Annotated in this window: 55 protein-coding genes (1 of these 55 only partly in view); 36 read left to right on the top strand and 19 right to left on the bottom strand. The window is 67.8% G+C overall.

Going from position 1 to position 57427, the window contains the following annotated elements; all coding sequences use genetic code 11:
* Positions 1-12 precede the first annotated feature (12 nt).
* Positions 13-318 (top strand): SDR family oxidoreductase, encoded by a 306-nt coding sequence (locus AZG88_RS54680; RefSeq protein WP_269455116.1) that lies wholly within the window; start codon positions 13-15, stop codon positions 316-318.
* Between the two features lie 439 nt (positions 319-757).
* Positions 758-1237, top strand: a complete 480-nt coding sequence (locus tag AZG88_RS40530) for a nitroreductase family deazaflavin-dependent oxidoreductase (protein WP_005249601.1) — start codon at positions 758-760, stop codon at positions 1235-1237.
* A gap of 6 nt (positions 1238-1243) precedes the next feature.
* Here the strand turns inward: AZG88_RS40530 and AZG88_RS40535 are convergent, their stop codons facing one another.
* From AZG88_RS40535 to AZG88_RS40545, 3 genes are all read right to left on the bottom strand, one after another.
* Positions 1244-1768, bottom strand: coding sequence for a TIGR04338 family metallohydrolase (locus AZG88_RS40535; protein ID WP_025433586.1), 525 nt, complete (start codon positions 1766-1768; stop codon positions 1244-1246).
* Complete coding sequence (locus tag AZG88_RS40540; RefSeq protein WP_005249605.1) at positions 1765-2583, bottom strand: DUF2786 domain-containing protein; 819 nt, start codon at positions 2581-2583, stop codon at positions 1765-1767. Before AZG88_RS40540 ends, AZG88_RS40535 begins: the two co-directional genes overlap by 4 nt.
* 74 nt (positions 2584-2657) lie before the next feature.
* Positions 2658-3626: an ABC transporter substrate-binding protein gene (locus AZG88_RS40545; RefSeq protein ID WP_061041190.1), complete on the bottom strand. Its 969-nt coding sequence runs from the start codon at positions 3624-3626 to the stop codon at positions 2658-2660.
* Between the two features lie 62 nt (positions 3627-3688).
* Between AZG88_RS40545 and AZG88_RS40550 the strand changes: the two genes are divergently transcribed.
* The 18 genes from AZG88_RS40550 (at position 3689) to AZG88_RS40635 (ending at position 23192) form a co-directional block, all read left to right on the top strand.
* The gene (locus AZG88_RS40550) at positions 3689-4618 is read left to right on the top strand and encodes a sucrase ferredoxin (protein WP_061700973.1); all 930 of its coding nucleotides are present in this window, start codon (positions 3689-3691) and stop codon (positions 4616-4618) included.
* 123 nt (positions 4619-4741) lie between these two features.
* The gene (locus AZG88_RS40555; RefSeq protein WP_061041214.1) at positions 4742-5515 is read left to right on the top strand and encodes a GntR family transcriptional regulator; all 774 of its coding nucleotides are present in this window, start codon (positions 4742-4744) and stop codon (positions 5513-5515) included.
* Positions 5512-5949: a phosphonate C-P lyase system protein PhnG gene (locus AZG88_RS40560; protein ID WP_005249616.1), complete on the top strand. Its 438-nt coding sequence runs from the start codon at positions 5512-5514 to the stop codon at positions 5947-5949. Before AZG88_RS40555 ends, AZG88_RS40560 begins: the two co-directional genes overlap by 4 nt.
* A 2-nt stretch (positions 5950-5951) precedes the next feature.
* On the top strand, positions 5952-6539 hold the full coding sequence (gene phnH / locus AZG88_RS40565; RefSeq protein WP_005249617.1) for a phosphonate C-P lyase system protein PhnH: 588 nt from the start codon (positions 5952-5954) through the stop codon (positions 6537-6539).
* A 1-nt stretch (position 6540) separates the two neighbouring features.
* Positions 6541-7653: a carbon-phosphorus lyase complex subunit PhnI gene (locus tag AZG88_RS40570; protein ID WP_061700976.1), complete on the top strand. Its 1113-nt coding sequence runs from the start codon at positions 6541-6543 to the stop codon at positions 7651-7653.
* Positions 7653-9503: an alpha-D-ribose 1-methylphosphonate 5-phosphate C-P-lyase PhnJ gene (locus AZG88_RS40575; RefSeq protein WP_005249620.1), complete on the top strand. Its 1851-nt coding sequence runs from the start codon at positions 7653-7655 to the stop codon at positions 9501-9503. The genes AZG88_RS40570 and AZG88_RS40575 overlap by 1 nt, the downstream gene beginning before the upstream one ends.
* Before the next feature lie 31 nt (positions 9504-9534).
* Complete coding sequence (locus tag AZG88_RS40580) at positions 9535-10272, top strand: phosphonate C-P lyase system protein PhnL (protein ID WP_005249622.1); 738 nt, start codon at positions 9535-9537, stop codon at positions 10270-10272.
* Positions 10269-11504 carry an alpha-D-ribose 1-methylphosphonate 5-triphosphate diphosphatase gene (locus AZG88_RS40585; RefSeq protein ID WP_005249625.1) on the top strand — a complete coding sequence of 412 codons (1236 nt, stop codon included), beginning with the start codon at positions 10269-10271 and terminating at the stop codon, positions 11502-11504. Before AZG88_RS40580 ends, AZG88_RS40585 begins: the two co-directional genes overlap by 4 nt.
* A gap of 167 nt (positions 11505-11671) precedes the next feature.
* On the top strand, positions 11672-12616 hold the full coding sequence (locus AZG88_RS40590; RefSeq protein ID WP_005249627.1) for a phosphate/phosphite/phosphonate ABC transporter substrate-binding protein: 945 nt from the start codon (positions 11672-11674) through the stop codon (positions 12614-12616).
* Between the two features lie 42 nt (positions 12617-12658).
* Positions 12659-13480 (top strand): phosphonate ABC transporter ATP-binding protein, encoded by an 822-nt coding sequence (gene phnC, locus AZG88_RS40595; RefSeq protein ID WP_005249629.1) that lies wholly within the window; start codon positions 12659-12661, stop codon positions 13478-13480.
* A gap of 5 nt (positions 13481-13485) precedes the next feature.
* The gene (phnE, locus tag AZG88_RS40600; protein ID WP_025433581.1) at positions 13486-15216 is read left to right on the top strand and encodes a phosphonate ABC transporter, permease protein PhnE; all 1731 of its coding nucleotides are present in this window, start codon (positions 13486-13488) and stop codon (positions 15214-15216) included.
* 31 nt (positions 15217-15247) lie between these two features.
* The gene (locus tag AZG88_RS40605) at positions 15248-16048 is read left to right on the top strand and encodes an inositol monophosphatase family protein (protein WP_005249633.1); all 801 of its coding nucleotides are present in this window, start codon (positions 15248-15250) and stop codon (positions 16046-16048) included.
* A 101-nt stretch (positions 16049-16149) separates the two neighbouring features.
* The gene (locus tag AZG88_RS40610) at positions 16150-17223 is read left to right on the top strand and encodes an ABC transporter ATP-binding protein (protein ID WP_061041192.1); all 1074 of its coding nucleotides are present in this window, start codon (positions 16150-16152) and stop codon (positions 17221-17223) included.
* Positions 17224-17382: 159 nt separating this feature from the next.
* Positions 17383-18657, top strand: a complete 1275-nt coding sequence (locus tag AZG88_RS40615) for an ABC transporter substrate-binding protein (protein ID WP_061041193.1) — start codon at positions 17383-17385, stop codon at positions 18655-18657.
* Positions 18658-18672: 15 nt separating this feature from the next.
* On the top strand, positions 18673-19722 hold the full coding sequence (locus AZG88_RS40620) for a carbohydrate ABC transporter permease (RefSeq protein ID WP_005249639.1): 1050 nt from the start codon (positions 18673-18675) through the stop codon (positions 19720-19722).
* Positions 19719-20612 carry a carbohydrate ABC transporter permease gene (locus AZG88_RS40625; RefSeq protein WP_005249640.1) on the top strand — a complete coding sequence of 298 codons (894 nt, stop codon included), beginning with the start codon at positions 19719-19721 and terminating at the stop codon, positions 20610-20612. The genes AZG88_RS40620 and AZG88_RS40625 overlap by 4 nt, the downstream gene beginning before the upstream one ends.
* A 33-nt stretch (positions 20613-20645) precedes the next feature.
* Positions 20646-20837: a hypothetical protein gene (locus AZG88_RS40630; RefSeq protein ID WP_005249641.1), complete on the top strand. Its 192-nt coding sequence runs from the start codon at positions 20646-20648 to the stop codon at positions 20835-20837.
* A 132-nt stretch (positions 20838-20969) separates the two neighbouring features.
* The gene (locus AZG88_RS40635; RefSeq protein ID WP_061041194.1) at positions 20970-23192 is read left to right on the top strand and encodes a transglycosylase domain-containing protein; all 2223 of its coding nucleotides are present in this window, start codon (positions 20970-20972) and stop codon (positions 23190-23192) included.
* On the opposite strand, the gene AZG88_RS40640 is transcribed toward AZG88_RS40635, so the two are convergent.
* The 6 genes from AZG88_RS40640 to AZG88_RS40665 all read right to left on the bottom strand — a co-directional run bounded on the left by AZG88_RS40640 (position 23189) and on the right by AZG88_RS40665 (position 28950).
* Entirely contained in the window at positions 23189-24439 is a 1251-nt protein-coding gene (locus tag AZG88_RS40640; RefSeq protein WP_061041195.1) for a T3SS (YopN, CesT) and YbjN peptide-binding chaperone 1, read from the bottom strand. The two genes, AZG88_RS40635 and AZG88_RS40640, sit on opposite strands and share 4 nt — an antisense overlap.
* A 136-nt stretch (positions 24440-24575) precedes the next feature.
* Positions 24576-25658 carry an inositol-3-phosphate synthase gene (locus tag AZG88_RS40645; RefSeq protein WP_005249652.1) on the bottom strand — a complete coding sequence of 361 codons (1083 nt, stop codon included), beginning with the start codon at positions 25656-25658 and terminating at the stop codon, positions 24576-24578.
* Positions 25651-26208: a PadR family transcriptional regulator gene (locus tag AZG88_RS40650; protein WP_005264441.1), complete on the bottom strand. Its 558-nt coding sequence runs from the start codon at positions 26206-26208 to the stop codon at positions 25651-25653. Before AZG88_RS40650 ends, AZG88_RS40645 begins: the two co-directional genes overlap by 8 nt.
* Before the next feature lie 248 nt (positions 26209-26456).
* Positions 26457-27248 (bottom strand): DUF1707 SHOCT-like domain-containing protein, encoded by a 792-nt coding sequence (locus AZG88_RS40655; RefSeq protein ID WP_061041196.1) that lies wholly within the window; start codon positions 27246-27248, stop codon positions 26457-26459.
* A 7-nt stretch (positions 27249-27255) separates the two neighbouring features.
* Positions 27256-28080 (bottom strand): DUF1707 SHOCT-like domain-containing protein, encoded by an 825-nt coding sequence (locus AZG88_RS40660; protein ID WP_061041197.1) that lies wholly within the window; start codon positions 28078-28080, stop codon positions 27256-27258.
* A 15-nt stretch (positions 28081-28095) separates the two neighbouring features.
* A complete protein-coding gene (locus tag AZG88_RS40665; RefSeq protein WP_061041198.1) occupies positions 28096-28950 on the bottom strand; it encodes a DUF1707 SHOCT-like domain-containing protein in 855 nt (284 codons plus the stop codon).
* An 88-nt stretch (positions 28951-29038) separates the two neighbouring features.
* Between AZG88_RS40665 and AZG88_RS40670 the strand changes: the two genes are divergently transcribed.
* The 4 genes from AZG88_RS40670 (at position 29039) to AZG88_RS40685 (ending at position 33776) form a co-directional block, all read left to right on the top strand.
* A complete protein-coding gene (locus AZG88_RS40670) occupies positions 29039-29470 on the top strand; it encodes a DUF5318 domain-containing protein (RefSeq protein WP_029539769.1) in 432 nt (143 codons plus the stop codon).
* A 115-nt stretch (positions 29471-29585) separates the two neighbouring features.
* The gene (locus AZG88_RS54685; RefSeq protein WP_231914373.1) at positions 29586-29978 is read left to right on the top strand and encodes a hypothetical protein; all 393 of its coding nucleotides are present in this window, start codon (positions 29586-29588) and stop codon (positions 29976-29978) included.
* Positions 29975-32134 (top strand): transglycosylase domain-containing protein, encoded by a 2160-nt coding sequence (locus tag AZG88_RS40680; RefSeq protein ID WP_442971772.1) that lies wholly within the window; start codon positions 29975-29977, stop codon positions 32132-32134. The genes AZG88_RS54685 and AZG88_RS40680 overlap by 4 nt, the downstream gene beginning before the upstream one ends.
* Positions 32135-32156: 22 nt before the next feature.
* Positions 32157-33776, top strand: a complete 1620-nt coding sequence (locus AZG88_RS40685) for a glycosyltransferase family 87 protein (protein WP_061041199.1) — start codon at positions 32157-32159, stop codon at positions 33774-33776.
* Here AZG88_RS40685 and AZG88_RS40690 read toward each other — a convergent pair.
* Positions 33773-34060: a CD225/dispanin family protein gene (locus AZG88_RS40690; RefSeq protein WP_005249667.1), complete on the bottom strand. Its 288-nt coding sequence runs from the start codon at positions 34058-34060 to the stop codon at positions 33773-33775. The genes AZG88_RS40685 and AZG88_RS40690 overlap by 4 nt on opposite strands.
* 111 nt (positions 34061-34171) lie before the next feature.
* Positions 34172-36466: an ATP-binding protein gene (locus AZG88_RS40695; protein WP_061041200.1), complete on the bottom strand. Its 2295-nt coding sequence runs from the start codon at positions 36464-36466 to the stop codon at positions 34172-34174.
* Positions 36467-36688: 222 nt separating this feature from the next.
* On the opposite strand from AZG88_RS40695, the gene AZG88_RS40700 reads away from it, so the two are divergent.
* Entirely contained in the window at positions 36689-38335 is a 1647-nt protein-coding gene (locus tag AZG88_RS40700; protein WP_061041201.1) for a flavin-containing monooxygenase, read from the top strand.
* A 27-nt stretch (positions 38336-38362) separates the two neighbouring features.
* Positions 38363-39307: an alpha/beta hydrolase gene (locus AZG88_RS40705; RefSeq protein WP_061041202.1), complete on the top strand. Its 945-nt coding sequence runs from the start codon at positions 38363-38365 to the stop codon at positions 39305-39307.
* A 14-nt stretch (positions 39308-39321) separates the two neighbouring features.
* Here the strand turns inward: AZG88_RS40705 and AZG88_RS40710 are convergent, their stop codons facing one another.
* From AZG88_RS40710 to AZG88_RS40720, 3 genes are all read right to left on the bottom strand, one after another.
* Positions 39322-39906: a GNAT family N-acetyltransferase gene (locus AZG88_RS40710; protein ID WP_061041203.1), complete on the bottom strand. Its 585-nt coding sequence runs from the start codon at positions 39904-39906 to the stop codon at positions 39322-39324.
* Complete coding sequence (locus AZG88_RS40715; protein ID WP_005249674.1) at positions 39903-41264, bottom strand: glycosyltransferase 87 family protein; 1362 nt, start codon at positions 41262-41264, stop codon at positions 39903-39905. Before AZG88_RS40715 ends, AZG88_RS40710 begins: the two co-directional genes overlap by 4 nt.
* Positions 41265-41325: 61 nt before the next feature.
* Positions 41326-41547 (bottom strand): DUF2945 domain-containing protein, encoded by a 222-nt coding sequence (locus AZG88_RS40720; RefSeq protein WP_160118546.1) that lies wholly within the window; start codon positions 41545-41547, stop codon positions 41326-41328.
* 161 nt (positions 41548-41708) lie between these two features.
* Here AZG88_RS40720 and rpsF point away from each other — a divergent pair, with 161 nt between their 5' ends.
* The 6 genes from rpsF (at position 41709) to AZG88_RS40750 (ending at position 47876) form a co-directional block, all read left to right on the top strand.
* The gene (rpsF, locus tag AZG88_RS40725; protein WP_005249677.1) at positions 41709-41996 is read left to right on the top strand and encodes a 30S ribosomal protein S6; all 288 of its coding nucleotides are present in this window, start codon (positions 41709-41711) and stop codon (positions 41994-41996) included.
* Between the two features lie 65 nt (positions 41997-42061).
* Positions 42062-42583: a single-stranded DNA-binding protein gene (locus AZG88_RS40730; RefSeq protein WP_005249678.1), complete on the top strand. Its 522-nt coding sequence runs from the start codon at positions 42062-42064 to the stop codon at positions 42581-42583.
* 38 nt (positions 42584-42621) lie between these two features.
* Positions 42622-42864, top strand: a complete 243-nt coding sequence (gene rpsR, locus AZG88_RS40735) for a 30S ribosomal protein S18 (RefSeq protein ID WP_005249686.1) — start codon at positions 42622-42624, stop codon at positions 42862-42864.
* A gap of 17 nt (positions 42865-42881) precedes the next feature.
* Positions 42882-43337, top strand: a complete 456-nt coding sequence (rplI, locus tag AZG88_RS40740) for a 50S ribosomal protein L9 (protein ID WP_005249695.1) — start codon at positions 42882-42884, stop codon at positions 43335-43337.
* A 573-nt stretch (positions 43338-43910) separates the two neighbouring features.
* Positions 43911-46115, top strand: coding sequence for a replicative DNA helicase (gene dnaB / locus AZG88_RS40745; RefSeq protein WP_061041215.1), 2205 nt, complete (start codon positions 43911-43913; stop codon positions 46113-46115).
* A 300-nt stretch (positions 46116-46415) separates the two neighbouring features.
* A complete protein-coding gene (locus AZG88_RS40750; protein WP_005249698.1) occupies positions 46416-47876 on the top strand; it encodes a glyceraldehyde-3-phosphate dehydrogenase in 1461 nt (486 codons plus the stop codon).
* A 289-nt stretch (positions 47877-48165) separates the two neighbouring features.
* Here AZG88_RS40750 and AZG88_RS40755 read toward each other — a convergent pair whose 3' ends face one another.
* From AZG88_RS40755 to AZG88_RS40775, 5 genes are all read right to left on the bottom strand, one after another.
* A complete protein-coding gene (locus tag AZG88_RS40755; RefSeq protein WP_061041204.1) occupies positions 48166-49371 on the bottom strand; it encodes an alkyl sulfatase dimerization domain-containing protein in 1206 nt (401 codons plus the stop codon).
* A gap of 48 nt (positions 49372-49419) precedes the next feature.
* On the bottom strand, positions 49420-49737 hold the full coding sequence (locus tag AZG88_RS40760) for a DUF202 domain-containing protein (protein WP_231914374.1): 318 nt from the start codon (positions 49735-49737) through the stop codon (positions 49420-49422).
* A complete protein-coding gene (locus AZG88_RS40765; RefSeq protein ID WP_025433571.1) occupies positions 49734-50111 on the bottom strand; it encodes a YidH family protein in 378 nt (125 codons plus the stop codon). Before AZG88_RS40765 ends, AZG88_RS40760 begins: the two co-directional genes overlap by 4 nt.
* Complete coding sequence (locus AZG88_RS40770) at positions 50099-51418, bottom strand: alkyl sulfatase dimerization domain-containing protein (protein ID WP_005249707.1); 1320 nt, start codon at positions 51416-51418, stop codon at positions 50099-50101. Before AZG88_RS40770 ends, AZG88_RS40765 begins: the two co-directional genes overlap by 13 nt.
* Before the next feature lie 129 nt (positions 51419-51547).
* Entirely contained in the window at positions 51548-52786 is a 1239-nt protein-coding gene (locus AZG88_RS40775) for a PucR family transcriptional regulator (protein ID WP_061041206.1), read from the bottom strand.
* Between the two features lie 149 nt (positions 52787-52935).
* Here AZG88_RS40775 and AZG88_RS40780 point away from each other — a divergent pair, with 149 nt between their 5' ends.
* From AZG88_RS40780 to AZG88_RS40795, 4 genes are all read left to right on the top strand, one after another.
* A complete protein-coding gene (locus tag AZG88_RS40780; RefSeq protein WP_061041207.1) occupies positions 52936-54114 on the top strand; it encodes a CaiB/BaiF CoA transferase family protein in 1179 nt (392 codons plus the stop codon).
* Between the two features lie 57 nt (positions 54115-54171).
* Positions 54172-55509 (top strand): MFS transporter, encoded by a 1338-nt coding sequence (locus tag AZG88_RS40785; protein ID WP_025433570.1) that lies wholly within the window; start codon positions 54172-54174, stop codon positions 55507-55509.
* Between the two features lie 202 nt (positions 55510-55711).
* Complete coding sequence (locus tag AZG88_RS40790) at positions 55712-56374, top strand: enoyl-CoA hydratase/isomerase family protein (protein WP_061041209.1); 663 nt, start codon at positions 55712-55714, stop codon at positions 56372-56374.
* 149 nt (positions 56375-56523) lie between these two features.
* Positions 56524-57427, top strand: the beginning of a protein-coding gene (locus AZG88_RS40795) for an acyl-CoA dehydrogenase (protein ID WP_061041210.1). 1403 nt of this gene lie beyond the right edge of the window; 904 of the gene's 2307 nt are visible here — the first part of the coding sequence; its start codon is at positions 56524-56526; its stop codon lies off the right edge, out of view.

A 57427-nucleotide genomic window follows, 5' to 3' on the forward strand; every position in this document is an offset into this window, starting at 1 on the left:
TTCCAAGGCGGGATGGAGGTACCGTCCTACGCCGCCTCCAAGCACGGAATCCTCGGACTGACCCGAGCTCTCGCGAACGAGTGGGCCGCACACCGCATCCGAGTCAACGCGATCGCCCCCGGCTACATGGAGACCGAGTTCACCGCCGCGCATCGCGAGGACCCCGCCCGGGCGGAGAACATGCTGCGTCGCATCCCCGCCGGCGTCTGGGGGCGACCGGAGGATCTTGCCGGCGCGGCCGTCTTCCTCGCCTCGGCCGCATCCTCTTACGTCACCGGCACCGCCCTGTCCGTCGACGGTGGATGGCTCTCCCGGTAGCCGAACCCTGACCGGCGTTCCGTCTCCCGCAACGGAGCTGCTCGGTAGCCGGATTCACAGAGCGTCACGAGCATTGCAGGAATGGCAGCCCCACGTCGTTCGCCGAGGGCTATCGCGAGTGCGGCGCGGAGACGGCGGGTGGCGGGTTGCGGCCGTCCGCTGCCGCGCTCGCGGTGATCGTCAGTTTCGGTGGAACGCGATACTCATGCAACGCATTCGGCCGGTGTTCGCCGTGGTGGGCAGCCTCGGCGCGCTCGGGTACCGCACTCAGCTCGATCGACGCGGATCGTCCCGACGACTTGGCCGTCGGGGCACGCGATAGCCTCGCCGGGCCGCGAATTCGACGGCGTGTACTTCCGGCACCTTCTGCCCGTCGTCTCCGAAACAGACGAGGACGCATCACAGCCCGACCACACGGCGGACGTGGAAGACTGGGTGTGTGAAGGTCACGCAGAGGCCTGACCCGCCCACCGGCATCCGGCGGGCGTTCTTTCGCGCGCCGATCTACCTCTACCGCGTCCACCTCGGGTTTCTCCTCGGTGGCCGATTCCTGCTCCTCGAACACGTCGGGCGCAAGACCGGCGCCCGGCGGCAGGTCGTGCTCGAGGTGGTCAACCACGACGCCGTCGGCGATGGGTACGTGCTGGCCGCCGGGTTCGGTCCCAAGTCCGATTGGTACCGGAACCTGCGTGCACAACCGAACGCGAAGATTCAGGTGGGCCGCCGGCGGCTCTCGGTGACAGCCGAATTCCTCGATCCCGAGACCGGTGCGGACTTCATGGCGCACTACGCGGCGGAGCATCCGAAACTCGGACTGCGGATCGCCAAAGGCATGGGCTTCGACGTCGACGGCAGCGCGGCCGACTTCCGGGCGGCCGGCCGTGAAATCCGTTTCGTCCGGCTGCGCCCCCGCGGCTGAGGGTGCTCAGTTCAGCCGCACACCGCCCGCGAGGAGCATGGTGCGCAGGACGAAAGCCGCCTCGGGGCCGATGATCTCCCCGACCAGGGTGAGGTAGCGGTCCACGTATTCCGGTCCGTGCGGCGCGACCGTCGGGTACTCGGGGTCGGACGGATCGAGGTGATGGGCGACCTCGTGAAGCACCACCAGTTCGCGGAACGCCCAGGCGTTGCCGTTCCGATGCTCGGGTACCGCGATTGTCGCGCAATCGCTTTCGTAGTGGGCCGCCTTGTTGCCCGACCGCGCGCGGACGTGAACCGGGGTGGCCGCCCGCGTCCAGGTGGATCGCACCCAGTTCAGGGCGAGCACCCGGTCGACGTAGTCCTGCACCGAGTCGATCGACGCGAATTTGCGTTCCACCGGCAGCGTCACCTGCGACCCCAGAACGTCGACGACGCGCAGCCCGCGCTCGTCGGCGCGGTCGAACATGGTGCGCACGAGGGCCTCGGCGTCGTACACGGCGGTCCGCTGAGTGTCGCGGGGCCGCTTCACGACGGGATCTGCTTGCGGGCGGTCGACAGTTCGGGTGAGTTGCTCAGGCGGGCGGTCCGGGCGGCGCGGTCGCCGGCCCGGCGGGCGCTCGACGAATGTCCGGCGGACGCCCGTCCTCCTCGCCACGTGCCGCGGGCCTGCGAGTTCTCCGAGTAGTAGTCCTTCAGCTCGAGCTGCTTGTCGCGCAGGACCAGTGCCGTCTCCGCCGACGACTCCGGCACGGACACCGCCTGCTCCTCGGCCTCCTTCTTGGCGTCGGCCAGGCGCTGCCCGATCCGCGCGGCGTAGGCGAGCTGGAAGTTCAACCGGGCGGTGACACCGGCGACGGGCCGTCGCACCCGTGTCGCGACCCGGCGGCGCCCGCGCTTCTCGACCTGCGTCCGCACCGTCGTCTCGCCGCGGTACTCACCCGACTTGATGTAGCCGTCGGACGCCCGGACCATCTGGATCAGCAGGCTCGCGTACAGGGCCTCGCAGACGTCGATGTCGCCGGCGAACCCGTACGCGTAGATGACGGCGGACGTCTGGGCGATGTCGCACTGGACGTCGTTGGCGGCGGCGATCACCAGGAACAGTTGCGCGTACGTGCGCAGACCCTTCTTGCCCGGTTCACCGATCGTGATCAGGCGCTGGGTGGGGGTGGCCCGCTTCTCCCGGCCCGCCGCGTGTGCGCGCGCCACCGCGAGGTCGATCGAGGAGGCGGTGGCGAGCCGCTGGGCGGCGGCCATGAAGGCCTCGCCCTCGTGCGGGTTGTCGGTGGATTCCGCCTGCCGGAGGAGCCCACCGATGCGGGTCAGCATCTTGTCGGAACTCACCCAGGCAGGCTAGCCCCCCGTGCGTGGTTAACGAGTCCTGACACTCCTTAACCGCGCACGGGCGGCGGAGCCGCCTACAGCCGCTCGAGGTCGTCGAGGATCAGGTTTGCGCCGGTGAGGCCGATGCCGGTGATCCACACCCGGTAGTCGGTCTGACGGACGCTGTCGCGTCGTGACGGCCCCATCTGCCCGATGAGTACAGGATCGATCCCCAGTTCCCCCGGTGCGGACGTGTTGGCGACGAACGCGATGTCGGAGTCGATCTGGGCGACGTTCTCGAGCGAGATCTCGGACATGTCGTTCTTCGCGTCCCACGGCTGCCCGGTGATGGTGTAGCCGGCCGCGGTCAGCACGGAACCGGAGAACGTGCCGGGTCCGTGCAGGCGCAGGCCGTCGTCCATCACGCGGATGACGTGCGCGGTGCGACCCCGGTTGGTTTCGGTCAACGCGGCGGCGCGGGCGTGGAACGCCGACAGCTTCTGCTCGGCTGCGTCCGTCTCACCCATGGCCTCGGCGAACAGCCGGAGCGTCCCCTGCCAGTCGACCGCCGGCGACACGGAGAACACGGTGGGCGCGATCGCGGACAGCGCGTCGTACAGGTCGCCGTGCCGCTGTTTGCTGCTGAGGATGAGGTCGGGCTGCAACGCGGCGATCGCCTCGAGGTTCGGTTCGGCGATCGACCCGACGACGGTGGTGCTGTCCAGTCCGCCGCCCAGGTAGGCGGGCAGCGCGTCGGCGGAACCGGCCTGAGCAGCGCCGACCGGTGTCTTCCCGAGCGTGACGACGGTGTCGATGGGCAGGCTGTCGAGGGCGACGATGCGACTGGGCCGGTTGCTCACCGTCGTCGTGCCCATGGCGTGGGTGACGGTGCGCTGGGCGCCGCTGTCGCTGCCCGTTGCCGCGTCGGGTCGCGCGCAGGCGGCGGTGAGCGCGGCCAGTGCGGCTGCTCCCAGCCCGGCTCCGAATTCGCGTCGTGTCAGGGCGTCGACGATCTCCTGCCATTGGACGTCGGTGACATTCGGGGAGCACGTAGCAGAACGCATCCTGGACCTCGATCTCGAAGGGGGTAGAAGATAGGCGAACCTAACCTTATACAGTCTGTTGCGTGAGCGTGCAGACGACGACGTCGCCCGAGGGGTGGACGCCACCGGCCTGCGCGGCGCTCTCCCGGTCACTTCTGGAGCCGTTGTGCGGCAGCGCGCCCCGGGTGCGCGGCTGGCTGCTGATCGAGCAACCCGGACCGTGGGGACGCGACCGGCTCCGGCAGAGCCGCCTCGACCCGGTCCTCGGCGACGCGCTCGCAGGCCGGTGCGCCGACGCGGGGGTGCGTCCGGTGCTGATCCGCACCCGGCAGCGCCGCGACCTCGCCGCCGGACGTCACGTCTACCTTGTGCGTCCCGGACGAGCCGACGGCTGGGCGGAGCGACTGCTGGTGCGTGAGGACCGGGAGCTGATCGACCTCGACCTCGACCTGTCACCCGGAGTGGGGGAACGTCTCGACCCCGCCGAATCTCTGTTCCTCGTCTGCACCCACGGCAAGAAGGACGCGTGCTGCGCGTCGTTCGGACGCCCCGTCGTCACCGGCCTCGGCCACCGCGACGGACGGGTCTGGGAATCGACGCACGTCGGCGGCGACCGATTCGCCGCGACCATGGTGTGCCTGCCGTCGGGCATCTACTACGGCCGGGTCACCGCGGAGGCGGCGGAACACATTGTCGCCGAACACGATCACGGACGCGTGGTGCTCGAACACTACCGCGGCCGGTGCACCGACGACCCGGTGCTGCAGTTCGCCGAGCACACCGTCCGGGCCGAGCGGTCGCTGCTCGGACTCGACGATGTGATCCCGCTGTCGGCGACCCCGCGGACGGACGGCGACACCGACGTCCTGGTCCGGCACCCGGCCGGGACCGACCTCGTCCGGGTTCGCACAACCCGTGCCGAACCCCGCCTGACCGCCTGCAGCGCGGGTGTCGTCGACAGCCCGGACCGGTTCGAGGCGGCTCCGCCACCCGTGCGCCGTTCTGGTAGCTAGGACAACCAAAAAGGCGCACGGGCGCGAAGCGCCTGACAACTTGCCCACACGTTCAGCGGCGTTTCCTTCCCGGTTACCTGCAGGGCGGTTGTCCGTACAACTCGGCCCGTGACAGTGGTCGCCATGACGGAGCATCGGTACCGCACGATCGCGGACCAACTGGAGTGCGAGATCGAGAGCCTGGCGCCGGGCACCAAACTCGACAGCGAACACGAGCTGATGAAGCGCTTCGGGGTGGGCCGGGCGGCGGCGCGGGGTGCGGTGCAGGAGCTGGAGCGGCGACTGCGGGTGCGGCGCGTCCAGGGTGCGGGCACGTTCGTCGCCGAGCGGATCGACTACGTCATCTCCCGCGACCGCCGGCCGTCGTGGCACCGCACCGTCCGGGAGGCCGGGGCGGTACCGCGGTCGGTGATCCTCGAACGGACGCTTGCACCGCTGCCCGCCGACTGCGCCGACCGGCTGGAGGTGCCGCACGGCACCCCGGCGCACCACATGGTCCGGCTCAGCTACATCAACGACGTCGTCGCCGGTCTCGGATTCGAATGGATCTCCCACGACGCCGTCCCCGACCTCGCCGAGGGCATGCGGGTGGAGGAATCCCTCGACGAGGTGCTCCGCCAGATGGGACATGTCCGTTCGGTCCGGTCCTGGTGCCGCACCGCATCGGACATTCCGCCGGCCGACGTGCAGGAGAAGCTGCAGCTCGTGTCCGCGGTCCCGGTGTGGGTGGTGGAGAGCGTCAACCGCGACGCCGACACCGGCACACCCCTCACCTACAGCAAGGCGTGGATGCGCGGCGACGCCGTCCGCGTCGTCATGGAGATCGGCTCTCCGGACGAACCCCGACCACTCACCACCGACATCGAGAACGACACGAAAGAGGTTTCGGCCCCATGATTTCCCACGTCTACAGTCGCGAACGCGTCGCCGAGTTGCTCGCCGCCGCGTCGGCGGGCGACCTCGTCGAGCTCGCCGACGCCTGCCTGTCCGACGGCGCCGAACTCGCGGTCCTCACCGCGCCGGAGGTCGGTTCCGTCGCGGCGCAGGTGCGTGAACCCATTGCGTACGAGCACTTTTTCCTCGGCGACGTCCTCGGCTGCCGCGCCGAGGTGAGTCTCGCCGGAGTGCGTGGCTGGGCCATGCGGCTGGGCGACGACCGGGCCGCCACCCTCGCCGCCGCGATCTGCGACGCCGAGGTCCAGGCCGGGCGCCCGCACGCCGACCGTGTTCACGAACTGTGCGCCCGCGTCGAGCACGAACGCCGGCTCGCCGACCTCGACGAATGGGCGCAGCTGGCCCCCACCATCGTCCAATTCGAGGAGCTGACGTAGAGATGAGCGACACGATCGTGATCGGTTCGGCGCTCGGCGCCGGCCTGCACCCCGACCGGGCGCAGCGCGTGTACCGGGCGGTCCTGGAGGCGTTCGCGCGACCGGGAACCGTCCAGGCGTTGCCCCGCACCGACTTTCCCCCTGCCCTGCTGCCCGCGCTCGCGCTGGCCGACCTGGAGACCGGCACGCACGTCCTCGAGGAACAGCAGGACTGGACGTCCGTGCTCGCCGTTGCCACCGGCGCACCCGCCGCCCCGCTGGGGACGGCGAAGTACGTCACCGCGCTTCGCCCGCCGACGGTGACCGAATTCGGTTCGGTGTCAACCGGTACGGCACTGAGCCCGGAGTCGGCAGCGACTGTCGTCTGCGCGGTCGACGCGGTCGACGACGGCATCCCCGTTCGCCTCGCCGGGCCGGGAATCGAGTCCGCGATCGCCTTCGCGCCGGCCGGATTCGACCCCGCCCTGTGGCAGGTCCGGCGCCACCTGGTCGCGGAGTTCCCGTCCGGCGTCGACCTGCTGTTCGTCGGGCCGGACGGATCAGTCGTCGGGATCCCCCGCACCACCGTGGTCTTCGGAAAGGACAACTGACATGGGATATTCGGGAGCACGGGGTGGCCTGGACGCCATCCTCGCCGCCGAGTCGCTGGTCCGCGGCGCCCGCAACGCCGACCCCGCACCGTGGCTGACGACGGAACAGATCACCGGCCGCATGCGGTTGGCCGTCGACCGGGTGATGGGCGAGGGCAGCCTGTACGACGAGGACACGGCCGCCGACGCGCTGCGGCAGGCCGAGGGTGACGTCATCGAGGCGACCCACCTGGTGCGAGCCCACCAGTCGACGTTGCCGCGACTGGCCGTGAGCGAGCCGATCGACCCCGACGAGATGGTGGTGCTGCGGCGCATCGTCCCCGCGCACCGCACACCCGACGGCCCTCAGCTGCTCGGCCGCACCAGCGACTACACCGGCCGGATGCTGGATCGCGACGCACGGCCGGAACCGGTGATCGTTCAGGAGAGCGTGCCCGCGGAAACCGAACGGGCGGAGGACCAGCGGCATCCGCGGCGGTTTTCCGACATGCTCCGCGAGATGGATCTGCTGGTGGACAACCGGCCCGCCGACGGCGCACCGAAGGCCGCACCGTTCGATATCTCGCGGCATCCCGCACGACCGCCTGCCCCGCGCTCGGCGATCCTCGCGAGCATGGCCCGCGCCGAGACCGGCTCACTGATCGGCACCTGGTACCGCTCGATCCGCGGCACCGAGGGCAACATCCACGAGGTGACGCTCGGCGAGGTGCGGCACGGCCGGCTCCCGCTGCGGGTCGCGCACCCGCACACCGGAAAGCCGGTGCTGCTCGGGTACATCCGTGCGTCGGAGTGCGAGGCGATCGAGGACCTCGACGGCCCGGACGAGGACCGCAGCCGATTCGACGTCGGCTACGGACTGTGCTTCGGGCACAACGAACGCAAGGCCATCGCGATGGCGAACCTCGACATCGCCTGCCGGCGGTTCGGTGACGCGGACGGTCTCGAGCAGGTGCTGCTGCTCACCACCGACGGCCTCGACTCGTGCGGATTCCTCGAACACCTCAAGTTGCCGCACTACGTCACGTTCCGCTCGATGATCGACCGCAAGCGCGCCGTGCGCGGTGTGGAGTCGGTGGCCGAGCGCACCGCCGAACCGATCGGAAGGACCTGCTGATGACCGTCACCGACACCGTCACCGAAACACCCACCACCGCCGGTGTTCTCGCGGCGCTCGACGCCGAATCCTTCCCCCGCGGAATCCTCGACGAAGGGTCCAAGCGGGAGATCCGCCGCGCCACCCTCACCGCGGTCTGCGTGCCCGGTTACCAGGTGCCGTTCGGGTCCCGCGAGATGCCGGTGGCCCGCGGCTGGGGTTCCGGCGGACTGCAGCTCACGCTGGGCCTGCTCGGCGGCCACGACACCGTGAAGGTCATCGACCAGGGCGACGACGACGGCGTCAACGCCACCAACCTGCGTCGCCTCATCGTCGACAGCGAGCACTGCGCGCAGACCCAGGACACCCGGGATTGCAGCGTCGTCCAGAGTCGGCACCGCATCCCGGAGGAGCCGCTGATCGACGATCAGGTTCTGGTGCTTCAGGTTCCGGTCGCGGAGCCGTTGCGGGGCGTGCAGAAGTCGGTGAGCGAGTGCGCGCGGATGCACGCCGAGGCCGACTACTCGATGATCTGGGTCAGCCTGTACGAGGACCTGGTGCGCAACGGAGTGATCACGAAGACCACCGGCTACCCGGTGCTCGTGAACGGCCGCTACGTCATGGTCACCACCCCGATCCCCCGCTGGGACGTGCCGCGCCTGAACAACGCCGCGAGCCTGACGCTGTTCGGCGCCGGCCGGGAGAAGCGCATCTTCGCGGTCCCGCCGTACACGCGGGTCGAGCCGCTGACGTTCGACGACGTCCCGTTCGAGGTCGAGGGCGACACCGCCCAGCGCTGCGCGCGCTGCGGTTCGTCCGACACCTTCCTGGTGGAGGCACCCGGCGGGCGGACGGCCTGCAGCGACATCGAATGGTGCACCAGGACACTCGACGGTGACGTCGATGCGCGCAACCATGCGGAACGGTCGCCGTTGCGCTTCCTGCCCGACCCGGCACGTCGGGTGCGGGCGGCCACAGCCGTGAAGCGTCGTGGTCCCGCGGAGCTGGAGGCGCGGCCGGTCCCGGCCCACGCCGACGGCTGGACGCTCGCCGTCCGCGGCGTCGGCAAGGTCCACGGACCGGGCGGCGCCGACGCGGTACCCGGAACCGGACCGGGCACCGGAACCGCGATCAGCCCCCGCACCGGCGCGGTCGTCGCCGCCTGGGACGTCGGCTTCGACGTCGCGCCCGGTGAGGCGCTCGGCCTCATCGGTGAGTCGGGCTCGGGCAAGTCGACCGTGCTGCGCTGCCTCGTCGGCGAGGAAACGGCCACGGCCGGTTCGATGTTCCTCACCACTGTCGGCGGCGGCGACACCGACGTGTTCGGACTCGACGCGGCCGAGCGCCGGGCGCTGCGCGTCGACACCGTCGGTCTCGTGCACCAGAACCCGGCGGACGGCCTGACCATGAAGGTGTCCGCCGGCGGCAACATCGCCGAGCGGCTCACCGCGGCGGGCTGGCGGAACTATCACGAGATCCGGGACCGCGCCGCGTATCTGCTGGAGAAGGTGGAGGTGCCGCTCGAGCGGATGGACGACCCCGTCCACACGTTCTCCGGCGGCATGCGTCAGCGGGTGCAGATCGCGAAGGCCCTCGCCACCGACCCCCGGGTGCTGCTGCTCGACGAGCCCACCACCGGGCTCGACGCGTCCGTCGCGGCGGGTGTGCTGGACCTGCTCCGCAAACTCCTCGCCGAGCGGGACACCGCCGCCGTGGTCGTCAGCCACGACTTCGCCGTCATCGAGGCCCTCACCGACCGCTGCCTCGTGATGAACGTCGGCCGTGTCGTCGAGTCCGGGCTCACCGACCAGCTGTTCCAAGACCCGCACCACCCCTACACGCAGCGGCTCGTCGCGGCCGCACGTCGGTGAATCCGACCATCGAAGGCTGAGGTAACCCACCATGATTTCTCCGATACTGTCGGTCCGCGCACTGCGGAAGACGTTCACACTGCACACCATCGACGGCCGCACGGTGACGTCGCTGCACGGCGTCGACCTCGACGTCGCTGAGGGCGAGCACGTCGCCCTCGCCGGGCCCAGCGGTGCCGGCAAGTCCAGTCTGCTGCGCTGCGTGCACCGCAGCTACCTGCCCGACGGCGGCACCGTCACCCTGCGCACCGACGACGGCCCGGTCGAGTTGACGTCGCTGCCGGACCGCGAGATGGCCCGGCTGCGCGGACGCGAACTGGGGTACGTCTCCCAGTTCCTGTCGGCGCCGCCGCGCACCGGCCCGATGGATGTGGTCGCGGCCGCGGGGCGCCGGCGTGGAATGAGCAGGTCCGACGCCCGCGACGCCGCCGCCGACTCGCTGCGGCGCCTGGCCCTCGACGAGGCGCTGTGGGACGTGGATTGCAGCGTCCTGTCCGGTGGCGAACGCCAGCGCGTGAACATCGCTGCGGGAACGGTCAATCCGCCGCGACTGCTACTGCTCGACGAACCGGTGTCGGCGCTCGACCCGGCCAACCGGGAACGCGCGCTGGAGCTGATCGCGTCGCTGTCCGCGCAGGGGGTGGCGGTGCTCGCCGTCTTCCACGACCTCGACGCGATGCGCAGACTGGCGTCGCGGGTGATCCGGTTCAGTGAGGGCCGGATCGCGCAGCAGGGCAGTGCGTTCGACGTGCTGGGAGCGGCGGCATGAGCGAAACTGCGCAGACCCTCGAGCAGCCCACCGCCTGGTCGTTGCAGCAGTCGCCCCGCGACTACGTGCTCGGGCACGTGCGTGCCGTGCTCCCCGCCGGCATCCTCGACGACGCCCGGATCGTCGTGCGCGACGGCCGCATCGTGGAGGTCGGTGAACCCACACCCGGCACCCGGATCGACGTCGACGGCGGCGGACTGTTCTGCCTTCCCGGTCTCGTCGACGTCCACTCGGACGGCCTCGAGCGGGAACGCCTCCCGCGGCCGGGGGCGGAACTGCCGTGGATGTTCTCGATGATGTCGTTCGAGGGGAAGCTGCGGGCGGCCGGTGTGACCACCGTGTTCCACGGGGCGTCGTTCTCCGACCGGGAGGCGGCCAAGAACCAGCGCAGCGTGCACGCGGCGATGGAGATGTGCGAGGCGATCGCCGGGTGGAACGAACGCGAGACCGACGGCCGGCTCGTCGACCACCGGGTGCTGCACCGGCTCGACGTCCGATCCGCCGCCGGTCTGGCGGCGCTCCGCAACCACTTCGACCACCTGGTCGCCACCGGACAGGTCGGTGCGGATCTGCCCGCCGTGATCTCGCACGAGGACCACACCCCGGGCATCGGGCAGTACGCCGACCGCACGTTCTACGAGCGGTACATGGCCGGGATCCGCGGCATCTCCATGGAGGAGGCCCGGCTCCGGGTCGACGAGGTGGTGCGGGAACGGGAGAGCAACATCGCGGTGCGTGAGGACGCGATGGAGTGGCTCGCCGGCCGCGGCGCGACGGGATCGGTCCGGATCTTCGGGCACGACCCCGAATCCGCCGTCGAGATCGCCGACCTGGCGCGCCGCGGCGGCAACGTCGCCGAATTCCCGACGACGGAGGAGGCGGCCCGGGAGGCCCGCGACCGCGGCATGTCCGTGGTGATGGGCGGACCGAACGTCCTGCGCGGCGGCTCGCACTCCGGCAACGTGTCGGCGGTGGAACTGGCCCGGCTGGGTCTGGTGACCGCGCTCGCATCGGACTACCTGCCGTCGTCGCTGCTCGGGGCCGCGTTCACGCTCGCCGCCGACGACACGATGCCGCTGCACGCCGCGGTGTCGCTGATCACCAGCGGTGCGGCCACGGCCGTCGGGCTCTCCGACCGCGGGGCGCTGGAACCCGGGCAGCGCGCCGACCTGGTGCTCGTCGGTCTCGAGCACCGGTGCCCGGTGGTCCGGTCCGTGCTGCGGGCGCAGTAGACGTGCCCGCAGCGACAACCCGCTGGTCTCGCCCATCGCAGTTTCTCGGGGGTTCACCCGGGGTTGCCACTGCGGTCACCGTGGAAGACGAACCTTGACCCGAACGCGCAGGATCTCGATGCGCGCCTGCCACGCCCGACTCAGGGCACCCGAAGGAGACAACTTTCATGGGTAGCTTCATGCGCCGATCGTTCGCCGCTGCCGCGGTGGGCGCGGCCGCCGTCCTCGCCCTGTCCGCGTGCGGATCCAGCGCCGCCGACAGTGCGGGGTCCGGCGACCCGGAGACGCTCGTGCTGGCGTCCATCCCGTCGGAGGATTCCGAGAGCCTGCAGCAGCAGTACAAGCTGGTGGGTGACGTGATCGAGAAGGAGACCGGCATCCCGGTCGAATTCCAGAACGCGACCGACTACGCCGCCGTCATCGAGGGACAGCGGGCCGGCAAGGTGCAGATCGCCGGTTACGGGCCGTTCTCCTATGTCACCGCGAAGGACGCGGGTGTCGCGACCACACCGATCGCGGTGCCCGTCGACGCGGCCGACGCCGAGCCGGGCTACAAGTCGTACGCCATCACGAAGGCAGGTTCGAACATCAAGAGCCTCGCCGACTTCCGCGGCAAGACGGTGTGCTTCGTCGATCCCTCCTCCACGTCCGGGTACCTGTACCCGTCGGCCGGACTCCTCGAGGCCGGGATCGACCCGCAGAAGGACGTCACCCCCGTCTTCGCCGGCGGGCACGACGCCTCGGTGCTCGCCGTCGTCAGCGGCCAGTGCGACGCCGGCTTCGCCTACGACACCATCGTCGACAAGGTCCTCGTCGAGAAGGGGCAGATCAAACCGGGTGACGTCGACGTGCTGTGGAAGTCGGAGACCATCGCCGCCAGCCCCATCGCGATCAGCACCGACTTGTCCCCCGAACTCCAGGGCAAGCTCACCGACATCTTCCGCACCAAGCTCAACCGGCCTGCCCTCGTCGCTGCCGGATACTGCACCGACGAGAGCGGATGCGCGCTGCCGGAGGGGGTCGAGTACGGCTACGTCGCCGTCGACGACGCCTTCTACGACGGTGTCCGCAAGGTCTGCGACATCACGAAGGCCGCGGCGTGCCAGGGCTGACCGTCCGGCCGCAACTGAACCCGACACAGTAGGGAGACCCTCATGTCCGACCCCGATCACTCCGCGCTCGGCGCGTCGATCGACCGCATCCTGACACCGACCATCACCCTCGACCGGGTCACGAAGGACTTCGGTCCCCAGATCCGGGCGCTCGACGACGTGTCGCTGCAGGTGTATCCCGGTGAGGTCGTCGCGCTGCTCGGGCTGTCGGGGTCGGGCAAGTCGACACTGCTGCGTCTGCTGGACGGGCTGCACCTGCCCAGCACGGGGTCGGTGACGGTGCTCGGCACGGACGTGGGGGCCGCCCGGGGGCGTGAACTCCGCGAACTGCGACGCCACGTCGGCTTCGTGTTCCAGCAGTTCCACCTCGTGGGCAGCATGTCCGTGCTCGAGAACGTCTGCACCGGCGCCCTCGGCGCGCTGCGCGGTCCCCGGTTCGGGCTGTTCAGCTACCCGAGGTCGGTGCGCCGCGCCGCGATGGAACAACTCGACCGAGTGGGGTTGGCGGACAGGCCGTTCCAGCGTGCCGACACGCTGTCCGGCGGGCAGCAGCAGCGGGTCGCGGTGGCGCGGGCCCTGGTGCAGCGTCCCCGCATCCTGCTCGCCGACGAGCCGGTCGCGTCCCTCGACCCCGAGTCGTCCGCCCAGGTGATGGCGCTGATCTCCCGCATCGCCGCGGAGGACGACCTCACCGTGCTGTGCAGCCTGCATCAGGTGGAGCTCGCGCTGTCGTGGGGTCACCGCCTGGTCGGGCTGCGCGGCGGCCGGGTGGTACTCGACAAGCCCGTGTCCGCCATCGACCGGAACGAAACGATGTCCATCTACTCGAGCGTCGCGTCGCCGACGTCGCCGCAACTCGTCTGACCGCTGTGACCGTCCTCCTGCCCCCGCGCCCGAAGGAACGAGAACCCGAGGCGCGCACCGTGCCCCGGCCGTCGCTCACGTCGATCGGCGTCACCGTCGTGCTCGCCGCATGGCTGCTCGCCTCGCTGTGGTCGGTGGCCTCGCTGAAGATCAACGTCGCCACGTTCGCCGACAGCCTCGGCAACGCAGCCGATTTCGTGTCCCGCATCTTCCCCCTCGACTTCCCGCCGCTCGGCGAGATCGTCACCATGACGGGGCAGACCCTCGCCATCGTCACGTGTGCCACCGCCCTGAGCGTGGTCGTCAGCGCGCTGGTGTCACTCGCCGCGGCACGGAACACCACCCCCGGTACCCCCTTGCGCTGGGCGGCCCGCGCCACCATCGTCGTCACCCGGGCGATCCCCGAGATCGTGCTCGCCATCCTGTTCCTGCGACTGTTCGGCCTCGGCGCGGTCGCCGGCATCCTCGCGCTCGGCATCCACTCCGTCGGCATGGTCGGCAAGATGTACGCCGACGCCATCGAGGACACCGACGCCGGGCCGCGCGACGCCCTCCGCGCCGCCGGGGCGACCTGGTGGCAGCAGGTGGTCGGCGGCGTCTTCCCCCAGGCCCTCCCGGCCTTCGTCGCCACCGCCCTGCACCGCTTCGACATCAACCTGCGCGCGTCCGTGATCCTCGGCTACGTCGGGGTGAGCGGCATCGGCATGGAACTGTCGCTGGCGATGAAGACGATGAACTACCCACGTGGAATGGCCCTGGCCCTGTTCGTCGTCGCGCTGTGTGTCGTGATCGAACTGATCTCCGGCGCCGTCCGTCGTTCCCTGCTCGGGGACCGGGCGCCCAGGCGTCGCGGACTGCGTGAGCGGGTGCTGTCGGCCCGCGGCGGCTGGGCGGAGAACGGTTCCGCGGCGAGGGTCGACGGCCCCGTCGCCCTGCGCACCCCCGGTGGCGACTACCGGATCAGCCCACCGTGGACGGGCGAGCGGATCAGGCGCACCCTCTATCTCGGCGCGACGATCCTGGCGCTCGCCGCCGCCACGTGGGGCTCCGACATCGACCTGTCGCGGATGGCCGAGGGAATCACGTCCCTGCCCCGCACACTCGACCTGTTCTTCCCGCCCGGCACCGGCGGAATCTGGGACGAACTGCTCGCGCAGCTTCTCGTCACGGTGCAGATCGCCCTCGCGGCAACGCTTCTGGGTCTGCTCCTGGCCGTGCCGATCGGAATTCTGGCGGCCCGCAACGTGGCTCCCACCCCGGGCGTCGCGAAGTTCTTCCGCATCGTCATCGTGGTAGTGCGCGGCATCCCCGACCTGATCTTCGCGATCATCTTCATCGTCGTCACCGGGCTCGGTGCCACGGCGGGCGCGCTCGCGCTGTCCGTCGGGGCGGTCGGGTTGCTCGGCAAGCTGATCGCCGACTCCCTCGAGGAAACGGATGTCTCCGTGCAGCAGGCGGTGTCGGCCGGCGGCGCCAGCCGCTCCCAGGTGTTCACCGCCGCGACGCTCCGGCAGTCGGCGCCCGCCCTCGTCGCGCATCTGTTCTACCAACTCGATGTGAACATCCGTGCCGCAACACTGCTCGGCGTCGTCGGTGCGGGCGGCATCGGCTTTTACCTGATGAACGCCGCCCGGGTCCTGCAGTTCGACGTCGTCACCACCATCGTGCTCATGGTCTTCGCCGTCGTGATGGCCGTCGAGGGCGTCGCGATGTGGATGCGCCGGGCGATGTCCTAGCTTCATCCCCAACCTGTGGAGGAACCTGTTGATGAACCCGACCAATACGATTCGGACCGAAGCAAATTCAGGACTGATGGCGGCGGCGGACGCCGCGACGAACGCCTACCGGAAGGCCGTCGCCACCTACCCGCGGGAGAAGCTGAAGTCGATCGCGATGCAGGGGGCGGACGGCACCCCGACCATGTTCGTGGACGTGATCGTCGAGGACGCCATCATCGATGCCGCCACCGCGGCCGGGGTCAACGTGCTGTCCGAGGAGCGGGGCTGGGTCGACGTCGGCTCGGCCGTCACCCTGGTGGTCGATCCCGTCGACGGCTCTGCCAACGCCGCCGCCGGTGTGCCGCTGGCCTGCTTCAGCGCCGCCGTCGCGATAGACGGCGAATTCACCGAGGCGATGACCACGTGGTTACATACGGATGAACGCTGGTGGGCGTCACGAGAGTTGTCGCCGTACACCACCAGCGGGTGCCGCACGGTCGCCGACGCCGCCGTGTCGATGCTGCGCCCGCACCAGCGGAACTGGGACGCCTGGACCCGTGTCGCGCAGAAGGCGACCCGAATCCGGATCCTCAGCTGCAGCACCCTCGACGCCGTCCTGGTGGCCACGGGAGCCGTCGACGCGTTCGTCGACGCCGGCAGCGACACCCACCGGCTCATGGACATCGCCGCGGCCGTCGTCCTCGTCGGCGCGTCCGGTGGCGTCGTGCTGGACGCCTTCGGCCGGCCCGTCGAGTTCGACACCGACCTCACCCGCCGCTGGAGCGGGATCGTCGCGGCCACCCCCGAACTCGGAGAGGAGCTTCGAGCCCTCATCGCCGAGGCGCCGTAGCCGCCCGTGCGCCTTTCTGGTAGCGGCGGCTACCGAAAAGGCGCACGGGGTAGATTCTTCGCACCTGTGCGCGGCGCCGGGTAGAAGGGACTTCGACGTTCATGGCCACAGTGACCTATGACGGTGCCACCTGCCTGTTCCCCGGCTCGGACAAACCGGCCGTCGATACGCTCGACTTGAAGATCGAGGACGGTGAGTTCCTGGTCCTCGTCGGCCCGTCCGGCTGCGGCAAGTCGACGTCGCTGCGGATGCTGGCCGGGCTGGAGGACGTCCACAGCGGCCGGATCCTCATCGGTGACCGCGACGTCACCACCCAGGAACCCAAGGAACGCGACATTGCGATGGTGTTCCAGAACTATGCGCTGTACCCGCACATGTCGGTGGCCGAGAACATGGGTTTCGCGCTCAAGCTCGCCGGCGCCGCGAAGGACGACATCCGCAAGCGCGTCGAGGAGACGGCGAAACTCCTCGACCTCGAGCCGTACCTGGACCGCAAGCCGAAGGCGTTGTCCGGCGGTCAGCGGCAGCGCGTCGCGATGGGTCGTGCCATCGTCCGGCAGCCGCAGGTGTTCCTGATGGACGAGCCGCTGTCCAACCTCGACGCCAAGCTCCGCGTGCAGACGCGCACCCAGATCGCGCAGCTGCAGCGCCGCCTCGAGACGACGATGGTGTACGTGACACACGACCAGGTCGAGGCCATGACCATGGGCGACCGGGTGGCAGTGCTGAAGGACGGGGTGCTGCAGCAGTGCGCGTCGCCCCGCGACCTCTACAACAGGCCCGCCAACGTGTTCGTGGCCGGCTTCATGGGGTCGCCGTCGATGAACCTGTTCACGCTGCCGATCACCCCCGACGGGGTCGTGCTCGGCGACGCGACCATTCCGCTGCCCCGGCAGCTGCGTGCCGACACCGACGAACGTGAGGTCGTCGTCGGGATCCGCCCCGAACACCTGGAACTGTCGACCACCGGCATCCCGATGGAGGTCGCGGTGGTGGAGGAACTCGGATCCGACGCCTACATCTACGGCCGCAGCACCGTCAACGGGGTGACGCAGCAGTTGGTGGCCCGCGCCGACTGGCGGAACCCGCCCCGCAAGGGTGACCTGGTGAAACTGCACGTCGACCCGTCCCAGGTGCACCTGTTCTCGGCGTCCGAGGGCTACCGGCTGAGCTGAACCGGCGGTGAACAGAACGGCTCGTGACCGATTCAGGTCGGGGGTAATGCCGGACTTCTGCGGTGTTCCATGCCACAGTATGTTCCGACACCGCGCCGGTGCCGCGAGTTCTGTCGTGCCGGTAACGGGTTCATCCACATCTACCTACGGGGAGACTCCATGGTTCAGATTTCGAGAGCGGTCCGGCGCGCCGCGGTGTTTGCCACCGCTGCCTCGCTGGTCACGCTCACCGCTTGCTCGAGCGACAGCGGCAGCGACTCCACGTCGGAGAACCTCGACGGTCGCGGACCCATCACGTACGTCGAGGGCAAGGACACCACCGAGACCGGTGTCGTCCGCCAGATCATCGACGCGTGGAACGCCGAGCACCCGGACGAGCAGGTGACGTTCAAGGAGCAGTCGAACGACGCCGATCAGGCGCACGACGACCTGGTCCAGCACCTGCAGGCCAAGCAGTCCGACTACGACGTCGTCGCACTCGACGTCCCCTGGACCGCGGAGTTCGCGGCCAAGGGCTGGCTGCAGCCGCTGACCGGCGAGTTCGCGGTGGACAACACCGGAATCCTCCCCGCCACGGTCGACAGCGCCACCTACAACGGCACCCAGTACGCGGCGCCGAAGAACACCAACGGCGGCCTGCTGTACTACCGCAGCGACCTGCTGCCCGCCGCACCGAAGACGTGGGCCGAGCTGGCCGCCGCGTGTGAGGTCGCGAAGACCAACAACATCGACTGCTACGCCGGTCAGTTCGCACCGTACGAGGGCCTGACGGTGAATACCGCCGAGGTCATCAACGCGTACGGCGGCTCGTTCGTCGGCGAGGACGGCAAGACGCCGACCATCGACAGCCCCGAGGCCCGCGCTGGCCTGCAGGTTCTGGTCGACAACTTCAAGAACGGCGACATCCCGGCCCAGGACACCACGTTCAAGGAGCCCGAGAGCCAGAAGGCGTTCGAGGACGGGAAGGCGCTGTTCCTGCGCAACTGGCCCTATGTGTACGGCACCGCCGACAAGGATTCGTCCGCGGTCAAGGGTAAGTTCGCGGTCGCTCCGCTGCCCGGCAAGGACGGCATCGGCGCCTCGACCCTCGGTGGCTACAACGCCGCCATCAGCGCGTACTCCGAGAACAAGGCCACGGCCCGCGACTTCCTCACCTTCCTGCAGGGTGAGCAGTCGCAGCGGATCATCGCCATGGGCTCGCTGCCGCCGGTCCGCGCCGCACTGTACGACGACCCGGAGATCATCGCGGCCTACCCGTTCATGCCGACGCTGAAGGTGTCGATCGAGAACGCCGTCCCCCGTCCGGTCACGCCGTTCTACCCCGCTGTGTCGAAGGCCGTGCAGGACAACGCCTACGCTGCCATCAAGGGTGAGAAGTCGGTGGATCAGGCGATCACGGACATGCAGTCCGGCATCCAGTCCGCAGGCTCGTAGAGCACAGGAGTGAACATGGCCGTTCCGACTGGGACCACCAGTGGGGCGCCGGCCCGTCCCGCGGCCGGGGATGACGACCCCGGCCGCGGTTCGCGTGAGAAAAGCGAGAACAGGCGACGCTTTGGGCTGAGCAGTCGCCGCGCGTGGCTGTTCGTCGTGCCGACGCTGGCCGTGCTGGCCGTAGTCATCGGCTACCCGGTGATCCGGGCAGTGGTGATGTCGTTCCAGAAGGACGCGGGTCTCGATCCGTCGACCGGCATGTTCGTCGAGGGCGGCTGGGCCGGATTCACCAACTACACGCACTGGATTCTGCAGCAGTGCACCTCCCCGAGCGGGGTGGCCGTGGCGTGCCCGCCCGGCACGCTCGGCTCCCAGTTCTGGTCGGCCGTCGGGAACACCGCGTTCTTCACGGTCGTCACGGTGGGCCTCGAGGTCGCGATCGGCCTGTGGATGGCGATCATCATGGGCAAGACTTTCAAGGGCCGCGCCCTGCTGCGTGCGGCGGTCCTGATCCCGTGGGCCATCCCGACTGCGGTCACCGCCAAGCTCTGGTACTTCATCTTCGCCTACGACGGCATCGCCAACCGCCTCCTCGGCACCGAAATCCTGTGGACGTCGGACGCGTGGCCCGCGCGATTCGCGGTGATCATCTCGGACGTCTGGAAGACCACCCCCTTCATGGCCCTGCTGATCCTCGCCGGACTGCAGATGATCCCGCAGGACGTGTACGAGGCGGCGCGGGTCGACGGCGCCTCCGCGTGGCAGCGGTTCCGGCAGATCACGCTCCCGCTGGTGAAGCCGGCGCTGATGGTCGCGATCCTGTTCCGCACGATGGACGCCCTGCGCATGTACGACCTCCCCGCTATCCTGACCGGCGGTAACCCGGCCACCACGACGGTGTCGATTCTCGTGGTCGACCAGGTGCGGCAAGGGTTCAACAGCGCGTCCGCGCTCTCCACCATCACGTTCCTCCTGATCTTCGCGGTGGCGTTCGTCCTCGTGAAATTCCTCGGCGCCAACGCCGTCGAGACTCAGGAAGCCCAGCGAAAGGGGCCGAAGTCGTGACCCATCGCGCCCCGGAGCTCGAACTCCCGAGCAGGCCCGTCCGCCGCAACCGTCCGAAGCGGTTCGCGTTCAAGAATTCCCGCATCTATATCGGTGTCGCGATCATCCTCGTCTGGGGGCTCGCGCCGTTCTACTGGATGATGGTGACGGCGTTCCGCGACCCCGACTACACGTTCGACACCACACCCTGGCCCACGCACGTCACGCTCGAGAACTTCCAGAACGCGCTGTCGACGAGCAGCGGCAACAACTTCACCCGGGCCGTCGTCAACAGCATGATCATCGGCGGAATCACCACCGTCGTCGCCCTCGCCGTCGGCATCTTCACCGCCTACGCGCTGGCCCGCATCGAGTTCCGGTTCAAGTACGTGGTGGTCGGCATCGTGCTCGGCGCGTCGATGTTCCCCGTCGTCGCCCTGGTCACCCCGCTGTTCCAGCTGTTCACGAACATCGGCTGGATCGGTACCTACCAGGCCATGATCATCCCGAACATCTCGTTCGTCCTGCCGCTCACCATCTACACGCTGACGTCGTTCTTCAAGGAACTTCCCTGGGAGCTCGAGGAGGCGGCCCGGATCGACGGCGCCAGCCGCGGTCAGGCGTTCCGTCTGGTGATGTTGCCGCTGGCGGCGCCCGCACTGTTCACCACCGCCATCCTCGCGTTCATCGCGACCGTCAACGAGTACCTGCTCGCCAGCCAGCTCTCCAGCGACGCCACCGAACCGGTCACCGTGGCCATCGCCCGGTTCTCCGGCAACGACCCGCACGTCGTGCCGTACGCGGCGATCATGGCGGCGGGCACGATCGTCACCATTCCGCTGGTGATCATGGTGCTGCTGTTCCAGCGTCGCATCGTGTCGGGCCTGACGGCCGGCGGCGTGAAGAGCTAACGGTCGAGCGGAGCGAGGGGAAAGGTGTCGGCCGTGCATCCGGTGGCGAAGCGGCAGCGGCTCGAGGTTCTGATCGGCATCCTCGGGTTCTTCACGGTGATGGCGTTCATCGCCGCGGTCGTCGAGGTCGTTCGCGGCGACCCAGGCGTCACTCCTGCGCTTGTCTTGCTCGGATGCCTGGTGCTGTCGGGGTTGGCGATCGTCGCCCGGAATCGAGTGCGCTGAAACAGTACGGTCGGTATGGATATTTGCTGGGCGTTAGCGCGGCGCGCGTCACACTCGAGGCCATTCACATAACATACGTACGGGTGGGTGCGATGATCCTCCGTGACCGGATAACTGACCGGGAGTGTGGAAGTGAGTTCTGGCAACGACGCGACGGGCAACCATGCCTCCGATCCGGGGGGCACACCGCCCGTAGACGACGGTTCGGCTGACACGACCACTCCACCACCGGACGGGAAGACGAAGCGCAACCGGTGGCGCACGGTCCGCCGGGTCAGCCTGGTCGTGATCGCGTTGCTGCTGGTCATCCCCCTCGTCGGGTTCCTGGTCAGTTACGTCCGCGCCGAGGTCCCGCGCCCGTCGGACATGAAGACCAATCAGGTGGCCACCGTCTTCGCCGCCGACGGCACCACCGGGCTGACCAAGGTGATCCCCCCGGAGGGCAACCGCACCGAGATCGCCCTCGACGCCATTCCCCAGCACGTCCGCGACGCCGTCCTGTCGGCGGAGGACCGCAACTTCTACTCCAACCCCGGCTTCTCCGTCACCGGGTTCATGCGTGCCGCCCGCGACAACGTCCTCGGCAAGGAAAGCGCGGGCGGTGGGTCGACGATCACGCAGCAGTACGTCAAGAACGTGCTGGTCGGCGCGGACCGCAACGTGTACCGCAAGATGCGGGAACTCGTGATCTCCACCAAGATGGCCCGCGAGTGGTCCAAGGACGAAATTCTCGCCGCCTACCTGAACACCATCTACTTCGGGCGCGGCGCGTACGGCATCGAGGCGGCGTCGCGCGCCTACTTCGACAAGCCGGTCGGCGACCTGTCGGTGGCCGAGGGCGCGGTGCTCGCCTCCGTGATCCAGAGCCCGTCCTACCTCGACCCCGAGGCCAACCTCGACCAGCTGCAGGCCCGCTGGAACTACGTGCTCGACGGCATGGTCGCGATGGGTGTGCTCAGTCAGCAGGACCGCAGTGCGGCCGAATTCCCGGTCACCGCCCCGTCCAACCGGCCCACCGACGCCAACTCCGCGCCCGGCCCCGACGGCCTGATCCGCAACCAGGTGCTGCGCGAATTGTCGGATGCGGGAATCTCCGAGCAGACCCTCAACACCGAGGGTCTGCAGATCACCACCACGATCGACCCGAGGGCGCAGCAGTCCGCGATCGACGCCGTCCACGACAACCTCGAAGGGGAGGATCCGGGACTGCGGACCGCGGTCGTGTCCATCGATCCCCGCACCGGCGGTGTGCGCGCCTACTACGGCGGCGAGGACGGCGCCGGCTTCGACTACGCCCAGGCGCCGCTGCAGACCGGGTCGTCGTTCAAGGTGTTCGGCCTGGCCGCGGCGCTGGAGCAGGGCATCCCCCTCTCCGCCCGCTTCAGCAGTGCACCGCTGACCGTCGGCAGCGTCCAGATCGGCAACGTCGAGGGCGAGTCCTGCGGCACGTGCACCATCGCCGAGGCGACGAAGCGGTCGCTGAACACGAGCTTCTACCGGTTGATGATGTCGCTGGACAACGGTCCGCAGGCCATCGCCGACGCCGCCCACAAGGCGGGGATCCCGGAGTTCATTCCCGGGGTGCAGGGTAAGACGCTCAGCGAGAACGGCGGCGAACCCGAGGGCGGCATCGTCCTCGGCCAGTACCTGTCGCGGCCGATCGACATGGCGTCCGCGTACGCGACGCTCGCGGCGTCGGGCATCTACCACCAGCCGTACTTCGTGCAGCGGGTGGTGACCGCCGACGGCGTCGTGCTCCTGGACCGTGCGCCCAGCCCGGGTGAGCGCCGGCTCGATGCCGCGGTGGCCGACAACATCAGTCAGGCACTGATGCCGATCGCCTCGTACTCGCGGGGCCATGCGCTGGCGGGGGGACGCCCGTCCGCGGCGAAGACCGGCACGGCGCAGCTCGGGGACACCGGTGAGAACAAGGACGCCTGGATGGTCGGTTACACGCCGTCGCTGGCGACGGCGGTGTGGATCGGCAAGGCCGACGCCACCGCCATCAACAACAGCTGGGGCGGCCTGATCTACGGTTCGGGTCTGCCGTCCGACATCTGGAAAGACACGATGGACGGCGCCCTCGAAGACACCGATTGGGAAGACTTCCCGTGGCCCGACCCGATCGGCGGCCAAGCCGGTGTGCCCACGTGGACCGGTCAAACCAGCGGCGACGGAACGGGACCCGGCACCAGCGGGGTTGTCCCGCCGCCCGGTGCCCCCACTCCCGCGCCCGTCGAGGTTCCGCCCCCGGCGGCCGTCCCGGTCCCGCCCGTCCCGCCGGTGCCCGCACCCGTCCCGGCGCCGACCCAGATCGAAATCCTCCCGGGCGTCATTATCCCGCTGCCGGGTTAGCCGAGGTTCTGAAACCCGCCGCGTGGCGGAGTCCTGTTCGGCAGCACCACAACCCGCAGCGCGGCGCGGAGGCTTTCCTTCGTCTTGGCCCAGGCGCTCGCCTCGTCCTCGCACATGTCGGCCTCTTCGGGCTCCTCCTCGCGGGCGAGTTCCGCGTTGTGACGCCACTCGATCTCCTGCTCGGTGCAGAGCCGGAGGAACTCGAGGATGGTGTCGCGGTCGCGTCCGCAGATCTCCGCGACGTCGTCCGGGTCGAGCCCGCTCTCCGAGTCGAGGTGGATCAGGGTCACGAGGGCGGCGGGGAACTCGTCCTCGCATTCGTGGTCGGCGTACGAGGACGTGGCGCCGGGTGTGGAATTGAGTTTGCCACCGAGCTTTTCGGCGAACGCGTCGTCGACGGTGTCCACGAAATGCTCGAACATCCGGAACACCGATACCAGGTGATCCGCGACGAACGGTGACCCGTCGACGCGCATGACGGCGACCACGTTGTCGACGATGAGCAGGAACTTGATGTCGGGCCACTGGCGGTTGAGGTCGGCGAGCGCCTCCGCGGTGCGCGTGCGATCGCTGATCGTGTGGACCACGCGGGCGAACACCTCGACGCGGGCGTCCTCCTCGATCACCCGCACATACGTGGGAAGGTCGCCGACCCAGACGAGGATGTCGCCGTCCGCATCCTTGCCCGGTGCCTGTTCGAGCATGGATTCGACCGCGGCATCGACACGGTCGCGCAGCCCGGCGCCGTCACGTAGCTGGGCCGGGACATCAGCAGTACCGAACTCCGGGGTCTCGCCCCGGCCACCGGTGATCGCCTTCAGGAACGAGGGATGCAGAAGGTCCCAGATCTCCCGGAACACCGTGACCGTCATCGACGCCAGCAGCTGGGCGTCCTCCCGGTCGGCGTCGAGGTAGAACGACGCGGAACCGTTGCCCTCGTCGACGTGCTCGCACAGGTCGGGGCGGTTCCAGCCGAGCTCGATCAGCCGATCGTGCTCCTCCTCGGTGAGTGCCCGCGCCGGGTGCAGGAAGCGGTTGGACGGCACCTCGCACCGCACCTTGTCGCCGGCCCACGCGAAGAACCGCACGCACGCGGCGGTCTCGACGAGGCCGTCGTCGACGCTGTCGTACTGCGACTGCAGCACCAGTTCGTCGTCGTCCTCCATCACGTGCACGTACCCGGTCAGACGGTCCTGGAGTTCGGTCCAGGCGTCGTCGATCTCTCGATCGAAAGTGTTGTCGGACATCACGCCTCCCTCGATGAATCCTGGGTGTCACCGTAGAGGGAGGGTCTGACAAGAAATCGAACACAAAGGCGAATGCACCTTTCGTCGCCGTGAAGACGACGAAAGGTGCATTCGCCGGGAGCTGCTGCGCGGTGGGTTACGCGTCGATGATGAACGCCTCGAGCTCGGTGCGAGCCTTGTCGTCCGCCATCTGGACCGGGGGGGACTTCATCAGGTACGCGGACGCCGGGTAGACGGGTCCGCCGATGCCGCGGTCCTTGGCGATCTTGGCTGCGCGGACGGCGTCGATGATGATGCCGGCCGAGTTCGGGGAGTCCCAGACCTCGAGCTTGTACTCCAGGTTCAGCGGAACGTCACCGAAGGCGCGACCCTCGAGGCGGACGTACGCCCACTTGCGGTCGTCGAGCCAGCCGACGTGATCCGACGGGCCGATGTGCACGTTGCCCGGACCGAGGTCACGGGTCAGGTTCGACGTCACGGCCTGCGTCTTGGAGATCTTCTTCGACTCCAGGCGGTCGCGCTCGAGCATGTTCTTGAAGTCCATGTTGCCGCCGACGTTCAGCTGCATGGTGCGGTCGAGCTGCACGCCGCGGTCTTCGAAGAGCTTCGCCATCACGCGGTGGGTGATGGTGGCGCCGACCTGCGACTTGATGTCGTCACCGACGATCGGGACGCCGGCGTCCTTGAACTTCGCAGCCCACTCGGGGTCGGAAGCGATGAACACGGGCAGGGCGTTGACGAACGCGACACCCGCGTCGATGGCGCACTGGGCGTAGAACTTGTCGGCGTCCTCGGAACCCACGGGCAGGTACGAGACCAGCACGTCGACCTCGGCGTCCTTCAGGGCCTTGACGACGTCGACGGGCTCGGCCTCGGAGATCTCGATGGTCTCGGCGTAGTACTTGCCGATGCCGTCGAGGGTGGGGCCGCGCAGCACCGGAACGTCGGCCGGCGGGACGTCGGCGATCTTGATGGTGTTGTTCTCGCTGGCGAAGATGGCTTCGGACAGGTCGAATCCGACCTTCTTGGCGTCGACGTCGAACGCGGCGACGAACTGGACGTCGCGCACGTGGTACTTGCCGAACTTGACGTGCATGAGGCCGGGAACGGTCGCCGTCTCGTCGGCGTCCTTGTAGTACTGCACGCCCTGAACCAAGGACGAGGCACAGTTCCCCACGCCCACAATGGCCACGCGCACCGCGGTGCTGTTCTCACCCATGGTCGGGTTCTCCTTTTTTCTTAGGTGTTGCTGTCGATTGCTCGGCGGCGATCAGCTCGTTGAGCCAGCGCACTTCACGCTCACTGGATTCGAGACCGAGCTGGTGGAGCTGCTTGGTGTAGCGATCCAGCGTGCCGCTCGCTTTTCCGATCGCGTCGCGAAGCGCCTCACGGCGCTCCTCGACCTGGCGTCGTCTGCCTTCGAGAATCCGCATCCGCGCCTCTGCGGGAGTGCGGCTGAAGAAGGCGAGATGAACGCCGAATCCGTCATCGGTGTAGTTCTGCGGACCCGTGTCGGCGACCAGTTCCTTGAACCGCTCCTTGCCGATCGGCGTGAGCTGGTAGACGCGGCGGGCGCGACGCTTGACGGTCCCCGGAGGGCCTGCGTCCTCGGCGATCAAACCGTCTGCCTGCATGCGTCGAAGCGTCGGGTAGAGGGAACCGTACGAAAAGGCGCGAAATGCACCCAGCAGTCCCGTCAACCGTTTGCGCAGCTCGTATCCGTGCATGGGTGACTCGTGGAGCAGCCCGAGAATTGCCAATTCGAGCACGTCCACCCCCTGAGTCGCCCGACCTAACCGCGTGATGCGATTCAAAACTATATCGCACCGATATATAGGAGGATACGCGCGCTCGATACATGGGACAAGCCGTCACAGGTTGTTAACACAGGTCCGGGTGTCCGGCGGCGCCGCCGAATGTCACACCGGTGCCCTCTGACTGAACGAATGTCACATCGGGCGACCAACCGGCGGCCGACGGCACCCGACGGCGGCTGGTGGGCAACGACCCCGGACGCTCAGTCCTCGTAGGGGTAGATGTCGAACGGTTCGCCGTCGAATCCGACGACCATGTGTCCGGTGTGGCCGGCGGCGTTCTTCACGTGGATGGAGATGGTCGGCGGTCCGTCGTCGGACCCGGGTTCGTACCGGAAGGAGACGATCTCCACCGCACCGTCGGGGACGCGCAGTGTTTCGGGTGCCCCGGCGAGCAGTCCTGCGATCGCGACCTGGTCGACGGTGCCGAGGTCGAAGGACTTCTCGTCGTCGGATCGGGTGGACGAGCTGCCCCAGTCGTCGAATTCGCCGTCGTAGAGATAGGAGTCGGATTGCCGGGCGTTGCCGGAGGACGGCCGGTCGAAGACGGCGTGGGCCGGGTAGAGGCCGAGTTCGTCGGCGACGGTGTCGCCGTATTCGGCGCGGTACTCGTCGAGGAAGAAGTGCAGCCCGGCGCCGGTCGTGAGGTTCGGCACCGATTTCGACGGGCCGATGTCGCTGTTCGCGACGGCTCCGGCGATGCCGCCCGCGGCAGCTGCGGCGGCCACGAGGACCGCGGCGTACACCCACCGTCGCGACGATCGGCGGCGCCGCGGGGACACGACGGGGCTGGCCGCGAGCCGGCTGGGGATCTGGAGGTCCCCGATGAGGCGGTCGAGTTCGTCGAACATTTTCGCTCGCATCGCCGCGGAGGTGCGGGAGGCGTGTTCCTCCGCGGACAGTTGCCCGTCGGCGAGTGCTGCGTCGAGCATCCCGCAGGCGTCGGCGCGGTCGGAGTCGCGGGCGCGGATTCCCGCGAGTGTGGTCCTGGGCATCTGCGTCCTATCGGCCGAAGGGGTAGACGCTCAGTGGTGCACCGGACGGGTCGAGTTCCATGTGTCCGCTCTCGCTGAACTCGTTGGTCACGTAGATCGACACGGTGGGGCCGTCGTCGTCGGCCTCGAACGAGATGTGGCTGACTTCTCCGTCGGGGACGTTGAGGCTCACCGGGGCGCCCACGACGGTTCCGCCGATCGTGTCGAGGTTCAGCGTCGACAGGTCGAACACGGGGGTGTCGACCTTCCGGGTGGTCGGCGTTCCCGACGGCGTGAACCCGCCGCGGTAGTCGTAGCTCACCATCCGGTTCGGTTCGAGGGGAAGCGCGCGTTCGAGGCTGGCGTGTCCGCCCTCGTAGAGGGTGAGGTCGTCGACGATCAGATCGCCGAACTTGGCGCGGTACCGGTCGAGGAACAGCTTCATGCCCTCAGGCGTGACGGGATTCGGCGTCGCGACGACCAGCGGTTCGACGGAATCGAAATCGACCTGCTGCGCGACGGGCGTCACGGTGGCCTGTGCGTCGTCGCTGTCGACGAGCGTGAAGGCGCCGACGGCCGCCACGATTGCGACGACGGCGACGGCTGCCGGGAACCAGTGCTCGGCGGTGTCGCGCGGGGGACGTGCGTCCGGTGGTGCGTCGGCGGGTCGTTGCAGATCACCGACCAGGACCTCGAGGTCGGCGAGCGTCCGCGCCTCCGCGGCGAGGTCGGACATCGCGCGGTGTTCCGCCTCGTTGATCTGGCCGTCACCGAACGCGGCGTCGAGCAGTGCGGACGTGTTGGCTCGATCGACGTCACGTGCCCGCGTGTTCGGTGGGTATCGGCTGGCCACGGGTGGATCTTAGAGCTAGTTCGCGGGGTTCACCTGCCATACGTCTCCGCCGAGCGTCGCCCGCAGATAGCCTCCGCCGGTCTGGTCCCTGTCGTAGACGTACACGTTGATCGTCGGTCCCTTGCCGGCGTCGGCGAGGAGAACGTGCCCGATGGTGCCGTCCGGGACTCCGACCAGCCGGGGTGCGTCGGCGATCAGCGCGACGAGTGCCGGCACATTTACCTGCGCGAGGTCGACCTCACCGGTTCCGGGGAGGCGCTGCGTGCGGATGCCCGACGGCTTGAAACCGCCGCGGAAGTCGTACCGGTCGACCTTGTCGGGCGCGTCCGGGGCCGTCCGCGACAGGATCGCGTATTTGTCGTACAACCCCAGTTCGTGGACGGTGAGGTCGCCGAACTTCTGCCGGTACTGCTCGAAGAGGGCGTGGATCCCGTCCTGGGTGAGGGGCTGCGCCTGGCCCACGATGATCGGTTCCACCGCGGGCACCTCGACCTCCGGCCGGGTCAGCGGCTTCTCGACCTGCGCCGGGACGGGTGTGGTGACGGGGTCCGGGCCGTCCTGCTCGGTGAGCGCGAGACCGATCGCGCCGACCGCGATCACCGCCCCGCACGCGACCGCGATCCGCAGCGCCCGGCGGGGTGATCCCGGTGTCCGGACAGGTGCCTGTGCGGTGATCACCGACGGCAGTTGCAGGTCGCTGATCAGCAGGTTCAGCGCGGCGAGGGTCTTCGCCGACATGGCCTGGGCGGTGCGGTCGTGGTACTCGCCGGCGCCGAGCTGTCCGTCGGCGTAGGCGGCGTCGAGCCGGCTGCACGCGTTGACCCGATCGAGGTCGCGTGCGCGAGTCTGCGAGGACGGTCCTGAGGCCACACCGGCATCGTAGTGCGGCAACCGTGTTTGACCAGCGTCACTCGACCGACCCCTTCTCTCCGGACGCGACGCACGTACTCTGGTCTCCGTGCGGATACAGCGGCAGGTGGTGGACTATGCGCTTCAGCGCCGGTCACTCCTGGCCGAGGTCTACTCGGGCAGGACGGGTGTCACGGAGGTGTGTGACGCCAGCCCCTACCTGCTTCGTGCCGCAAAGTTCCACGGCAAGGGCAGTGACGTGGTGTGCCCGATCTGCCGTAAGGAGCAGTTGACTCTGGTCTCCTGGGTCTTCGGTGACAAGTTGGGCCCGGTGTCGGGTTCGGCTCGTACGGCCGAGGAGCTGGTGCGTCTCGCGTCCACTCAGGAGGAGTTCTCGGTTCACGTGGTCGAGGTGTGCCGGACATGCAGCTGGAACCATTTGGTCCAGTCCTATGTTCTCGGTACCGTGCCCGAACCGAAACGGCCCAGGCGTTCGTCGCCACGGCCGCGGCCTCCGAGCCGTCGAACCGCGAGCGAGTAGACACGCCCGAACACGGACGCGGGCAAAAGAGTGCCCACAGACGTAACGCAGGACTGAAGCCGGTCCACAACCACTGGAGATTTGTACGTGAGTTCCCCCCGCAGCAACGCCCCGGGTGATCGACCGAACGGACCGAGACGACCGAGTGGCCCCCCGCCACAGGGACGCCCCGGAGGTCCACCACCTCGCGGCGGACAGCCTGCGGGTGGACAGCCTGGTGGGCCGCCGCCGCGTCGGATGCCGCCTCCGCCCCCGCAGGGTGGTGGCCGTCCCCCCGGCCCGCCGCCTCGTCGTCCCGGTCCGCCGCCGCAGGGTGGTGGCCGTCCGCCGGGTCCCCCGCCGCGTCGTCCGGGCCCGCCGCCCGGACGTCCGGCAGGCGCTCCCCCGGTGGCGCGTAACCAGTCGGGTCCCGGTGGGCGCCCGCCGGGACCTCCGCCGTCGAACGGTCGCAAGACCGGCGGCGGCCGCGGTGGTGAACCGCCGAAGGGTGGAAAGAAGACGGCTGTGAAGAAGTCGCGGTGGAAGATCGTTCGCCGGACGGCGTACGCGTGCGTCGCGATGGGTCTGGTCATCCCGATCCTGCTGTTCATGGCGGCGTACGTCGTCCAGGACGTCCCGCGGCCCGGCGACCTCAAGACCAACCAGGTGGCCACGATCTACGCGTCCGACGGAACGTCGGTGCTCAGCAAGGTCGTGCCGCCGGAGGGCAACCGCACCGAGGTGACGCTCGACCAGATCCCGAAGCACACCCGTGACGCGGTGCTCGCTGCCGAGGACCGGGACTTCTACTCGAACCCCGGCTTCTCGATCGGTGGTTTCGCGCGTGCCGCCCGCGACAACGTCCTGGGCAAGGACAGTGCCGGCGGTGGCTCGACCATCACGCAGCAGTACGTGAAGAAGACGATGGTCGGTTCCGAGCGTTCGCTGACGCGAAAGATGAAGGAACTCGTCATCTCGTCGAAGATGGCCCGGGAGTGGTCCAAGGACGACATCCTCGCCGCGTACCTGAACACCATCTACTTCGGGCGTGGTGCGTACGGCATCGCGGCCGCGTCGAAGGCGTATTTCAACAAGCCCGTCGACCAGTTGACGGTCGAGGAGAGCGCGGTGCTGGCGTCGTCGATCCAGCTGCCGTCGCTGCTCGATCCGGAGACCAACCAGGAGGGTGCGCAGGCGCGCTGGAACTACGTGCTCGACGGCATGGTGTCGGCGGGGACGCTCGAGCAGTCCGCCCGGTCCGTGATGCAGTACCCGCCGTACGTGCCGATCGCGCAGGTCGACAACGGCAACCAGGACTCCGGACCGGAGGGCCTGATCAAGAACCAGGTTCTGCGTGAGCTGGGTGAGGCGGGGATCAGCGAACAGCTGCTCAACACCGAGGGCCTCGAGATCACCACGACGATCGACCCGGTCGCCCAGGCGGCGGCGGTGGATTCGGCGCGCTCCAACATGGAGGGTGAACCGGAGAACCTGCGTACCGGTGTCGTGTCGGTCGACCCGAAGACCGGCGCGGTGCGCGCGTACTACGGCGGCGAGGACGGCGGTGGTTACGACTTCGCGAACGCCGGACTGCAGACCGGTTCGTCGTTCAAGGTGTTCGGTCTCGCCGCGGCCCTGGATCAGGGCATCCCGCTGTCGCAGATGTACGACAGCTCGGAGCTGACGGTCAACGGCATCACCATCAGCAACGTCGAGGGCGAGGGATGTGGCACCTGCACCATCGCCGAGGCGCTGAAGCGGTCGCTGAACACCAGCTTCTACCGTCAGGAACTCGAACTCGACGGTGGGCCGCAGGCGATCGCCGACATGGCCCACAAGGCGGGCATCCCGAAGGAGATCCCCGGCGTCGGGCCTTCGCTGACCGAGCCGGACGGCAATGGTCCCAACAACGGCATCGTGCTCGGCCAGTACCAGTCGCGGGTTCTCGACATGGCGTCGTCGTACGCCACGCTGGCCGCCTCGGGTACGTACCACGCCCCGCACTTCGTGCAGAAGGTCGTGAGCGCGGACGGAACGGTGCTGCTCGACCGCGGCGGCGACACCGGTGAGGACCGCATCGACAAGGACGTCGCCGACAACGTGACGTCGGCGATGGAACCCATCGCCGGGTACTCGCGCAACCACAACCTGGCAGGCGGACGCCCGTCGGCAGCGAAGACGGGTACCGCGCAGCTCGGTGACACCGGACAGAACAAGGACGCCTGGATGGTCGGGTACACCCCGTCGCTGTCCACGGCGGTCTGGGTGGGCACCACCGACGGTCAGGCGCTGGAGAACAGCAGCGGCGCCATGATCTACGGTTCCGGTCTGCCTTCCGACATCTGGAAGGACACGATGGACGGCGCCCTCGAGGGCACCGACGTCGAGAAGTTCCCGAAGCCGGGTGCGATCGGTGGCCAGTCGGGTATCCCGGCCTATTCGGCGCCGGCACCGACCAAGACGTCGGCGCCGCCGACGAGCACGTTCCAGCTGCCGACGGAGCTCGTGCCGCCGGTGGTCGTGACACCGTCGCCGGTGGAGATCCTGCCCGGGATCACCATTCCGATTCCGGGTCTGGCACCGAGGCCGACCACGGCGGCCCCGGCCGTTCCGGCGGAACCGGAGACGACGACGCCGCCGAACGCCGGTAACGGCAACGGCCAGCAGCAGGTTCCGGCCCGTTAACGGCGACCGGTAACCTCGCGGAGTGGCCGACAACCCTGACGCGCACGCCGTCCGCGACGCGGGCGAGACGGGATTCGTCTCGCCCGCGCCGCTGGCCAAGGATCGGCGTTCCGCGGATTGGCGGGACCTTCCCGGGCGCACCGACCCGCTGACCGCCGACCTCTCCGGGGTGATCGGCGGTCCGGTCGGACGGCATGCGGTCGTCGGGCGCAGCCGGTTCTTCACGCCGATGCGCGCCATCCTGTTGCTGGCGATCGTGTTTCTCGCGCTCGGCTGGTTCGCGAAGGCGCCGTGCATCCAGCAGGCGCCGGTCGGCGAGAACGGCGCGCTCGGGCTCGACTGGAGTGGCAGCCGGCAGTACGTCGCCATGTGCTATTCGGACACGGTGCCCCTGTACGGGGCGGAACGGTTGAACGAGGGCGCCTTCCCCTACAAGAAGTGGTGGGAGGAAGACGCCGGCAACGGCCAGACCCAGCGCCGCTACATGGAGTACCCGGTGATCTCCGGGCTCTACCAGTACGGTGCGATGACGATCGCGAAGTCGTGGGATGCGGTGCACTGGCTGCCCGGCGCGCTGCAGGTCGCGATCTACTTCAACGTCGTCGCGCTCGGTCTGGCGCTGGCGTGGCTGGTCACCGTCTGGGCGAGTGCGCTGCTGGCCGGACGCCGCATCTGGGACGCCGCACTGATCGCCGGGTCTCCGCTGGTGATCGTGCACGCGTTCACGAATTTCGATCCCCTCGCAACGGCTTTCGCTGCGGGGGGGCTGCTTGCGTGGTCCCGGAAACGGCCGGTGCTCGCCGGGATCCTGCTCGGGCTCGGTGGTGCCGCCAAGCTGTATCCCCTGCTGCTCCTCGGACCTCTGCTGGTGCTGTGCCTGCGCACGGGCAAGGTCCGCGAGTGGTCGGTGACGGCAGTGACCGGTGTCGGCGCGTGGCTGGCGGTCAATCTGCCGATCGCCCTGCTGTTCCCACGCGGCTGGGCCGAATTCTTCCGGCTCAACTCCGAACGCGGCGCCGACCCGGACTCCGTCTACAACGTCATCTCGTCGTTCACCGGCTGGACCGGATTCGACGGCATCCTGTCGGCCGGTCAGGCGCCCACCGTGCTCAACGCCGTGTCGTTCCTGCTGTTCGCCCTCGTGTGCGTCGGGATCGGGTACATCGCGCTGACGGCGCCGAGACGGCCGCGGCTGACCCAACTGTGTTTCCTGCTGGTCGCGGGTTTCCTCCTCACCAACAAGGTGTGGAGCCCGCAGTATTCGCTGTGGCTGGTTCCGCTGGCCGTGCTCGCGTTCCCGCACCGGCGGATCCTGCTGGCCTGGATGACGATCGACGCGCTGGTGTGGGTGCCGCGGATGCTCTACTACCTCGGCGTGTCCAACAAGGGACTCCCCGAGCAGTGGTTCACCGCCGCGGTGGTGGTCCGCGACGTCGCGGTCGTGGTCATCTGCGCGCTCATCATCCGCCAGATCTACCGGCCCGACGAGGACCTCGTGCGGTACGGCTTCATCGACGATCCGGCGGGCGGCGTGCTCGACCAGGCGCCCGATGCGCAGCCGCGGTGGCTGCCCGCCTGGCTACGGCCGCGGAAGCCGGTAGAAGCGGCTCCCGCTCACAGCGTTTCGCCGGCAACCGGTTAGGGCTTCGACAGCACCAGCGCCGCCCCGACCGCGAACACCGCGATCGACAGGCCGAGGGCGATCGCGCGGATCGACCACTGGCGGGCGTCGGCGGCGGCGCGCACCGAAAGGTCGTACTCGCCCCGCTCCCACAGTCGGTGGACGGTGAGCGAGCGCAGCAGTGCGACGACGCCGAACGGCACGAACGCGACGATCGCAAGAATGGCGAGCGGCAGACTGCTGGCGGGCGGCGGTGCCAGCGGCCCGCTGTGGTCCGCCGAGGTGTCCTGCTGCTGCGACGTCATGCGTTGCCTCCCCGTGGTGGAGCCCACGACCGTGGGCGACGAGGTGGAGTATAGACCGTCGAGATTCCCGACTGTGCAGTGCCTTTCGCGCTGTCGGCGGTTACGCTCCGGCTATCGGCCGGTCTCCACGACGGGTGGATGCGCCCGGGCCGCGACCCACGCGGCCACCTGCGTGCGGGAGCTGACGGCCAGCTTGTCGAAGATGTGCTCGACGTGTCCGTCGACGGTGCGCCGCGAGATCACCAACGACTCGGCTATCTGCCGATTGCTGAGGCCCTGGGCGAGCAGGCCGGCGATCTCCTGTTCCCGTTTGGTGAGCGGCGACGCCTCGGCGCGGGGTGGCGCCCTGTGCTCGGTGGGTGTTCCCAGTGCGAGGTCGACGGCCTCCTCGATCGTGAGCCGGACCGCAGGTGTTGCGAGCTGGGCGAACTCGTCGGGCCCGACGATGCGGGCGGCGTCGCGCTCCGACGACAGCGAGTCGTCGGTGATGTGCGGGCCGAACGCCGCGACGGACGTGCCGAGCCGATGCCACACACCTTTCGCGGCGCCGCACAGTCTTGCCGCCGCGTTCGCGTCGCCGCTCGACGTGGCCACCCACGACAGCACCTCGATCGACAGGGCCGTGCAGATCTTGTCCTTGAAGTCGCGTTGGATCCGCAGTGCTTGCTGGGCGGCATCGACGGCGTCGTCGCCCCGGCCCAGGTGAAAGTACGCGACGCTCGAAACCCACAGGGCGTAGGCCTTGTTCCACTTCTCACCGTGCGCGTCCGCCACCGCGATCACGTCGCGGCACGTCTCGAGGGCGTCGTCGAGCCGGCCGTCGTAGGTCTGCGCCATGCCCATCTCGAACGACGCGGTCAGCACCGAGGCGGTGTCGCCGACGGCGCGGTGGACGGCGATGGCGTCACGGAACAGCCGGATGGCGTCGTCGGGGTGGCCGGAGAAGACGGCGTGGATCCCCGCCCAGTGGTCGGCGTGCGCGCGCAGTCGTTCGTCACCGAGCGCGGTCGCGATCGCCGTGCATTCGTCGAGGTGTTCGCGCGCGGCGTCGCGGTCGCCCTGGATGAGCGCGGTCCACGCGGTCACCCACAGGACGTCGCCCCGCTCCCGCGTGGGTTCGGTGAGCCGTAGCAGTATCCGCTCGAGCCGAATCCGCCCGTCGGACAGGTTGCCGCCTGCGATCCAGTGGTACCGCAGGGCGACGGCCAGTTCCGCGGCCGCCGCCCGCTGTGTGTCGTCGTGCAGGGCCCAGTCCAGGGCAGCCACGAGGTTGGGGTGGTCGATCCGCAGTCCCGCGAGGATCTCGGATTGTCCTGGCCCGCACCAGTCGAGCGACGATCGACGGGCGCGTTCCGAATAGTGCTCGAGATGTCGCCGGTACAGCTCGTCGTGCTCCCCGCTCAGCTCGAGGAGCTCGTGCCCGTACTCCCGCACCGTCATCAGCTGCGAGTAGCGGAGACTCTCGGTCGAACGATCCACGGTGACAAGACATTTTCCGACCAGCCGATCGAGGACGTCGATGACCGGCGTGTCCGTCAGCGCACCGAACCCGCTGATCGCTTCCGCGGCTTCGAGGTCGAAGCTTCCGGGGAACACGGCGAGCCGGGACCACAGCAGCCGCTCGGTGTCCGAGCACAGTTCGTAACTCCAGTCGATGAGGGCGCGCAGCGTCTGCTGGCGGGGCATCGCCGCCCGGTCGCCACCGGTGAGGAGCGCGAAACGCTGGTCGAGGCGTTCGACGAGCTGCGACGCCGACAGCGACCGCAGCCGGGCAGCGGCCAGTTCGATGGCGAGCGGGATCCCGTCGAGCTGATTGCACAACTGCGCGATGGCAGGGGCGTTCGCGTCGGTGAGGCGGAAGTCGGCGACGACGCCCTGCGCGCGCTCCACCAGCAACGACACCGATTCGAACGGCGCGATGTCCGCGGCACGGCACTCCTCGATGTCACCCGGAGTGCTCAGCGGCGGAAGGACGTACGTGAATTCGCCGGCGATCCCGAGCGGTTCGCGACTCGTGGTGAGGATCCGGACCTCCGGCGCAGAGGCGAGGACGGTACCGACGAATTCGCTTGCCGCGGACAGTAGGTGCTCGCAGTTGTCGAGGACGATCAGCAGATGCCGGGACTGTAGTTGGTCGATCACCTTGTCCATCACCGCACGGCTCGACTGGTCGGTGACGCCGAGGGCCGCCGCGGCCGCGGAGGGCAGCGCGTCGGGATCGCGGACGGGCGCGAGGTCGATCCACCGGACGGAGTCGCGGAAGGCGCGCGCGGAACGGACCGCGAGTTCCTCGGCCAGCCGCGTCTTGCCCACGCCGCCGGCACCGAGCAGCGACACGAGCCGGGACTGTTGCAGTCGTGCGCGGGCTTCCTCGATCTCGCGGCGCCGGCCGACGAAGCTGGTCATCGTCCTCGTGAGTTCTCTCGAGCGAGTCAGTGGATCTCCCCCGTTTCCGGTTGGCCAGGTGTGGCACGAACCTACCCCCACCCGATGTGACGGACAACACAGGTAACCGAGGGGGTGTTTTACCCGGTGTGGGGGTGATGTGACGTGGGCCATTGTCGTTGGCATACCCCGGTTGCCCGCTCGACTCCAGCCGGAACCCATCGTCCCGAGGAGCTCAACACCATGTCAAAGACCATTTCTTCCGCCGACGTCGATGTCGTCGTCGTGGGTGCCGGGTTCGCCGGCCTCTACGCACTGCGCAAGTTGCGCGACACGATGAACCTGTCGACGCGGGTGTTCGAGGCCGGCTCGGACGTGGGCGGCACCTGGTTCTGGAACCGCTATCCGGGAGCCCGCTGCGACATCGAGAGCGTCCACTATTCGTACTCGTTCGACGAGGATCTGCAGCAGGAATGGCAGTGGAGTGAGAGGTTCGCCGGACAGCCGGAGATCCTCCGCTACCTCGAACACGTCGCCGACCGCTTCGACCTGCGTAAGGACATCACGTTCGACACCCGCGTGGTCGGCGTGCATTGGGACGACGAGAACTCGGTGTGGACGGTCCGCACCGACGACGGCGCCGTCGTGCGCAGCCGGTATTTCATCTCGGGGGCGGGCAATCTGTCCGTGCCGAAGACGCCGGAGTTCGGCGGCATCGACAACTTCCGCGGGGAGGTGCTGCTCACCGGCAACTGGCCGCGTGAGGGCGCCGACTTCACCGGCAAGCGGGTGGCCGTGATCGGGACCGGAGCCAGCGGCATCCAGGCCATCCCGTTCATCGCCGAGGACGCCGCCGAACTGGTGGTCTTCCAGCGCACCCCCAACTTCGCGACCCCCCTCGGCAACGGTCCGATCGACCCGAACGAGGTGGCGGACATCAAGAGCAACTACGCGGACGTGCGGACCGCGGCCCGCAACCACTTCCTCGGCGTGCCGTTCACTCAGGTGCAGCCGTCCGCGCTCGCCGTCGACGCCGAGGAGCGCCGCCGCACGTTCGACGAGCGCTGGAACGCCGGCGGGTTCCGGTTGTTCATCGACTCCTACCAGGACATCCTGTTCGACAAGAAGGCCAACGACACGATCGCCGACTACATCCGGGATCGGATCCACGAGCGTGTGCAGGATCCGGAGAAGGCCGCGACTCTGGCGCCGACGGGCTACGCGTACGGCACCAAGCGTCCCCCGCTCGAGACCAACTACTACGAGGCCTTCAACCGCGACTCGGTGAGCGTCGTCGACGTGAAGACCACGCCGATCGACGAGATCACCCAGAGCGGAGTTCGGGTCGGCGACCGCGTCTACGAGGTCGACACCATCGTCCTCGCAACCGGATTCGACGCGATGACCGGTCCGCTGATGGCCATGGACATCCGCGGTCGGAGCGGTCTGCCGCTGGCTCAGAAGTGGGAACACGGTCCCAAGACCTACCTCGGCATCATGGTCAACGAGTTCCCGAACCTGTTCCTCATCACCGGACCGCAGTCGCCGTCGGTGCTCTACAACATGCCCCTCGCCATCGAGGACCACGTCGATTTCGCGACCGACGCGATCGACTACGTGGACCGCCGCGAACTCGACGTCATCGAGCCGACCGCGCAGGCCGAAAGCGATTGGGGTGCCTTGACCAACGACATCGCCAACCAGACCCTGCTGCCGGAGACGAACTCGTGGTACATGGGCGCGAACATTCCCGGCAAGCCTCGCGCCTGCATGGTCTACCTCGGCGGAGCCCCCACCTATCGGGCGACGTGCGACGAGGTGGTGGCCGGCGGCTACTCCGGTTTCGCGCTCACCCGGGCGGAGGCCCGCGTGGCCTCCACCGTGTCCTGACCCCGCCCCCCGACCAAGGAGACCGACATGGCACTCGACGCACACGCAGCAGAACTGATCGCCGGACTACAAGCGCAGGGGCTGAAGGCTTTCGAGCACAGCACCGTGGAGGAGGTGCGGGCCGTCGTGGCGACGTTCGCCGGACTGCAGGCGCCGCCCGAACCCGTCGCCCGGGTGGAGGACGCGCACTACGAGAGCGGCGGAGCGCAGATCGCGCTGCGGGTCTACGTGCCGGAGGGCGAGGCGCCGCACCCGGTGGTCCTGTACTTCCACGGCGGTGGATTCGTCGCCGGCGACCTCGACGTCATCGACGAACCGGCCCGCGCGGTCGCGAACGGCGCCGGCGCGATCGTCGTCACCGCGACGTACCGCCGCGCACCGGAACACCGGTTCCCGGCCGCCGCCGACGACGCGTCCGCTGCCCTGCAGTGGGTGGCCGACCACGTCGGAAGCTACGACGGTGATCCCGGCAACGTCGTCGTCATGGGTGACAGCGCCGGCGGCAACCTGGCCGCCGTCACCGCGCTGCGGGCCCGGGACGAGGACGGACCGCGGCTGCGGGGGCAGGTGCTGATCTACCCGGTGATCGACCCGAACGCGGACCTCCCGTCCCGGCAGCAGTTCGCCGAGGGATATGTGATCGGCGCCGGGGACCTCGACTGGTTCTGGAGCAACTACCTCTCCTCGCCCGAGGACGCGGAACACCCGTATGCGGTACCGAGTCGCGCCGCCGGCCTCGAGGGGCTGCCGCCGGCCCTCGTGCTCACCACCGAGAACGAGGTGGCCCGCGACGAGGCGGAGGCGTACGCCGAATCGTTGCGGCAGGCCGGGGTCGACACCGAGGCGATCCGCTTCGACGGTCTGATTCACGGCGCGTTCTGGATGTCCGGGGCGGTTCCGCGTAGCGCCGAGATGCGCTCGGCGGTCGTCGAGTTCGTGAAGAGGGTGACGGCCACCGCTTCCGTCGGGTGACGTGACCGACCGTGTCAGCCCTCGACTCGTGCCTCGAGTCGGGGGCAGATGCGCGGCCACTCCTCGTCGATCATCGAGAACAGTGCGGTGTTGCGCCAGGTCCCGTCGCGGCGACGCCGATGCTTGCGCAGGATTCCCTCGAACTCGGCCCCCAGTTTCGCGATGGCGCCGCGGGAGTGGGCGTTGCGTTCGTCGGTGTGCCATTCGACGCGGACCGCGCCGAGGTCTTCGAACGCCCGCCGCAGCAACAGCAGTTTCGCCTCCGGATTGATGAACGTGCCCTGCGCGGAACGGGACAGCCAGGTGTGCCCGATCGCGAGGCTGCGGTTCTTCGGGTCGATCAGATACAGCGACGTCGAGCCGACGATCCTCTCGGTGGTGATGTCGATCTGCGCGTATGCGAGGCGGGTCGGATCCTCGTCGGCGGTGCGGACGAACGCCACCGCATCGTCGCGCTCGGCGATCGCTGCGGACGTCCAGTGGAAGATGCGGGGATCGTCGACGGCGTCCATCAGGCCGTCGACGTGATCCTCGCCCAGTGGTTCGAGTCGTACGTGCCGTCCGGTCAGCGTGGGGTGCGCGAACCAGGATTCGCTCATCGCACCGGCTCGGGAGATTTCAGCACCGGCCGCCTGCCGGATTCGGGACCGGTGCGCCCGCGGACGGGCGGATGCCGTTGGGCGGCGCGCAGGAACACGAAGAACAGCACCACCAGCAGTCCCGCGCGGCCCCAGACCCCGAACTTCACCAGAACCTCGAACGTCGACGCGTCGGTCTGGGCGGCGAGGGCGCCGAAGTATTTGAAGACGCCGATCCCCATCGACAGGTCGGCCACCAGATACGCCGCGACGAGCCCCCACGGGACGCGCAGCAGGACGAAGAACGGGATGAGCCACAACGTGTACTGCGGCGAATGCACCTTGTGCAGCAGCAGGAATCCGCAGAGCATGGCGGCGCTGACCGCGATCCACGGGTAAACGCCATCGCGTTGGAACCGCAGCCAGCCGAGCCGCAGGGCGATCGCGAACGCGGCGCAGACGAGGAGCGGCGACAGCAGGCTCACCGTCTGGTCGTACGCGGGGAGCGGGACGTCGTCGGCGACCGGCCCGAACAGCGGCCGCAGGCCCCAGTACCAGATGGAGTTGGTCGTGAGGTCGGCCTGACGGTTCTCCTGGAACGTGAACGACGCCCGCCATCCGCTGTAGGAGATGAGGGCGAACGGCAGGTTCACCGCCACGACGGTGGTGATCGCGGCCACCGCGACCATCACGGCGCCGCGCACGTCGTAGCGCCGCCCGGCGGTGCCGTTCCGGGTGAGGACGTAGGCGATCAGCGGCAGCACGAACGCACCCGGATACACCTTCAGGCAGAAGCCGACGGCGAGGAGCACCGCCGCGAGGACGGCCCGGGCGCGGAGGGGGATGCGTTCGAGCGTCATGACGAAGATCGCGGCCACCGACGTCGCGACCACCGGCAGTTCCCAGTTGTGGAACGCGTACAGCACCAGCGGCGGGGTGGCCGACCACAACAGCGCCCACCAGCCGGCCAGCCGTCCCAGCATCCACGCCGTGAGCAGGCCGAACGGGGCGAGGATCAGCGCCGAGTGCAGCAGGAAGTCGGCGTCGGTGTGTGAACCGATGCCGCCGAGCCACATCAGTACACCGCTCAGCACCGGGTACTCCACGGTGCCGCCGGTGAGGATGCCGTCGGCGTTGATTCCCCCGGTGACGTACGGGAAGACGTGCAGGTTGACGTCGCGTCCGAGCCACAGGAACTGGATGTCGGAGTAGCAGACCTGCGTGTCCTTGATGCGGTCGAAGATCAGGCTTCGCCCGACGCCGTCGAACGGCGCCCCGGCGCACCGCGCCTTCTGCAGGTAGCCGGCGAGCATGGAGAGACCCGCCAACCCGACGACGAGCGCCGTGATCGGCGACCGCTGCCGAGCTCCGATATGCATGAATCCACATTAGGGTGCGCGGGGCTCCGCGTGCGAAGCGGAAACGCCGCGGGTGCGGAGGTCAGTCGCTCGCCCGGCGCAGGGCATCGGGTTTGTGGACGGCGTCCCGCCCGCTCTTGTCGCTGACGACGCGGTACTGCGGGTCGTCCTCGGACGCCCGCACCGTGCGGCCTGCCGCCTCGGTGTCCTCGGTGATCTTCTCCTCGACAGTCCCCGACGTCGTGGTGCCGTGGGTCTTCCACTCCACCTCGTCGCCCTGTCGGAATTTCTTCTCCTCTGCCATCGTGTCGGCGTACCCCGCGGTTCCCGGTGTCACACCGGCCGGCCTGATTTCGCTGGTCAGGGGCTCGTCGTGTAACCTGCAAAGGTTGCTGACGCAACGACCCTCCTGCCACGGACAGTCCGTGGCCGTTTTCACTAGTCCATAGGAGGTGATGAGGTCTTATGCGTCATTACGAATTGATGGTCATCCTTGACCCCAGCCTGGACGAGCGCACTGTTGCTCCTTCGCTGGATACGTTCCTCAATGTTGTTCGCCAGGACGGCGGCAAGATCGACAAGGTCGATGTCTGGGGTAAGCGTCGTCTCGCCTACGAGATCCTGAAGCACAGCGAAGGCATCTACGCGGTGATCGACATCAGCGCTACTCCCGCCACCGTCGCAGAGCTCGACCGTCAGCTCGGTCTGAACGAGTCGGTGCTGCGTACGAAGGTTCTGCGCCACAACAAGTGATTTCTGTCGGTCACCAGCCCTAGGCTCGTGCCCAACCGAACTCCACATTCTGCAGGAGGAACCATATGGCAGGCGACACCGTCATCACCGTCATCGGAAACTTGACGGCTGATCCGGAGCTTCGATTCACCCCCGCGGGTGCCGCGGTCGCGAACTTCACTGTCGCGTCCACGCCCCGCACCTTCGACCGTCAGACCAATGAATGGAAAGACGGCGAAGCACTGTTTCTGCGTTGCAACATCTGGCGCGAGGCAGCCGAGAACGTCGCGGAGAGCTTGACCCGTGGCTCGCGAGTGATCGTGAGCGGCCGGCTCAAGCAGCGTTCGTACGAAACTCGTGAAGGTGAAAAGCGCACTGTCGTCGAGCTCGAGGTCGACGAGATCGGCCCCTCGCTGAGGTACGCCACGGCCAAGGTCAACAAGGCCAACCGTGGTGGCGGCAGCGGCGGTGGCTTCGGTTCCTCCGGCGGATCGGGCGGCGGACGTCCGCAATCCAACACCGGCGGAGATGATCCGTGGGGCAGCGCGCCGCAGGCGTCCGGCTCCTTCGGAGGCTCTGGTGGCGGGAGCGACGAACCCCCGTTCTGATCCGTACCTGATCGGAACATCCAGAAAAGAGCAAACTAATGCCGAAGCCGCCCTTGCGCGACAAGGTAATGAAGAAGAAGATCTGCATCTTCTGCAAAGAGAAGAACACGCAGATCAACTACAAGGACACGACGCTTCTGCGTAAGTACGTCAGCGACCGCGGCAAGATCCGCGCGCGCCGTGTCACCGGCAACTGCGTCCAGCACCAGCGCGACGTTGCCATTGCCGTCAAGAACTCACGTGAGGTGGCGTTGCTGCCTTACGCCACCGTGGCTCGCTAAGGAAAGGGAGGAAAGACATGAAGCTCATCCTCACCGCTGACGTGGACAACCTCGGTGCGCCTGGCGACACCGTCGAGGTCAAGGACGGCTACGGCCGCAACTACCTGCTGCCCCGCGGCCTGGCCATCGTCGCCACCCGTGGCGCCGAGAAGCAGGTCGAGGGCATCCGTCGTGCGCAGGAAGCCCGCGCCGTGCGCGGACTCGACCACGCCAAGGAGCTGAAGGACGCCATCGAGGGCCTCGAGAACGTCTCGCTGTCGGTCAAGACCGCCGGTGACTCGGGCAAGCTCTTCGGTTCGGTTACCGCCGCCGATGTCGCCGGTGCCATCAAGGCCGCCGGTGGACCCGTCGTCGACAAGCGCAGCCTGGAGCTGCCGAAGGCTCACATCAAGGCGACCGGCAAGCACGCCATCGTCGTGAACCTGCACCCCGACGTGGTTGCGAAGTTCCACCTGAACGTCGTCGGCGCCTAGTCGACTCGTTTACTCACAGGCCCCCCGGACGCCTCGGCGTGTGGGGGGTCTGTGCGTGTCGATTCCGGCTCACAGCCGCCCTCTCGAGCCTGTTTTCACGGGTGTGAAGCACGCGGAGGAGCGGCTTCCAGCTGTGTCTGGAAGTTAGCCGCCCCGCCGACGATCTGTGAGGTGGATCATATTGCCACGCAGGGGCGACCAACTCAACACGCCCGAGTCGTCAACGTGAAAGACACGCCGAACGGGTTTTCATCCACAGTGGTGAGAAACCAAAAAACGGCTCTGATCTGGGTTTTTGGGATTGTGATATGCACTTATCCTCAGGTTATCCCCATGGGGTTAACAAACGTACCCAGCGGTTTACACAATTTGTCCCCAGCTGTGTACACAGGCTGGTTTGAACAGCGGGTAGCTAATCCCTAACGTCGTCCCGGCGTGTCTCGCGATCACGACGCCGGCTGCCGCGAAGAGCCTGCGAAGGTTGTCGGTAGGGGCGAGTACAAAGAGTTCGGGGCACCAACACCGGGAAGCATTTTCCGGGGTGGCGCAACAGTGATGGGGAAGGTCGGTCGAGTGGCTGTAGTAGACGATCGGGGCCGTTCCGAATACCCGGGTCCGCCTGACGCGGAGCCCGGCGAAGAGTTCGGCCGGCAGCCACCTCAGGACATGGCGGCGGAGCAGTCGGTGCTCGGCGGCATGCTCCTCAGCAAGGACGCCATCGCGGACGTGCTCGAGGTGCTCCGTCCCGGCGACTTCTACCGTCCCGCGCATCAGTCGGTGTACGACGTGATCCTGGACCTCTACAGCCGCGGTGAGCCCGCCGACCCGGTCACGGTGTCCGCCGAGCTGGATCGTCGTGGCGAGCTCCGTCGCATCGGTGGAGCGCCCTATCTGGTGACGCTCACCCAGACGGTGCCCACCGCCGCCAACGCCGGCTACTACGCCGAGATCGTGGCGGAGAAGGCCATCCTGCGCCGCCTCGTCGACGCAGGCACCCGCATCGTCCAGTACGGCTACACCGGCGCCGACGGTCAGGACGTCGCCGAGGTCGTCGACCGCGCGCAGGCCGAGATCTTCGAGGTCACCGAACGCCGCACCACCGAAGACTTCGTCCCCCTCGAAGAGCTCCTGCAGCCCACGATGGACGAGATCGACTCCATCGCCAGCCGCGGCGGCATCTCCCTCGGCGTGCCCACCGGCTTCGTCGAACTCGACGAGATCACCAACGGCCTCCACCCCGGCCAGATGATCATCGTCGCGGCCCGACCCGGTGTCGGTAAGGCGCTCGCCCTCGACACTCCCCTGGCCACACCCACCGGCTGGACCACCATGGGCGACGTCCAGGTCGGCGACCACCTCATCGACGCCGACGGCAAGCCCACCCGCGTCGTCGCCGCCACCGACATCATGGTCGGCCGGCCCTGCTACGAGGTGGAGTTCTCCGACGGCACCGTCCTCGTCGCCGACGAGCAGCATCAGTGGTTGACGGCCGTTGACGGCGAGGCCGCCGTCCGCACCACGGCTCGGATCGCCGGTTCGATCGACCGCGGCCACCAGGTCGCGCACACCCGTGCGCTGCAGTTGCCGACGTCGACTGTGCGCGTCGACCCGTACGCTCTGGGTGCCTCGCTCACCATCGAGGGCCTCTCCGATCCGGAGATGCCCGTCGGTACCGAAGAACTCATCCTTCCGGCCGACGCCAAGCGAATCCCGGCGGAACTGTTGCGCGGCTCCGAGCCGGAGCGTCGCGAGTTGCTGGCCGGCCTGCTCGATGTGGCGGGATCGGTTGCCGATGACGGCTCCGTGCGGTTCGAGACCGTCAACCCCCCGCTGTCGGAGGATGTCGCCGAACTCGTCGTCGGGTTGGGATACGACTGCAGTTGTGTCGACGGTGGCGTCACCTTCTGCGCCGATGAAGACGTGTTCCAGCTTCATCGGAAGGCGATCCGGCACAAGGAGCTTCGCGGCGCGGTCAGTGGTTCGCGACGCATCGTCGCGGTGCGCCCGATCGAGAGTGTCCCCGTGCGGTGCGTCGAGGTCGACAACGCCGACCACTTGTACCTCGCGGGTCGTTCTATGGTGCCGACCCACAACTCCACCCTCGGCATGGACTTCCTGCGTTCCTGCTCCGTGAAGCACGGCATGGCCAGCGTCATGTTCTCGCTCGAGATGAGCAAGACCGAGATCGTCATGCGTCTGCTGTCGGCGGAGGCGAAGATCAAGCTCGGCGACATGCGCTCCGGCAAGATGACCGACGACGACTGGACGAAGCTCGCTCGACGTATGAGTGAGATCAGTGAGGCGCCGCTGTTCATCGACGACTCCCCCAACCTCACGATGATGGAGATCCGCGCAAAAGCCCGGCGGCTCAAGCAGAAACACGACATCAAGCTCATCGTGATCGACTACCTGCAGCTGATGAGCTCGGGTAAGAAGGTCGAGTCACGTCAGCAGGAAGTCTCCGAGTTCTCCCGTAGCCTCAAGCTTTTGGCGAAGGAACTCGAGGTTCCCGTGGTCGCGATCTGCCAGCTGAACCGTGGTCCCGAACAGCGACAGGACAAGCGCCCCCAGGTCGCCGACCTTCGTGAGTCGGGATCGCTCGAGCAGGACGCCGACATGGTAATTCTGCTCTACCGCCCCGACGCCACCGAACGCGACGACCCCCGCGGCGGCGAGGCCGACCTCATCCTCGGCAAGCACCGTAACGGCCCGACAGCGACAATCACCGTGGCGCACCAGCTTCACCTGTCCAAGTTCGTCGACATGGCGCGGGGCTAGTGCCGGCGGCCGCCCCTCCCTCCTCCTACACTCTGCCTGTTGCCTGACGGCTACCGCTCGGGCAATTCGTTGGTCGTCAGACCCTGCGAGATGGCCGGATTCTCGTCCCACCGGACGTTTCGGCGACCGGCTTGTCGGCCCGACGACACGCTTCCATATGATGAGTGCGTCGGGCGCGCCGGTGTCCGCGAGTCGCGAAACCGGGTCCGGTGATCCAGGTCACGGCTGGTGGAGCGGTGTGCGCTCGCCGGCATCCCACCTAAGGACACGCCACATGAGCCGGGAAGGCAGACAAGCGCAATGAGCACAGTGGAACTGGCCCAGTGGAACTCCGAGGAAGCTCTCGCGGAGGCGATGATCCCGATCATCGGCGGCCTGCACCGCAGAAGCTCGGTGACCATTCTGCTTCACAGTCGCTCCCTGGTGAACAAGTCGGTCATCAGTATCCTGCGGACCCATCGTTTCGCCCGGCAGATCAGCGGCGATGAACTGTCGGTCGAGGAGACGTTCCCCTTCCTCGAAGCGCTGACTCACCTCAATCTTCGGCCCTCGAAGATCGACCTCGGACTGCTGGTGATGGCCTATCGCGCCAACGGTGACGGAGCATCGGTCCCAGAGTTCGTTGCACGGAGCCTCGCCGACCTGGTCGGCGGCGCCCAGACGAGTCCCGCGCAGCCGCAGGATGTGATCCTGTACGGATTCGGGCGTATCGGTCGCCTCGTCGCTCGACTGCTTATCGAGAAGGCCGGCTCGGGCAATGGGCTGAACCTGCGTGCCGTGGTGGTCCGAAAGGGTGGCAGCGACGATCTGACCAAGCGCGCATCGTTGCTGCGCCGTGACTCCGTCCACGGGCAGTTCAACGGCACGATCAAGGTCGACACCGACAACAACACGCTGATCGCCAACGGCAACGTCATCAAGTTCATTTACAGCAACGACCCGGAGAGCCTCGACTACACCGAGCATGGCATCGACAACGCCATCCTGATCGACAACACCGGAATCTGGCGCGACCGCGAAGGACTGTCGAAGCACCTCCGCCCCGGAGTCGCGAAGGTGGTGCTCACCGCGCCCGGCAAGGGAGACGTCCCGAACATCGTGCACGGCGTCAATCATCGCGACCTCGACCCGAACGAGCAGATCGTGTCGTGCGCGTCCTGCACCACCAATGCCATCGTCCCGCCGCTGAAGACCATGGACGACGAATTCGGTGTGTCTCGAGGCCACGTCGAGACCGTGCACTCGTTCACCAACGACCAGAACCTCTTGGACAACTATCACAAGGCCGACCGTCGTGGTCGTTCGGCGCCGTTCAACCTCGTGCTCACCGAGACCGGCGCCGCGTCGGCGGTCGCCAAGGCGCTCCCCGAGCTGAATGCCAAGATCACTGGCAACTCGATCCGCGTTCCCACTCCGGACGTATCCGTCGCCATCCTCCACCTTCAGCTGGGTCGTGAGACCACCAGGGAGGAGGTGCTCGAGCATCTCAGCGAGGAGTCGCTCACCGGAGCTCTGAGCCGGAACCTCGACTACACCGCTGCAACCGATGCCGTGTCCAGTGACTTCATCGGTTCGCGCGCCGCGTGCATCGTCGACGCGAACGCGACGATCGTCGACGGCGACACCGCCATCCTCTACGTCTGGTATGACAACGAGTTCGGATACTCGTGCCAGGTGGTGCGCACTGTCCAGTACCTGTCCGGTGTGGAGTACCCCATCTACCCCGCGGTCGACGCCGCTGATGCGATGTCCGTGGGCTGACCGGCGGCACCGTAGGTTCGCGACGCCTGGGCCGAGCAGTGGCTGCTCTCCCGGGCGTCGTCGCGTATTCGGTGGGCCTCGCCGCTGAAAGCTCATCGTTCGTATGGTTCCCGACGTTGAAATTTTCCGGTACCGAGGGCCCGTCGATGGATCGTAGCGCGGGGGGAATCAACCCCTCCGGATCGTTCGGGTCCGGAATTTGCGAGCTGACGTTCGTCGATCTGCCGGGCGAGAGTCGCGCAAGATCGACCGGCTCCGCCCTCTCATCACTCATCTTGCTGTGTGCCGTTCAGGTCACGGCGCGATAGAAGCTGCGCGAGACGTAGCTGGGTGCGTCGTCGGCCAGAAGCGCATTCAGTTCGGATTTAAGTGTGCGGGCGTGGTGAGCCTCTGGGAAGTCTGCGGTCGCGAGTGCCAGCAGATCGACGACGTGTAGCGCTTCCTGAACCCGTCCGGCGTCACGCAGTCGGTGTGCCTGGTCGAGCACGGCCTGCTTGTCGGTGATCGCTGCCGCGCGTGCGTTGGCGGCGACGTCGGGCCGGGCGGGGTGTAGGTGGGTCGGGTTGCCGTCCCACCACCCGGTTTCCGAGCGGACGATGTCCCGCACGATGAAGTCCCGATGCCCGTAGGCTTGTCGCATCCACGGGACCTCGAACAATTCGGTCGGGTAGACGATATCGTGCACGATGTCGTCGACGCCCATTCCCTTGTTGAGGCGTTCCACGACGGCTCTGCGCAGCCAGCGTAGCGCCGCCGACGTGGCGGCCAGCTGCTCGGCGCCGACGTCGTGCATGACTGATCCGAACTCGGGGATCAGGACGGCAGGGTTGAGGGCCGCAAGACTGTCGAGGGTGTTCGCCCACCGAACGGCGTCCCGCATGGTGCGCATGGGCGTGCCGATGTTCGGGATGCTGTCGATGACTGCGGCGCTCCCGTAGAGGATCCGTTCTCGAGGCAACCACACGGCGGTGACATCGTTCGTCTCCGAAGGTGCCCACAACAGCCGAACCTGGCGGGTCGGGCCGCCGAGTGTCATTGCATCCCGGTAGGTTTGGTCGGGGAACGTCAGGGTCGGCACTGGTGCGAACTCTTCGATCGGCCGACGGAACTGGCGGGAGTTGATGTGGTTTTGGAGTCCGGCGGTCTCGATGTAGCGACGGTAGCGGCGGACGACATTCTCGTGGGCGATGATCGTCGGGCGGGGTTCTCCGCGCCTTTCGGCTTCGGCCAGGAACCCTGGCACACCGTAGTTGTAACCGAGATGGCCGTGGCTGTAGACGATCCAGCGGACTGTCTGGTCGGTGTGCTCGCGGAGTTGGGCGAGTGCCTGAGGAACCACGGATGGACTCGGTCCGGAGTCGACGACGAGCAATCCCTCATCGGTTTCTACGGCCAAGCTGTTTCCCTGTAGGCCCATCGTGAAGATTCCTGGGGCTACAACGGTGATTTCGGTGCCTCCGAACAGCGGGTTGTTGTCGACTTCCGCAACGGGCATCGGTGTCTCCTTCCAGTGTGTGCTTCGAATTGTGGTTCGAGAGTGTGGCTATCGGACAAGGGCGGCGGTCGCGGCAGCGGCGACCGCTGTGGCCGTGAGGAGTAGAGCTACCAGCAAGGCATGGTGTCGGGTCATTCCGTGACTCCCCCGCTGCAGCGAACGGCCCCGTCGGTGGCTGATGTACGTGATCACGAGCAGCAGCACCGCCATCGGTATCAAGGTGAGCGAAGCAGCGCGGTCACCATGGGCGGTGGGAATGTGGAGGAGCGCCACCGTCGTCGCGGCGGCGGAGAGTGTGGTTCTCCGCCAGGCCAGCGCGGTGCGGTCTGGTTGTAGTCCCGGATCCCGGTCGACGGACCCGATCATGACCACAATGCCGCTCCGGCGGCGAGGAGCGTGAGGATCCCCAATCCGAGCGCAAGAGAGGGCACGAGGACGGAGCCCGGAAGTGGCAGGTTCCGCCTGATGGCCGACTGCGCGGCCTTCCAGCGCAGATACGCGCCGGAGGCGAGGACGGTGGCCAGCCCGAAACAGACCATCGTGATCGTCATCTGCAGTGCCCCGGAGGGCAACGCAAGTAACTGGTGGGCAGCCACACCTGCCGCCAGGAGCGCCATAGCGGTGCGGATCCATGCCAGGTAGGTGCGTTCGTTCGCCAGCGTGTACCGGTAGTCCGGTTCCTCATCCACCGAACCTGAGTCCGCTGAGGGACGGGGATTGTCTGAGGTCAGAATGCCCATCGCGCGCGGCCGGCCGTTTTGGCCTTCAGTTCGGTCGCGTGGTCGCTGCCGTCGAGGAAGGCCCGCGATTCCGCCACTGCCCACCCGTAGACACCTTTCGCCATAGTGGAAGTGGCGCCTTGTTCCAGCCGGCCGAAGATGTCGACGCGGGCCTGATGCGAGTCGCGGCTCTGCGGATCGGCGTCGGTGGCCATCTGGGCGAAGTGTCCCGCCAGCCGGTGTTCGCCTCGTGCCAGTAGGGCGCGGGCCCGCTCGGCCAGTTGGGCGGCGCCGCCGCCGAGGTCTGCGATCTCGCGGGCGAGGTCGGTGCGGGGGGCGGACTTGAGGTTGGCGGGGTTGCCGTCGTACCAGCCGCCGTAGAGGCGCCAGACGTTGCGAATGACGAATTCCGGTTCGTCGTAGGAGGGTGCGAGGTAGGGCTTGCGGAGGAGTTCGGCGGGGGCGGTGACGGTGTGCACGACCTCGTCGAGGGTCGCTCCGGCGTTCATCATCTCGAGGGTGCGGCCATGCAGGATGTCCAGGAGTTCGGCGGCATCGGTGAGGGTGGTGCGGATTCGGTCGGCGCCGAGGACCGGGAGCCCGTGTCCGGGGAGGAGGATTTCGGCGCCCAGGTCGGCCATCCACCGCAGGGTTCGGGCCCATTCGTGTGCGAAGCGTTGCACCTTCTGTGGGTTTCCGGCGTTGGGGCTGGCCCAGATGAAGAAATCACCACAGCACAGGATCTTGCGGTCGGGGATCCAGGCGATCGCGGCGTCATCGGTCTCACCGCGGGCGTGATGGAGCTGCACCTGCAGGTCGTCGACGGTGAGGGTGGTCTGGTCGGTGAAGGTGACGTCGGGGTATCGGTATTCGGCCGGCCACGTCAGGTTCGGTGCCTGGAATTGGCGTTGGTTGATGATGCCGTTGTAGCCGCGGGTTTTCTTGTAGCGGTCGAACCGGCTGATTACGTTTTCGTGTGCGAGGACCGTGGGGCGGGTCCAGCCGCGCTCGCGTGCTTCGGTGTCGAAGGGGTCCATGCCGAAGACGTGGTCGACGTGTCCGTGCGAGTAGACGGCCGTGTGCACCGGTTGCTCGGAGATTCGCCGGGTGGCTGCGAACAGGTCTTCGGCGGTGCGACGGTCACCGGTGTCGTATACGAAAAGACCAGCGTTGGTGGGAAATACGTAGACGTTGCCGAACGCCGGCCACATGTAGGCGCCTTCCGCGATGTAGTGCATTCCCTCCTTCCGGAGGTCTCCGTGGTGGTAGGCGTTCTGGTTGGCTTCGCCCTTCCAGACCTTGTCGGCGTAGTCGATGATGTCCGTCATGTGGCGCTCTCCTCGGCTTGGCTGTCGGACCGCGACGCTGCGAAGTCCCGTGCGCCTCATTCTGTGCACCGGACATCAGCCGAACAATCGTCTGTGCGCACACCCCGGCCGGCCCCGGTCTGTGACCGATCACAGATTCACTGCGGGTGCCTCCGCGTCGGGGTCGTCGGTGGCGGCGCTGACCGCGACTGCAAGAGTAAGGAGCTCCGTGGTGACGTGTACGTCGAGGCCGGTCAGCTCGCGGACGCGGTTGAGCCGGTTGTCGACGGTATTGGGGTGCACCACCAGGGTGTCCGCAGTGGCGCGCCGGTCCAGGTTGCTGGCCAGATAGACCCGGAGGGTGTGCACCAGGTCCGGTCGCGATTGCAACGGGGCGCAGCGCTCCAGCAGCACCGGCAGCGACGCACTGGTGTGGGCGAAATGGTGCGCAAGTGCGACATCGCTCATTCGGCTGACCGTGCCGGTGCGGCCGGACCGGATCGCGATGTCGAGTACCTCGGCGGCCGTGGTGCCGGCACGCGGAAGATCCTCGATCGAGGTGGCGTCCTCGATCGCGATCGTCACCGGTGCGCCGCTGATCCGCGCAAGGTCCACGGCCAGCGGGTCGAGAGCCCCGATCGGTGGATGCATCACGATCCGGGCGTGCCGAGGCCGGACATCGACGAGCCACAGGCCGGGGACCGCCCTGGCGAGGTGGGCGCGGATCGCGCGGACCTTCCGTGTGGCCGCCAGTGATCGGGCGTTCCGGTCGCCGGATCCCTCGGCGGGGGTCTCACCGATGCGCAGCAACATGATGCTCGGTTCGGCCGGGATGGAGTCGGGGTCGTCGAACACCCACCCGTCGCCGCGCAGGAGGGCATCGATGGCGGGGGCATGGTTTCGGTCTTGCGCCGCAATGAGGTCGTGCGCGTGGATCTCGTACGCGGAGACGACCTCTCGTAGCATGCAGTCAAAGGTGATATGGGCTCGGCGGTATGCGAACCAGAACAGTCCGTGGTCGGTGCCGAGTTCGCGTTCCAGTTCTTCGACGAGTACGTCGAATCCGATCTGCCAGCAGCGCATGTACTCCCGTAGCGGCAACCCTTCCGCGACTCGTTCGGTGCCGCGTTCGATGTTCTCGCGCATCGTGTCGGCGACGTCGATGGACTCGTCGGTGATCGACCGCAGGCACACCTCGAGCAGCGATCGGACGGTGTGGGCGCTTTCCCGGTGCAAATGTTCGGGCACCGCGGTCTGCGTGTAGAGCGGCGAGGTGGCGATGTAGCGGTCGATGATTGCCCGTGCCATCCGCGGCACCGACCGGCGAATACGGGCGATCGTGCCCTGCAGATCGTCTTTGGTTGCCTCGTCCGTGGGCGCGGTGCGCATAGAACGCCTCCTAGGTGTGACGGGTCACACACTACTGACGTGAAGAGTGTGACCGCCGCCGATGGTACGACAGCAACCCATTCGGCCACGCTGAGGACCAGAACGGCTCCACCAGCCCCGAAGTCCACACCGGCCCAGAATGAGGAACGATGCCAGACTCCGAGTACGCTCCCGATGACCTGCCCCTGTCCGGGATCACGGTCGTCGATTTCGGTCAGTACATCGCGGCGCCCGGCGCCGCGCAGACCCTGGCCGACCTCGGCGCCGACGTCCTCAAGATAGAAGGCCCCGGCGGCGACCAGGCACGCGGGATCGGCGTCTACGGCGAAGCCATCATGCGCGCCTACAACCGGCGCAAGAAGTCGATCGTCCTCGACCTCAAAGCCGAGGACGATCTCCGCCACGCCCGGGCCCTCATCGCCCGAGCCGACGTCGTGATCCACAACCTGCGACCAGGGGTGATGGAAAAGCTCGGCCTGTCGGCCGACGAAATACGCGAACTGAATCCCACCGTCATCCTCGCCGCGGTGTCCGGCTTCGGCACCGATGGACCCTCCCGCCGCCGGCCGGGCCTCGACATCGCCGCCCAGGCGGAAACCGGCATGATGTCAGTGACCGGAGAGGCGGACGGAGACCCGCAACGCGTCGGTTTCCCGCTCGTCGACCATGCCACCTCCTACGTGGTCACCCAGGCGGTGCTGGCGGCCCTGTTCCGACGAGAACGTACCGGCCTCGGGGACGACATCGACGTCTCACTGCTCGATGTGGCGATCGACCTGCAATGCGTGAACTGGGGCGAATACTCCATCACCGGCGTCGCGCCCCACCGGCGTGGTAACGGACAACCCACCGCGGCACCGGCCGCCGACATCTTCCCCACCGCTGACGGCTCGATCGTCATTTCCGCCTACACCGAGCAGCGATTCGTCCAGCTTTGCGACCTCGCCGGCCAACCCGACCTGCCGAAGGATCCCCGCTTCGTCGACAACCCGTCAAGGGTCGCCCACCGCGGCGAACTCCTCGCCGCGCTCACACCGTTCTTCGCCGGCCTCGACACCGAAGCCGCCCTAGCGGCCCTGACATCCGTCGGCATCGTCGCCGGCGCCGTACGCACCTACGACCAGGTCCCGAGTGCCCCCGATGTGATTGCCAGCGGCATCTTCACCACCGGCAGCACCGGCGACGGACACACATACTCCATCCCAGGACTCCCCTACCGCTCCCGCAGCACCCCCCGCACCGCGGACGCCGGGCGGGTCCCCGAACTCGGAGAACACAGCCACGAGATCGTCGCCCACTACCAGCTGGGCGAGTACTCCCTGACGTGACCTGACCGCCGCCGGCGCCAACTACCCCTCCACCGCTTACGACCCCCAGGAGCCCTCGTGTCCCTGCAGAATCCGCAAACCCGCGCCGAGGAGGGCGGCCTCGCCGCCGACCTTGAACTCGACAGCCCACGCGTTCGCCGGCGTGGCTGGATCATCACCCTGATGCTGATGGCCTTCATGCTGATCAACTTCGCCGACAAGGTCGTCGTCAGCCTCGCCGGCGTCGAGATCAAGACCGACCTCGGGTTGAGTAATCAGCAGTTCGGCACCGCGCAGAGCGCGTTCTTTTGGCTCTTCGCCGTCGGCGCGGTCGCCCTCGGATCCCTCGGCGGCCGCATCTCCGCGCGATGGCTCCTCGCCGGCCTGGTCGGTCTATGGGTGCTCAGTCTGGCCCCGATGACCACGACGGTCGGGTTCGGGGTCTTCCTCGCCTGCCGAATGCTGCTCGGATTCGCCGAAGGCCCCGCCGGGGCGTTGTCCCAGCAGATCGCCCACACCTGGTTCTCCCCCAAGCGTCGTTCACTACCGGCCTCGGTAGTGATCATGGGAGCCTCTCTCGGCCCGCTGATCGCCGCGCCGGTCCTGACCTGGATCATCCAGAGCTACAGCTGGCACGCGGCGTTTCTCGTGCTCATGGCCGCCGGAGTGATGTGGCTGGTGGCCTGGCTGTTCATCGGCGGTGAAGGACCCGCCGGCAATGCCGGGGCAGGCACCGGGAATCAGGCGGTGACGCTTCCCGACACCGTGCCCGTCCGGCTCCTGTGGACTCGCCCCACAGTGATCGGTGTCGCGATCTTCTCGTTCTGCTCCTATTGGGCGACCGCGTTGAAGGTGAGTTGGTTACCGCTGTACCTGCGCGAAGGCCTGCACTACAGCGCCAACGCCACCGGATTGCTGATCACATTGCCCTTCGCCGCGGCCGTCATCCTGACGTTCCTCGCCGGCCTGATCTCCACCCGCCTCTCGCTGGCCGGACGATCGTCCCGCACCGCCCGCGCCCTGTTCGCGGCCGGCCTACTCGCCGCCGGCGGCGTGTGCATGATCGGATTCACCGTGTTGCCCGTCGGACCCACTCAAATGGTGCTGATCGCGCTCGCGTTCTCTCTCAACACCGCAGCCTGGGGACTGGCCTTCTCCCTGCTCTCCGATGTGGTGCCCGCCAAGCAACGCGGATCCGTCATGTCGATCACCGTCGCGATCTACAGCCTCGGCGGTGTCGCGGCACCACTTCTCATCGGCTCCCTCGTCTCCGGGGCCGCCGACACCGCCGCTGGATACGGCCGAGGCTTCGTCATCGTGGGAGTCATCATGCTGGTTGGCGCACTCGCCGCCGCCGTCCTGGTCAACCCCGAACGTGATGCAACCACGATCGCCGCACACCACCCGAACAAGTAGGCCGAACCAGAACGGTCGACGGCACCGCCGTCCACGAACGTGGTCTGAGTGCTCGAGCCTGTCGTCAGCGATTGTGGAAGGAAGCGATGAGCACACCAATGTTGTTGGGAGGCAACGTGCGTCCGATGATAAGTGGCGAACGCGCCACGGGGTGGCCGGCTGCTCCCGCCGGGCAGTTCGACGGACTCGTGAGGAGCATGTCGTGAGTTCTACGGAGAGCGATGTCGTGGTCGTTCGGCACCATCAGAGCGGACGGCTGGACATAGAACTACATCGTCCCGAGCGGAAGAACGCCTTGACGGTGCCGATGGTCACCCAGCTTGCCAGAACGTTCGCTGACGCTCAGGACGACGACACAGTGACCGCGGTGTTGCTGCACGGCGCGGGCGGGTGCTTCAGTTCCGGTTTGGATCTGGCCGAGGTACGCCCCGGTGAGCCGGCGATCACGGCGGCGCTCGCCGACCTGCACACGAACCTGTCCGGGTTAGAGAAACCGCTGATCGGAGCGCTGGAGCGGGCCGCTGTCAACGGTGCTGCGGCGATTGTGCTGGCTTGTGACCTCCTTGTGGTGGGAGAGACGTCGTTCCTCATGGTCAGCGAGGCGGAGATGGGGGTAGCTGCGCCGAACAATCTGCGGTGGTTGCTCGCGAAATATGACGTGAACCAGGCACTGCAGCTCACGCTGGCCTGTGAACGTCAGTACGGTCCTGACTTATTGCGGCGCGGCTTCGCCTACGCGATGGTGCCGGACGAGCAGGTTTTGGGCCGGGCGACCGAGCTCACCGACAAGATTGCGGCCTACCGCAACGGCGGGGGAATCGCCATGAAGCAAGCGATTCTGACGCGCCGAACACTGCCCGCGTAAGTGCGTGCGCACGGCGGCACCTGCGGTCGAAAAACCACAAGACAACACAATGCACAACCGGGCGGACAGGTCGCAGGACGCCCGGTCATCCCAGGTCTGGGGATTCGGACCGAGATGGTGCTTGCACGGGACTCGAAGGAGACAATCGAATGGGTATGACGACAACTGCAGAACACCGCGCGCTTCGCGACGCGGTTCGGGAGTTTCTCACCGCAACCAGTGAACCGGCCGAAGTATTGGCCGTCCAGGACACGGAACTCGGATACCGACCCGAGATGTGGGCAACGATGGCCGAACAACTCGAACTGCAAGGAATGCTCGTCGACGAGAAATACGGTGGATCAGGCGCGGGTATCGGCGACCTCGTCGTGGTCGCCGAGGAATTCGGACGCTCCGCAGCGTGCAGCCCCTTCTTCGCGAGTTCGGTGTTGACCACGCTCGCCATCGCGGATTGCGCCCAGGAGAGTTGGCTCCATGAGCTGCTGCCAGGTCTCGCCGCGGGCACTCGTCTCGGGTGTCTGGCATTTGCCGACGCCGACGGGTGGTGGCAGGCCGGCTCGGAAGCGGTGCGTGCGCACCCGGACGGCGACGGCTGGCGGATCGACGGACGGGCCGATCACGTGCTCTTCGGTCATTGCGCCGACACGGTCGTTGTCGTCGCCCGGACGGAAGACGGGACCGGCCTGTTTCTGGTGGAACCATCGGACGCGAGCATTCTGCGGGTCCGGCAGCCGGCGTTGGACCCGACCCGTCCGCTGACGACTCTCACCTTCGATAGCGCAGCAGCGCAACGGATCAGTGGCACCGCAGACATTTCGGAGGCACTGTCCCGAGCGCTCGACAAGGCGCTCGTCGTGCAGGCGGCGGAGAGGGTCGGCGGCGCTCGCCGGTGCCTGCACCTGACAACCGACTATGCGAAGACCCGCAACCAATTCGGTCGTCCGATCGGTACCAATCAAGCAGTCAAACACGGACTAGCGGACGCGATCCGGTCGCTCGAACCGGTCGCCGCTGCCGTCGCCGTTGCCGCTCACGCCGCGGATACCGAAGCGC

Origin of the sequence: Rhodococcus sp. LB1, assembly GCF_001583455.1 — a bacterium.
In the GTDB taxonomy this organism is placed as follows: Bacteria; Actinomycetota; Actinomycetes; order Mycobacteriales; family Mycobacteriaceae; genus Rhodococcus_F; species Rhodococcus_F opacus.

Coding starts and splice junctions, on each gene's coding strand:
- AZG88_RS54680 (WP_269455116.1), top strand. CDS start 13: ATGGAGGTACCGTCCTACGCCGCCTCCAAGCACGGAATCCTCGGACTG.
- AZG88_RS40545 (WP_061041190.1), bottom strand. CDS start 3,626: ATGCGTTCTGCTACGTGCTCCCCGAATGTCACCGACGTCCAATGGCAG.
- AZG88_RS40555 (WP_061041214.1), top strand. CDS start 4,742: ATGACGGAGCATCGGTACCGCACGATCGCGGACCAACTGGAGTGCGAG.
- AZG88_RS40560 (WP_005249616.1), top strand. CDS start 5,512: ATGATTTCCCACGTCTACAGTCGCGAACGCGTCGCCGAGTTGCTCGCC.
- phnH (WP_005249617.1), top strand. CDS start 5,952: ATGAGCGACACGATCGTGATCGGTTCGGCGCTCGGCGCCGGCCTGCAC.
- AZG88_RS40570 (WP_061700976.1), top strand. CDS start 6,541: ATGGGATATTCGGGAGCACGGGGTGGCCTGGACGCCATCCTCGCCGCC.
- AZG88_RS40575 (WP_005249620.1), top strand. CDS start 7,653: ATGACCGTCACCGACACCGTCACCGAAACACCCACCACCGCCGGTGTT.
- AZG88_RS40580 (WP_005249622.1), top strand. CDS start 9,535: ATGATTTCTCCGATACTGTCGGTCCGCGCACTGCGGAAGACGTTCACA.
- AZG88_RS40585 (WP_005249625.1), top strand. CDS start 10,269: ATGAGCGAAACTGCGCAGACCCTCGAGCAGCCCACCGCCTGGTCGTTG.
- AZG88_RS40590 (WP_005249627.1), top strand. CDS start 11,672: ATGGGTAGCTTCATGCGCCGATCGTTCGCCGCTGCCGCGGTGGGCGCG.
- phnC (WP_005249629.1), top strand. CDS start 12,659: ATGTCCGACCCCGATCACTCCGCGCTCGGCGCGTCGATCGACCGCATC.
- AZG88_RS40605 (WP_005249633.1), top strand. CDS start 15,248: ATGAACCCGACCAATACGATTCGGACCGAAGCAAATTCAGGACTGATG.
- AZG88_RS40610 (WP_061041192.1), top strand. CDS start 16,150: ATGGCCACAGTGACCTATGACGGTGCCACCTGCCTGTTCCCCGGCTCG.
- AZG88_RS40615 (WP_061041193.1), top strand. CDS start 17,383: ATGGTTCAGATTTCGAGAGCGGTCCGGCGCGCCGCGGTGTTTGCCACC.
- AZG88_RS40620 (WP_005249639.1), top strand. CDS start 18,673: ATGGCCGTTCCGACTGGGACCACCAGTGGGGCGCCGGCCCGTCCCGCG.
- AZG88_RS40640 (WP_061041195.1), bottom strand. CDS start 24,439: ATGTCCGACAACACTTTCGATCGAGAGATCGACGACGCCTGGACCGAA.
- AZG88_RS40645 (WP_005249652.1), bottom strand. CDS start 25,658: ATGGGTGAGAACAGCACCGCGGTGCGCGTGGCCATTGTGGGCGTGGGG.
- AZG88_RS40655 (WP_061041196.1), bottom strand. CDS start 27,248: ATGCCCAGGACCACACTCGCGGGAATCCGCGCCCGCGACTCCGACCGC.
- AZG88_RS40690 (WP_005249667.1), bottom strand. CDS start 34,060: ATGACGTCGCAGCAGCAGGACACCTCGGCGGACCACAGCGGGCCGCTG.
- AZG88_RS40695 (WP_061041200.1), bottom strand. CDS start 36,466: ATGACCAGCTTCGTCGGCCGGCGCCGCGAGATCGAGGAAGCCCGCGCA.
- AZG88_RS40700 (WP_061041201.1), top strand. CDS start 36,689: ATGTCAAAGACCATTTCTTCCGCCGACGTCGATGTCGTCGTCGTGGGT.
- AZG88_RS40705 (WP_061041202.1), top strand. CDS start 38,363: ATGGCACTCGACGCACACGCAGCAGAACTGATCGCCGGACTACAAGCG.
- AZG88_RS40710 (WP_061041203.1), bottom strand. CDS start 39,906: ATGAGCGAATCCTGGTTCGCGCACCCCACGCTGACCGGACGGCACGTA.
- AZG88_RS40715 (WP_005249674.1), bottom strand. CDS start 41,264: ATGCATATCGGAGCTCGGCAGCGGTCGCCGATCACGGCGCTCGTCGTC.
- AZG88_RS40720 (WP_160118546.1), bottom strand. CDS start 41,547: ATGGCAGAGGAGAAGAAATTCCGACAGGGCGACGAGGTGGAGTGGAAG.
- rpsF (WP_005249677.1), top strand. CDS start 41,709: ATGCGTCATTACGAATTGATGGTCATCCTTGACCCCAGCCTGGACGAG.
- AZG88_RS40730 (WP_005249678.1), top strand. CDS start 42,062: ATGGCAGGCGACACCGTCATCACCGTCATCGGAAACTTGACGGCTGAT.
- rpsR (WP_005249686.1), top strand. CDS start 42,622: ATGCCGAAGCCGCCCTTGCGCGACAAGGTAATGAAGAAGAAGATCTGC.
- rplI (WP_005249695.1), top strand. CDS start 42,882: ATGAAGCTCATCCTCACCGCTGACGTGGACAACCTCGGTGCGCCTGGC.
- AZG88_RS40750 (WP_005249698.1), top strand. CDS start 46,416: ATGAGCACAGTGGAACTGGCCCAGTGGAACTCCGAGGAAGCTCTCGCG.
- AZG88_RS40755 (WP_061041204.1), bottom strand. CDS start 49,371: ATGCCCGTTGCGGAAGTCGACAACAACCCGCTGTTCGGAGGCACCGAA.
- AZG88_RS40760 (WP_231914374.1), bottom strand. CDS start 49,737: ATGATCGGGTCCGTCGACCGGGATCCGGGACTACAACCAGACCGCACC.
- AZG88_RS40765 (WP_025433571.1), bottom strand. CDS start 50,111: ATGGGCATTCTGACCTCAGACAATCCCCGTCCCTCAGCGGACTCAGGT.
- AZG88_RS40770 (WP_005249707.1), bottom strand. CDS start 51,418: ATGACGGACATCATCGACTACGCCGACAAGGTCTGGAAGGGCGAAGCC.
- AZG88_RS40775 (WP_061041206.1), bottom strand. CDS start 52,786: ATGCGCACCGCGCCCACGGACGAGGCAACCAAAGACGATCTGCAGGGC.
- AZG88_RS40780 (WP_061041207.1), top strand. CDS start 52,936: ATGCCAGACTCCGAGTACGCTCCCGATGACCTGCCCCTGTCCGGGATC.